Source organism: Streptomyces sp. KL2, assembly GCF_046529545.1.
Taxonomy (GTDB): Bacteria; Actinomycetota; Actinomycetes; order Streptomycetales; family Streptomycetaceae; genus Streptomyces; species Streptomyces radiopugnans.
The window spans coordinates 1,524,726-1,582,396 of record NZ_CP127170.1; the positions used below are offsets into that span (position 1 = coordinate 1,524,726).

General features: G+C 73.6%; 48 protein-coding genes, 1 pseudogene and 1 riboswitch (2 of these 50 cut by a window edge). Of the genes and pseudogenes, 10 read left to right on the top strand and 39 right to left on the bottom strand.

The features are described from left to right. Window positions 1–1,150 carry the 3' portion of a TIM-barrel domain-containing protein gene (locus QPK52_RS06800; protein WP_410536138.1) on the top strand. 899 nt of this gene lie to the left of the window's left edge, so the window shows 1,150 of its 2,049 coding nt (coding positions 900–2,049); its start codon lies beyond the left edge, outside the window; its stop codon occupies window positions 1,148–1,150. Between the two features lie 86 nt (window positions 1,151–1,236). Here QPK52_RS06800 and QPK52_RS06805 read toward each other — a convergent pair whose 3' ends face one another. From QPK52_RS06805 to QPK52_RS06825, 5 genes are all read right to left on the bottom strand, one after another. Further along, entirely contained in the window at window positions 1,237–2,109 is an 873-nt protein-coding gene (locus tag QPK52_RS06805) for a GH12 family glycosyl hydrolase domain-containing protein (protein WP_410536140.1), read from the bottom strand. A 57-nt stretch (window positions 2,110–2,166) separates the two neighbouring features. Further along, the gene (locus tag QPK52_RS06810) at window positions 2,167–4,215 is read right to left on the bottom strand and encodes a beta-galactosidase (RefSeq protein ID WP_410536141.1); all 2,049 of its coding nucleotides are present in this window, start codon (window positions 4,213–4,215) and stop codon (window positions 2,167–2,169) included. A 91-nt stretch (window positions 4,216–4,306) separates the two neighbouring features. Next, the gene (locus QPK52_RS06815; RefSeq protein ID WP_410540240.1) at window positions 4,307–5,188 is read right to left on the bottom strand and encodes a carbohydrate ABC transporter permease; all 882 of its coding nucleotides are present in this window, start codon (window positions 5,186–5,188) and stop codon (window positions 4,307–4,309) included. A gap of 44 nt (window positions 5,189–5,232) precedes the next feature. Next, on the bottom strand, window positions 5,233–6,369 hold the full coding sequence (locus tag QPK52_RS06820; RefSeq protein WP_410536143.1) for an ABC transporter permease: 1,137 nt from the start codon (window positions 6,367–6,369) through the stop codon (window positions 5,233–5,235). Window positions 6,370–6,470: 101 nt separating this feature from the next. Then, window positions 6,471–8,138: an extracellular solute-binding protein gene (locus tag QPK52_RS06825; protein ID WP_410536145.1), complete on the bottom strand. Its 1,668-nt coding sequence runs from the start codon at window positions 8,136–8,138 to the stop codon at window positions 6,471–6,473. A 368-nt stretch (window positions 8,139–8,506) separates the two neighbouring features. On the opposite strand from QPK52_RS06825, the gene QPK52_RS06830 reads away from it, so the two are divergent. Next, window positions 8,507–11,455: a glycoside hydrolase family 3 C-terminal domain-containing protein gene (locus QPK52_RS06830; RefSeq protein WP_410536146.1), complete on the top strand. Its 2,949-nt coding sequence runs from the start codon at window positions 8,507–8,509 to the stop codon at window positions 11,453–11,455. 104 nt (window positions 11,456–11,559) lie between these two features. On the opposite strand, the gene QPK52_RS06835 is transcribed toward QPK52_RS06830, so the two are convergent. After that, entirely contained in the window at window positions 11,560–13,014 is a 1,455-nt protein-coding gene (locus QPK52_RS06835) for an aldehyde dehydrogenase family protein (protein WP_410536148.1), read from the bottom strand. A gap of 256 nt (window positions 13,015–13,270) precedes the next feature. Between QPK52_RS06835 and QPK52_RS06840 the strand changes: the two genes are divergently transcribed. Then, window positions 13,271–14,602 carry a M14 family metallopeptidase gene (locus QPK52_RS06840; protein ID WP_410536150.1) on the top strand — a complete coding sequence of 444 codons (1,332 nt, stop codon included), beginning with the start codon at window positions 13,271–13,273 and terminating at the stop codon, window positions 14,600–14,602. A 46-nt stretch (window positions 14,603–14,648) separates the two neighbouring features. On the opposite strand, the gene QPK52_RS06845 is transcribed toward QPK52_RS06840, so the two are convergent. Together QPK52_RS06845 and QPK52_RS06850 are read right to left on the bottom strand one after the other, a co-directional pair. Continuing rightward, window positions 14,649–16,355 (bottom strand): PucR family transcriptional regulator, encoded by a 1,707-nt coding sequence (locus QPK52_RS06845; RefSeq protein WP_410536152.1) that lies wholly within the window; start codon window positions 16,353–16,355, stop codon window positions 14,649–14,651. A 221-nt stretch (window positions 16,356–16,576) separates the two neighbouring features. Further along, entirely contained in the window at window positions 16,577–18,655 is a 2,079-nt protein-coding gene (locus QPK52_RS06850) for an ATP-binding protein (protein WP_410536154.1), read from the bottom strand. A 344-nt stretch (window positions 18,656–18,999) separates the two neighbouring features. Between QPK52_RS06850 and gabT the strand changes: the two genes are divergently transcribed. Then, the gene (gene gabT / locus QPK52_RS06855) at window positions 19,000–20,352 is read left to right on the top strand and encodes a 4-aminobutyrate--2-oxoglutarate transaminase (RefSeq protein ID WP_410536156.1); all 1,353 of its coding nucleotides are present in this window, start codon (window positions 19,000–19,002) and stop codon (window positions 20,350–20,352) included. A gap of 371 nt (window positions 20,353–20,723) precedes the next feature. Continuing rightward, window positions 20,724–21,365, top strand: a complete 642-nt coding sequence (locus QPK52_RS06860) for a phosphatase PAP2 family protein (protein WP_410536158.1) — start codon at window positions 20,724–20,726, stop codon at window positions 21,363–21,365. Here QPK52_RS06860 and QPK52_RS06865 read toward each other — a convergent pair. Then, on the bottom strand, window positions 21,362–22,024 hold the full coding sequence (locus tag QPK52_RS06865; RefSeq protein WP_410536160.1) for a DUF4190 domain-containing protein: 663 nt from the start codon (window positions 22,022–22,024) through the stop codon (window positions 21,362–21,364). The genes QPK52_RS06860 and QPK52_RS06865 overlap by 4 nt on opposite strands. Before the next feature lie 97 nt (window positions 22,025–22,121). On the opposite strand from QPK52_RS06865, the gene QPK52_RS06870 reads away from it, so the two are divergent. Then, the gene (locus QPK52_RS06870; protein WP_410536162.1) at window positions 22,122–23,159 is read left to right on the top strand and encodes an adenosine deaminase; all 1,038 of its coding nucleotides are present in this window, start codon (window positions 22,122–22,124) and stop codon (window positions 23,157–23,159) included. Between the two features lie 81 nt (window positions 23,160–23,240). On the opposite strand, the gene QPK52_RS06875 is transcribed toward QPK52_RS06870, so the two are convergent. Then, on the bottom strand, window positions 23,241–24,689 hold the full coding sequence (locus QPK52_RS06875) for a gamma-aminobutyraldehyde dehydrogenase (RefSeq protein WP_410536164.1): 1,449 nt from the start codon (window positions 24,687–24,689) through the stop codon (window positions 23,241–23,243). A 294-nt stretch (window positions 24,690–24,983) separates the two neighbouring features. Here QPK52_RS06875 and QPK52_RS06880 point away from each other — a divergent pair, with 294 nt between their 5' ends. Both QPK52_RS06880 and QPK52_RS06885 read left to right on the top strand, forming a co-directional pair. Next, window positions 24,984–25,733: an ABC transporter ATP-binding protein gene (locus tag QPK52_RS06880; RefSeq protein ID WP_410536166.1), complete on the top strand. Its 750-nt coding sequence runs from the start codon at window positions 24,984–24,986 to the stop codon at window positions 25,731–25,733. Next, complete coding sequence (locus tag QPK52_RS06885; RefSeq protein WP_410536167.1) at window positions 25,715–26,947, top strand: hypothetical protein; 1,233 nt, start codon at window positions 25,715–25,717, stop codon at window positions 26,945–26,947. The genes QPK52_RS06880 and QPK52_RS06885 overlap by 19 nt, the downstream gene beginning before the upstream one ends. Before the next feature lie 90 nt (window positions 26,948–27,037). On the opposite strand, the gene QPK52_RS06890 is transcribed toward QPK52_RS06885, so the two are convergent. From QPK52_RS06890 to rpsB, 10 genes are all read right to left on the bottom strand, one after another. After that, entirely contained in the window at window positions 27,038–28,075 is a 1,038-nt protein-coding gene (locus QPK52_RS06890) for an ABC transporter ATP-binding protein (protein ID WP_410536169.1), read from the bottom strand. Window positions 28,076–28,077: 2 nt separating this feature from the next. Further along, window positions 28,078–29,751 carry an ABC transporter permease gene (locus tag QPK52_RS06895; RefSeq protein WP_410536171.1) on the bottom strand — a complete coding sequence of 558 codons (1,674 nt, stop codon included), beginning with the start codon at window positions 29,749–29,751 and terminating at the stop codon, window positions 28,078–28,080. Between the two features lies 1 nt (window position 29,752). After that, a complete protein-coding gene (locus tag QPK52_RS06900) occupies window positions 29,753–30,853 on the bottom strand; it encodes a thiamine ABC transporter substrate binding subunit (RefSeq protein ID WP_410536172.1) in 1,101 nt (366 codons plus the stop codon). Then, window positions 30,848–30,982: riboswitch (TPP riboswitch) on the bottom strand. It overlaps the preceding gene by 6 nt. 89 nt (window positions 30,983–31,071) lie before the next feature. Continuing rightward, entirely contained in the window at window positions 31,072–32,178 is a 1,107-nt protein-coding gene (gene rlmN, locus QPK52_RS06905) for a 23S rRNA (adenine(2503)-C(2))-methyltransferase RlmN (protein WP_410536173.1), read from the bottom strand. A gap of 220 nt (window positions 32,179–32,398) precedes the next feature. Then, window positions 32,399–32,974 (bottom strand): hypothetical protein, encoded by a 576-nt coding sequence (locus QPK52_RS06910; protein ID WP_410536175.1) that lies wholly within the window; start codon window positions 32,972–32,974, stop codon window positions 32,399–32,401. Between the two features lie 244 nt (window positions 32,975–33,218). Next, window positions 33,219–34,418: a phosphatidate cytidylyltransferase gene (locus QPK52_RS06915; RefSeq protein WP_410536177.1), complete on the bottom strand. Its 1,200-nt coding sequence runs from the start codon at window positions 34,416–34,418 to the stop codon at window positions 33,219–33,221. A 22-nt stretch (window positions 34,419–34,440) separates the two neighbouring features. After that, on the bottom strand, window positions 34,441–34,998 hold the full coding sequence (gene frr, locus QPK52_RS06920; RefSeq protein WP_093662313.1) for a ribosome recycling factor: 558 nt from the start codon (window positions 34,996–34,998) through the stop codon (window positions 34,441–34,443). Between the two features lie 172 nt (window positions 34,999–35,170). Continuing rightward, on the bottom strand, window positions 35,171–35,941 hold the full coding sequence (gene pyrH / locus QPK52_RS06925; RefSeq protein WP_410536179.1) for a UMP kinase: 771 nt from the start codon (window positions 35,939–35,941) through the stop codon (window positions 35,171–35,173). Window positions 35,942–36,123: 182 nt separating this feature from the next. Beyond that, window positions 36,124–36,960: a translation elongation factor Ts gene (gene tsf, locus QPK52_RS06930; protein WP_093662159.1), complete on the bottom strand. Its 837-nt coding sequence runs from the start codon at window positions 36,958–36,960 to the stop codon at window positions 36,124–36,126. Between the two features lie 115 nt (window positions 36,961–37,075). Continuing rightward, the gene (gene rpsB / locus QPK52_RS06935; RefSeq protein ID WP_410536181.1) at window positions 37,076–37,975 is read right to left on the bottom strand and encodes a 30S ribosomal protein S2; all 900 of its coding nucleotides are present in this window, start codon (window positions 37,973–37,975) and stop codon (window positions 37,076–37,078) included. A 352-nt stretch (window positions 37,976–38,327) separates the two neighbouring features. Here rpsB and QPK52_RS06940 point away from each other — a divergent pair, with 352 nt between their 5' ends. Beyond that, window positions 38,328–39,068 carry a murein hydrolase activator EnvC family protein gene (locus QPK52_RS06940; protein WP_410536183.1) on the top strand — a complete coding sequence of 247 codons (741 nt, stop codon included), beginning with the start codon at window positions 38,328–38,330 and terminating at the stop codon, window positions 39,066–39,068. A gap of 197 nt (window positions 39,069–39,265) precedes the next feature. Here the strand turns inward: QPK52_RS06940 and QPK52_RS06945 are convergent, their stop codons facing one another. The 17 genes from QPK52_RS06945 to proS form a co-directional block, all read right to left on the bottom strand. Further along, on the bottom strand, window positions 39,266–39,823 hold the full coding sequence (locus QPK52_RS06945) for a TetR/AcrR family transcriptional regulator (protein WP_410540241.1): 558 nt from the start codon (window positions 39,821–39,823) through the stop codon (window positions 39,266–39,268). Between the two features lie 54 nt (window positions 39,824–39,877). Next, window positions 39,878–40,720 (bottom strand): RNA polymerase sigma factor WhiG, encoded by an 843-nt coding sequence (gene whiG / locus QPK52_RS06950; RefSeq protein WP_410536184.1) that lies wholly within the window; start codon window positions 40,718–40,720, stop codon window positions 39,878–39,880. Between the two features lie 266 nt (window positions 40,721–40,986). After that, complete coding sequence (dprA, locus tag QPK52_RS06955) at window positions 40,987–42,117, bottom strand: DNA-processing protein DprA (protein WP_410536186.1); 1,131 nt, start codon at window positions 42,115–42,117, stop codon at window positions 40,987–40,989. Next, on the bottom strand, window positions 42,114–43,724 hold the full coding sequence (locus QPK52_RS06960) for a YifB family Mg chelatase-like AAA ATPase (protein WP_410536188.1): 1,611 nt from the start codon (window positions 43,722–43,724) through the stop codon (window positions 42,114–42,116). Before QPK52_RS06960 ends, dprA begins: the two co-directional genes overlap by 4 nt. A 1-nt stretch (window position 43,725) precedes the next feature. Further along, window positions 43,726–44,100 (bottom strand): YraN family protein, encoded by a 375-nt coding sequence (locus tag QPK52_RS06965; RefSeq protein WP_410536190.1) that lies wholly within the window; start codon window positions 44,098–44,100, stop codon window positions 43,726–43,728. A gap of 154 nt (window positions 44,101–44,254) precedes the next feature. Next, window positions 44,255–44,578, bottom strand: a complete 324-nt coding sequence (locus tag QPK52_RS06970; protein ID WP_093662147.1) for a DUF2469 domain-containing protein — start codon at window positions 44,576–44,578, stop codon at window positions 44,255–44,257. 13 nt (window positions 44,579–44,591) lie between these two features. Next, entirely contained in the window at window positions 44,592–45,341 is a 750-nt protein-coding gene (gene lepB, locus QPK52_RS06975) for a signal peptidase I (RefSeq protein ID WP_410536192.1), read from the bottom strand. 69 nt (window positions 45,342–45,410) lie between these two features. Beyond that, window positions 45,411–46,355: a signal peptidase I gene (gene lepB / locus QPK52_RS06980; protein ID WP_410540242.1), complete on the bottom strand. Its 945-nt coding sequence runs from the start codon at window positions 46,353–46,355 to the stop codon at window positions 45,411–45,413. Continuing rightward, on the bottom strand, window positions 46,282–47,349 hold the full coding sequence (gene lepB / locus QPK52_RS06985) for a signal peptidase I (protein ID WP_410536194.1): 1,068 nt from the start codon (window positions 47,347–47,349) through the stop codon (window positions 46,282–46,284). The genes lepB (QPK52_RS06980) and lepB (QPK52_RS06985) overlap by 74 nt, the downstream gene beginning before the upstream one ends. Continuing rightward, window positions 47,342–47,983, bottom strand: a complete 642-nt coding sequence (lepB, locus tag QPK52_RS06990; RefSeq protein WP_410536196.1) for a signal peptidase I — start codon at window positions 47,981–47,983, stop codon at window positions 47,342–47,344. Before lepB (QPK52_RS06990) ends, lepB (QPK52_RS06985) begins: the two co-directional genes overlap by 8 nt. Before the next feature lie 127 nt (window positions 47,984–48,110). Beyond that, window positions 48,111–48,458, bottom strand: coding sequence for a 50S ribosomal protein L19 (gene rplS, locus QPK52_RS06995; RefSeq protein WP_093662139.1), 348 nt, complete (start codon window positions 48,456–48,458; stop codon window positions 48,111–48,113). A gap of 129 nt (window positions 48,459–48,587) precedes the next feature. Next, window positions 48,588–49,409 (bottom strand): tRNA (guanosine(37)-N1)-methyltransferase TrmD, encoded by an 822-nt coding sequence (trmD, locus tag QPK52_RS07000; RefSeq protein WP_410536198.1) that lies wholly within the window; start codon window positions 49,407–49,409, stop codon window positions 48,588–48,590. Further along, window positions 49,409–50,005 (bottom strand): ribosome maturation factor RimM, encoded by a 597-nt coding sequence (gene rimM, locus QPK52_RS07005; RefSeq protein WP_410536200.1) that lies wholly within the window; start codon window positions 50,003–50,005, stop codon window positions 49,409–49,411. Before rimM ends, trmD begins: the two co-directional genes overlap by 1 nt. A gap of 139 nt (window positions 50,006–50,144) precedes the next feature. After that, window positions 50,145–50,384 (bottom strand): RNA-binding protein, encoded by a 240-nt coding sequence (locus QPK52_RS07010; protein ID WP_093662133.1) that lies wholly within the window; start codon window positions 50,382–50,384, stop codon window positions 50,145–50,147. Window positions 50,385–50,386: 2 nt separating this feature from the next. Beyond that, complete coding sequence (gene rpsP / locus QPK52_RS07015; RefSeq protein ID WP_093662131.1) at window positions 50,387–50,821, bottom strand: 30S ribosomal protein S16; 435 nt, start codon at window positions 50,819–50,821, stop codon at window positions 50,387–50,389. A 215-nt stretch (window positions 50,822–51,036) separates the two neighbouring features. Next, on the bottom strand, window positions 51,037–51,687 hold the full coding sequence (locus QPK52_RS07020; protein ID WP_410536202.1) for a hypothetical protein: 651 nt from the start codon (window positions 51,685–51,687) through the stop codon (window positions 51,037–51,039). A 122-nt stretch (window positions 51,688–51,809) separates the two neighbouring features. After that, entirely contained in the window at window positions 51,810–53,225 is a 1,416-nt protein-coding gene (gene proS, locus QPK52_RS07025; protein WP_410536204.1) for a proline--tRNA ligase, read from the bottom strand. Window positions 53,226–53,444: 219 nt separating this feature from the next. Here proS and QPK52_RS07030 point away from each other — a divergent pair. Next, window positions 53,445–54,249 (top strand): annotated as a pseudogene (locus QPK52_RS07030) (methyltransferase domain-containing protein). Between the two features lie 157 nt (window positions 54,250–54,406). Here the strand turns inward: QPK52_RS07030 and ffh are convergent. Both ffh and QPK52_RS07040 read right to left on the bottom strand, forming a co-directional pair. After that, on the bottom strand, window positions 54,407–55,957 hold the full coding sequence (gene ffh, locus QPK52_RS07035; protein ID WP_410536206.1) for a signal recognition particle protein: 1,551 nt from the start codon (window positions 55,955–55,957) through the stop codon (window positions 54,407–54,409). A gap of 76 nt (window positions 55,958–56,033) precedes the next feature. Continuing rightward, window positions 56,034–57,671 carry the 3' portion of a [protein-PII] uridylyltransferase gene (locus QPK52_RS07040; RefSeq protein ID WP_410536208.1) on the bottom strand. It continues 819 nt past the right edge of the window, so the window shows 1,638 of its 2,457 coding nt (coding positions 820–2,457); the start codon falls outside the window, past its right edge; its stop codon occupies window positions 56,034–56,036.

The window sequence follows — 57,671 nt, forward strand, 5'->3', positions numbered from 1 at the left end:
GGCCGAGTGGCCCGACCCGGCCGCCATGGTCAAGGAGCTGGACGAGCTGGGTGTGAAGCTGGTGGTCTCGGTGTGGCCGTCGGTCTCGCCGCTGAGCGAGAACCACCGGCCGATGGAGCAGCAGGGCCTGTTCATCGGCACCGAGTACGGGCCGATGGCGCACGCCGACTGGCCGGACAAGGGGGTGGCCGAGCCGGTCCAGGTCGCCTTCTACGACGCCACCAACCCCGACGCCCGCGACTTCGTGTGGTCCCGCATCCGGGAGAACTACCTGTCGTACGGCATCACGGCGTTCTGGCTGGACGCCGGGGAGCCGGAGCTCAAGCCGGGCTTCGCGGCCAATCTGCGCTACCACGCCGGCCCCGGGCTGGAGGTGTCCAACCTCTACCCGCGCGAGAACGCCCGTACCGTCCACGACGGCCTGGCCGCCGAGGGCGAGACCGGGATCATCTCGCTGAACCGGTCGGCCTGGGCGGGCTCCCAGCGCTACGGCGCCGCCCTGTGGTCCGGGGACATCGGCACCGACTTCGCCACCCTGCGCCGCCAGATCGCGGCCGGCCTCAACACCGCGCTGTCGGGCATCCCGTGGTGGAACACCGACATCGGCGGCTTCCACGGCGGCGATCCGGACGACCCGGCCTACCGCGAGGTGATGGTGCGCTGGTTCCAGTTCGGCGCGCTCTCCCCGCTGATGCGGCTGCACGGCTTCCGCGATCCCGGCATGCCGCTGGGCCCGGACATGACCGGCGGCCCCAACGAGGTGTGGTCCTACGGCCAGGAGGCCGGGGAGATCCTGGAGGCCTACCTGCGGCTGCGCGAACGGCTCAGGCCGTACGTGCTGGAGCAGATGCGCGCCGCGCACACCGAGGGGCTGCCGCCGATGCGCCCGCTGTTCCTGGAGTTCCCCGGCGACCCGGCCGCGTGGGAGGTGGACGACGCCTACCTGTTCGGGCCCGACCTGCTGGTGGCGCCCGTGCTGGAGGCCGGCGCCCGGGAGCGCACCGTGCACCTGCCGGCCGGGGCGGAGTGGACGGACGCCTGGACGGGCGAGAGGTACCCCGGCGGCGGGCCGGTCACCGTGCCCGCGCCGCTGGAGCGGATCCCGCTGTTCCTGCGGGACGGCGCGCGGCTTCCGGTGCGGGAGGACTGAGGCGGCGGGCGGCGGGTGCCGCGCGGACGGCGCCGGCGGACGCGATCCGCCGGCGCCGTCCGTCTCCCGGGGATGGGCGGGGGTCGTCAGCCGACGTCGACGGAGTAGGACGAGGTGTCCAGGCGCCCGGCGCCGGTGAACACCTCGGTGCCCGCCTGGACGCTGGAGAGGTACTTGGCGGGGCTCACCGAGCCGCGCTGCTGGAGGGCCCTGAGGAAGTCGTTGAGGTCCAGGGCGACGGAGGTGGTGTTGGAGGTCCGCACGAAGGAGTGGACCTTCCAGCCGATGTCGCCCTGGTAGAGGTCCCAGGTGGCGCCGCCGATGTTCACGGTGCCGGTCTTCTGGCCCAGGGGGCCCGCGCCGCCGGAGCGGTAGGTCCAGATCATGACCTCGTCGGTGGGCTGGTCCTCCCAGCCCTCGGCGACCCTGTCGTGCAGCCACAGGTCGTAGGCGACGTTCATGGTGCCGGGGTCGGGGCTGACGGCGTACCGCCACGAGGTGCGCACGGGCCGGTTGTCGGAGAGCCTCACCGGCAGCTCGGTGGCGTCCGACTGCCAGCCCCAGTGCCAGCCCAGGACGGCGCTGGTGAAGGACTTCACCTCGTGCGACACCCCGGACCACTGCCACTCGGTGCCCCAGCCGATGGTGTCGCCGCTGCGGTGGGTGTCCCAGGCGCACTGCCATCCCTGGCCGGAGTCCTGGCCCCAGAGGTTGTTGTTGACGTAGTACTTGCCCATCGGGATCGTCCCGAAGGCGTCGCAGGTGCCCGCGGATGCCTTCGCGGAGGCCTTGCCCGGCGCCCGGGGCGACGGGGCCGCCGAGGCGGTGGAGGCCGCGGTCAGGGACGCGGCGACGGCCAGCGCCGCCGCGACGGCGGTTCCGATCCTGGCTGTGCGGGTGGTGCGGGCGGTGAGGGCGGTGCGGCACCCGTGGCGGCGGGAGGGCATGAGATCGCTCATGGTGGGGGCCTTCCTGGCGTGTCGTGGGGGGGACGGGTGGGTCGTGCGGATGGTTGTTCAGGGGCCGCTCCCCGGCGCGGGCGGGTCCTCGCGCAGGACGGCGGCGCCGTGGCGGCCGAGCGTGATTCCGTGCTCGTGCCGCCGCCCGGTGAGCTCGTCGGTCGCCGGGGCGGGCAGGGGGACGGTGGCCGGCTCGCGCCGGTGGTTGAGGAGGAACAGCCAGGCGCCGCGGCGTACGGCCTCCACGCCCGCGGGCAGTCCGGGAAGCGGGGGCCGCACCCCCGCTCCGTCGGCCGCGCGGGACAGCAGGGCGCGCAGCGCGGCGGGGTCGGGGAGGGTGGACAGGTACCAGGCGGTGCCCTCGCCGTGGTTGTGGCGGGTGATCGCGGGACGGCCGTCGAGTTCGCCGCCCCGGTAGACGGCTACGGTCTCGGCGCCGTCCGTCTCGAAGTCCTCGCGCCACAGGGTGCCGGTGGCGCCCTCCCCGGCGACGTCCCCGGTGGAGGCGAGCGGCTGGGTCTCGCCCTCTCCCAGCGGCCACCACTCGTGCACGGTGCCGATGCCCAGCACCGCCCGCAGCCGGGCGTCCACGCCGCCCTCGCGCACCCGGTCGTCGGTGTCGGCGACGCCGGTGAAGAAGCCGCACACCAGGGTGCCGCCGCCGCGCACATGGGCGGCGAGGTTGTCCAGGGCCGCGTCGGTGAGCAGGTACAGGTGCGGCACCACCACCAGGGCGTAGCCGTCCAGATCGCTCTCGGGGTGGGCGAGGTCGCAGGTCAGGTGGGACTCCCACAGGGCGCGGTGCCAGGCGCGCAGCGGCCGCTCGTAGGTGAGGAGGTCGGAGGGACGGCCGGCGGAGAGGGTCGCCCACCAGGCGTTCCAGTCGTGCAGTACGGCCGCCCGCGCGGTCACGGGCTCGCCGGTGATCCGGCCCAGGCGCCCCAGGTCCGCGCCCAGTTCGCGCACCTGGCGGAAGGTGCGGCTGCGCGGTCCGGCGTGGGGCAGCATCCCGGAGTGGAACTTCTCGCTGCCCTGCCTGGACTGGCGCCACTGGAAGAAGCAGATCCCGTCCGCGCCGCGTGCCACGGCCTGCAGTGACCACAGCCGTGTCAGGCCCTCGGGCCTGGGGTGGTTGACGCCGCGCCAGTTGACCGGGCCCGCGGCCTGCTCCATGAGCAGCCAGGGCCCGCGCGCCTGGGAGCGGGTGAGGTCCTGCACCAGCGCTCCCCATGCCGCGCCGTCGTCTCCCTCCGGGTCGGCGGGGTCGGGGTAGATGTCGACGGAGACCACGTCCTCGCGCTCCGCCCACGCCCAGCCGTCCTGGCCTACGAACAGGGGCATGAAGTTGGTGGTGACGGGGATGTGCGGGGTGCGCTCCACCAGGGCGTCGCGTTCGGCGGTGAAGCACTCCAGCAGGGCGTCGCTGGTGAAGCGGCGGAAGTCCAACTCCTGGGTGGGGTTGACCATGTACTGGGCGCGTCGCGGCGGGATGATCTCCTCCCAGTCGCCGTAACGCTGGCTCCAGAAGGCCGTTCCCCAGGCGTCGTTGAGTGCGTCCAGGCTTCCGTAGCGGTCGCGCAGCCAGCGGCGGAAGTGGGCTGCGGTGGTGTCGCACCGGCAGGCGGTGCCGTACTCGTTGTTCACGTGCCACAGCCGCAGGGCGGGGTGGTCGCCGTAGCGGTCGGCGAGGTCGGTGGTGATGCCCAGGGCGTGGTCGCGGTAGACGGGCGAGGAGGCGCAGAAGTGGTTGCGCGAGCCGTACCAGATCACCGCGCCCGTCTCGTCGCGCGGCAGGGTCTCGGGGTGGCGGGCGCCCATCCAGGGAGGCGGCGAGGCGGTGGGGGTGGCCAGGCAGACGCCGATCCCGCCTGCGTGGAGGAGGTCCAGGACGCGGTCGAGCCAGCCGAAGTCGCGTTCGCCCGGGCGGGGTTCGAGGCGGGCCCAGGAGAAGACGCCGACGGTGGCGAGGTTGACGCCCGCCTCCCGCATCAGCGCGACGTCCTCGTGCCAGACGGACTCGGGCCACTGCTCGGGGTTGTAGTCGCCGCCGTAGAGGATCCGGCCGCGGGTGACGTCGGCGAGGGTGGGCCTGGGCGAAGGGGTCACAGAGGGGCCTTCCGTAGCGGGCGCCGCGGCCGCCCGTGCGCGGCGGCGGTCGGTCTGGAACGGCGGTGGTGCCGGGGGCGGGTCCGGCCGGTCAGCCCTTGACGGCGCCGATGAGCATGCCCTTCTTGAAGTGCTTCTGGACGAAGGGCGAGAGCACGGCGACCGGCACCAGGGCCAGCACCATGACGGCCATCTGCACCGAGAGGGTGTGGATCTGGCCGGTGTTGATGATCTGGGACATGCCCGTGGGGCGCTCGCCCTTGAGGACGATCTGGTTGAGCACCACCTGGAGCGGCATCTTGGTCTGGTCGTTGAGGTAGATGGAGGCGTTGAACCAGGCGCTCCAGTAGCCGACCGCGTAGAACAGCGAGATGACCGCCAGCACCGGTTTCGACAACGGCATCACGATCTGCCACAGGATGCGGAACTCCCCGGCGCCGTCGATGCGGGCGCTGTCGATCAGTTCCGGCGCGGTGTTCATGAAGAACGCCCGCAGCACCAGGATGTTGAACACGCTCACGGCACTGGGCAGGATCAGCGAGGCGTAGGTGTCGATCAGGCCGAGGGACTGCACCAGCAGGTAGGTGGGGATCAGCCCGGCGCCGAAGAACATCGTGGCCAGCAGCGTCATCAGCATCGGCCGGTGGCCGAAGGAGCCCGGACGGGAGAGACCGTAGGCGCACAGCACCGAGACGGCCATGCTGAACAGCGTGCCGACGACGGTGACGCAGACGCTGATGACGGTGGCCCGGGTGACCTGGCCGCCGGAGAGCAGTTCGCGGTAGGCCTCGAAGGTGATGCCGTCGGGCACCACCACCAGGCCGCCGGCCTGGCGGATGGTCTCGGCCGACGACAGACTGGTGACGACCACGATCCACAGCGGGAAGAGGATCGCCAGGCAGGCCACGGCCAGTACCGCGCCCTTGGCGGCGGTGCCGGCTCGGCTGGGGGGCTCCTCCCAGGCCGGGCGCATCCGGGCGCCGGCACCCTCCCGCTCGCGGTCCTCGGTCAGCACGCTCACTTCTTGTACACCCCCTGCTCGCCCAGCAGATGGGCGGTCTTGTTGGCGGCCAGCACCAGGCAGAGGCCGAAGACGCCCTTGACGATGCCGACGGCCGCCGCATAGCCGAAGTCGCCGTTCTCCAGGCCGACGTTCCACACGTAGGTGTCCAGGACCTCGGCCGCGCCGGTGCCCACCGCCGTGCGCTGCAGGAGTATCTGCTCGAATCCGACGGTGAGGGCGTCGCCGACGCGCAGCACCAGCAGCAGGGCGATCACCGGGCGCAGCGCGGGCAGGGTGACGTGCCACATCCGCCGCCACCGGCCCGCGCCGTCCGCGGCGGCGGCCTCGTACAGCTCGTGGTTGACGGCGGCCAGCGCGGCGAGGAAGACGATGATGCCCCAGCCCGCGTCCTTCCAGATGGCCTGGAAGGTGACCAGGAACTTGAAGAAGCCCGGGTCGGTCATCAGGTCGAAGCCGCCGTCCCAGCCGTTCTCCCGCATGCTCTGGGCGATGATCCCGGCGCCGCCGAGGATCTGCTGGAAGACGGTGATGACCAGTACCCAGGAGAAGAAGTGCGGCAGGTACAGCACGCCCTGCGCCCAGGCGCGCACCCGGGGGCTGATGATGCTGTTGATCAGCAGCGCCAGCAGGATCGGGACGGGGAAGAAGAACACCAGCTGGATGAGGAAGATCACCAGGGTGTTCTCGACGGCCGACCAGAAGTAGGGGTCCTCCCACATCCGCTGGAAGTTCTCGCCGCCGATCCAGGGGCTGAGGGTGAAGGACTCGGTGAAGGACTCGCCGACGTAGGGGTCGAACTCCTTGAAGGCCACGGCGTTGCCCAGCAGCGGTACGTAGGCGAAGACCAGGACCAGCAGCAGGGCGGGCAGCGTCATCAGGACCAGGGCCCGGTCGCGGCGCAGCCGGTGCCGCCAGGTGATGCCGCCGGGGGGCGGGGATGCCTTGGGCTTCCCGCGGCCCCCGCCTCCGCCGTCTCCGCCGTCCTCGCCGCTCCCGCGTCCGTGCGGCGGGCTCCCGTCCGCGGTGGGCGAGTCGGCCGGGGCGACCGGTGCCAGGTGGGGTGCCGGGGCCATCCCCGTAGGACCGGTGCCGCCGGCCGGTGCCTCGCCCGGGGCCGTGCTGTGGGACACGGGACTCTCCTCGTCAGCGTCGTTCCGGCCCCGGTCCGGCGGTGCGGTGCGCCGCGGTGGGCGCCGCACCGCCGGGCCGGGGGCCTGTGTGCGCGGGTGCGTCAGGCGGCGGACTCGCCGGCGTCCTCGATCAGCTTCCGGTACCAGTCGCGCAGGTCGTCGCCGCCGGCCCGGCGCCAGTCCTCGACGGCCTTCTGCACGTCGGAGACCTTCTTGCGGCCGCGCACCACGTCGTTCTCCAGGTCCTCGAACTGGTCGCTCAGGTTGGCCCAGCGGTTGGGTTCGCGGACCTGCATCCCGTACAGCAGCGGCTTCTTCATGAAGGCGCCCATCCGCTGCTGCCAGCCGCACCAGTCCCGCACGACCTGCGGGTGGTCGGGGAAGGCGGCGACGGCCTCGGCGCTGGCGGTGAAGAAGTAGGTGTCCTGGACCTCGGTGACGCCCTGCCCGGTCTTGGTGGGCACACCGTCCTTCAGCGTGTGGTGGGTGCCCTCCACTCCGTACCTGACCAGGCGGTTCTCCTTCGTCCCGTAGGGGGCGGCGGCGAAGTTGGCGATCGCCAGGCACTCCTGGACCGTCTCCTTGGACGCCTTGCGGTTGATGAAGGCCCAGATGCCGGCCGGGTTGGCGAAGTAGAGCTGCGGGTCCCCGCCGTCGTGGCCGAAGATGTCCATGCCCTGGACACGGAAGCCGGGGTTCTGCTCGCTCTGCTCGAAGGTCCAGCCGTACCACTTGGCGTTGCCGTCGTTCGTGATCATCGACTGGCCGGCGGTGAAGCGGGTGCCGGCGTCGCCCTGGCCGGTCCTGGCGTCGGGGTGGACGACGCCCGCGGCGTAGAGCTTGCGGGTCCACTCCAGCGCCTCGAGGTAGTTGTCCGTCTCGATGCGGTGGACGAGCTTCTCGCCCTGCCACTGCCAGCAGTACGGCTTCTCCGGCAGCACGCCGAAGATGTTGAACGCCGTCCACTTCATGTCCTCGCAGGCCCACACCTTGGACTTCGGCGCGGTGATCTCCTTGGCGAGGTCCGTGAACTCCTGCGGGCTGGTGGGCACCTCCCAGCCCTTGTCCTCGAAGACGTCCTGGCGGTAGTAGGGGATGATGATGTCGACCGCGCCGGCGGGGATGGGCAGGCCCTTCAGCTTCCCGCCGAAGATGGACATCTGCCAGGCGGCGGTGGGGATCGCGGCGAGGTTGGGGTACTTCTTCACCTCGTCGCCCGACAGGTACGGGCCGAGGTCGGCGAAGCGGCTGTCGATGGCGCTGGGGATCTTGCCCTGCATCTCCCAGCTGGGGATCACCACCATGTCGGGGATGCCGCTGGAGGCGAGGACGGCGCCGAGCTTCTCGCCGTAGGTGTTGCCGTCCTGGGTCTGCCAGTCGACCTTCACGCCGATGGCCTCGTCGACGGCCCGGTAGTAGGCGCAGTCCTTCTTCGGCGGGGTGCCCCACAGCGGGCTCATGATCGCGATCTCGCCGCCCCTGCCCATCTTCCCGGGGACGGAGGCGGGCAGCGCGTCGTACGGCTCGGCCTTGCCGGTGAAGCCGGGGCGCGAGCCGTTCTCGCCGGGGATGTCGGGCTCGACGACCTTGGAGGCGACGTACGTCGGGAGGATCTTCGCCGCGTCCTTCTTCGTCGTCGTGCCCTCGTTCCGGTTGCCGCCGCCCTCGGAGGAGCACGCCGACAGCAGCGGTACACCGCCCACCGCCGCGGCGGCGACGGCCGTCGAGGCGAGGAAGGTTCTCCGGCTGGGGCTGGTGGTCTGGGACATGGCGGCAACCCTTCGTGGCGGCGCATCGGCGGGACGGACGGGGCGAACGGCCGGCGTGCGGCCCCGCCGGTCGGGCAGGTCGGTCGAAGCGCTTCGATGTTGCGCCGAGATTAAGTGCGAGGGTCATACCGCGCAAGGGTCGGGGCGAAGAAACACCGAAGCACCGGAAGCGACCTGGATACAGGCAGTTCAGGGGTCCGAGCGGTTGTCTGCCGTTCAGCTCCTTGACACCCGGCCCGGTGCCCCGCCAGCATCGAAGCGCTTCGAATCGCGTACTGCCGTATCGCCGCACGCACCACCGCGCGCACCGCCGAGCGCATCCACCGCGCGGTGGCGGCCGCCCATCTCCCGGAGGGGACCTTCCGCACGTGAGCACCGACCAGCCGCCCTTCCGCGACCCGGCGCTGCCGGCCCGTGAGCGCGCCGCCGACCTGCTGGCGCGGCTCACGCCCGACGAGCGCGTCGCGATGCTGCACCAGTTCGCCCCCGCCGTGGAGCGTCTGGGCGTCGCCGCCTTCCGCACCGGCCAGGAGGCGCTGCACGGCGTGGCCTGGATGGGTCCGGCCACCGTCTTCCCCCAGGCCGTCGGGCTCGGGGCGACCTGGAACGACGAACTGGTGCGGCGGGTGGGCGAGGCCGTCGGACGGGAGGTGCGCGCGATGCGGGCCCGCGACCCGCGCGTCGGGCTGAACGTCTGGTCGCCCACGGTCAACCTGCTGCGCCATCCGCTGTGGGGGCGCAACGAGGAGGGCTACTCCGAGGACCCTCATCTGACCGCCGCGATCGCCACCGCCTACACCCGCGGCCTGCGCGGCGACCATCCCACCCGCTGGCGCACCGCCCCGGTGCTCAAGCACTGGCTGGCGCACAACAACGAGACCGACCGCGACACGTCCTCGGCCTCGGTGCGCCCGCGCGTGCTGCACGAGTACGAGCTGCCGGCCTTCCGCGGCCCGGTCCAGGCGGGTGCGGTGGCCGGGGTGATGCCCGCGTACAACCTGGTCAACGGCCGCCCCAACCACCTCTCGCCGCTGCTGGCCGAGCAGTTGCGCACCTGGTGCGACCACGACCTGGTGGTGTGCTCGGACGCCGGCGCGCCCAGCAACCTGGCCGGCTCCCAGGGCTACTTCGACACCCATGAGGAGGCCACCGCCGCCGCCCTGCGCGCCGGGGTGGACAGCTTCACCGACCACGGCGAGGACTCCTCGCAGATCACCGCCCGGGTGCGCGGCGCGCTGGAGCGCGGGCTGATCGGGCAGGAACACGTGGACGCGGCGGTGCTGCGGCTGCTGGCGATGCGGTGCGCGCTGGGCGAGTTCGACCCCGAACCGTTCGACGGGAAGGCCGCGTTCGACACCCCCGGGCACCGGGAGCTGGCGCGCGAGGCCGCCGAGCAGGCGATCGTCCTGCTGCGCAACGACGGTCTGCTGCCACTGGCGGACGGAGCGCGGGTGGCGGTCGTCGGGCTGCTGGCCGACGAGTGCAAGCTCGACTGGTACAGCGGCGCGCTGCTGCGCCGCTCCACCCCGCTGGACGGACTGCGGGAGCGGTTCGGCGCGGACCGGGTGGTGTACGCCGAGGGCGCCGACCGGGTGCGGCTGGGCTGCCCCGGCGGCTGGCTGGCCGTGCCCGAGGCCGGCCCCGGTGAGCGGGTGTCCGGCGACCCGGCGGCCGGGGGCGCTCTGGACCCGGCGCTGCTGCGCGGCCGCACCGATCTGCCCCCGCTGACGGTGAGCGCCGTCGCCGGTGAGGAGTTCGCGCTGGTGGACTGGGGCGGCGGGGTGCTGACGCTGCGCGCGGGCTGCGGCCGCTACCTGTCGGTCGCCGACGACGGCCTCGTGCGGGCCTCGGCCGAGCAGCCGGGCGGCTGGGTGGTCCAGGAGACCTTCGAGCTGGAGCCCCACGACGGCGGACACCTCCTCAGGCACCGGGGGACGGGCCGGTACGTGGAAGTCGCCGCCGACGGCGTCCGGGTTGCCGCCGACGGCGGGCCGGGCACGGTGTTCGCCGTGGAGACCGTCCGGCGCGGCGAGGACGAGGTGCGCGCCGCCGCTCTGGAGGCCGATGTGGTGGTCGTCGTCGCGGGCAACGACCCGCACATCGGCGGGCGCGAGACCGAGGACCGCGCGACCCTCGCCCTGCCGCCGCAGCAGGACCGGCTGTGGCGGGCGGCCCGCGCCGCCAACCCGCGTACCGCGCTGGTGCTCACCTCGGCCTATCCGTACGCGGTGGGTGACGCCGACGAGGCGCTGCCCGCCCTGCTGTGGACCGCCCACGGCGGGCAGGCGGCCGGGGAGGCGCTGGCCGCCGTGCTGGCCGGCGACGTCTCACCGGGCGGGCGGCTGCCGCAGACCTGGTACGCCGACGACGCCGATCTGCCCGGTCTGCTGGACTACGACGTCATCGGTGCGCGCACCACCTATCTGTACTTCGACGGCACACCGCTCTATCCGTTCGGCCACGGCCTGTCGTACGCCTCCTTCGGCTACGGCGAGCCGGAGGTCTCCTGCGACGGCGGGACGCTGACCGTCCGCTGCGCGGTGACCAACACCGGCGCGGTGGCGGGCGACGAGGTCGTACAGCTCTATGTGCGCGCCGCCGGAACCACCGAAGCCCCTGGGGCCGCCGGTGCCGGCGGCATCGGCGGGCGCCGGCTGCCCCGCCCGCACCGCGCGCTGGCGGCCCACCGCCGCATCCGGCTGGACCCGGGCGCGTCGCGGGAGGTGGAGTTCACCGTCCCGGTCTCCCGGGCCCTCGGCTTCTGGGACGTGGCCCACGGCCGGTGGCGGGTGGCACCGGGCGCCTACGCCGCCGACATCGGCGCCTCCAGCGCCGACGTCCGCCGCAGCGCGGTCTTCCGCGTCGACGGCGAGCCCGGCGCCCCGCGTCCGGTGGCGCGGATCCGGGCCGCCGACTACGACGAGCAGAGCGGGACCGAGCTGGTGGACCTGAGCCGGGAGCGCGGTGACGCGGTCGCCCCGGCCGGCTCCGAGGCGGCCGAACTGGTCTTCCGCGACTGCGACTTCGGAACCGGTGCCGGTTCCGTGACGGTGGAGGCCGCCCGCGCCGAGCCGGGCGAGGCGGAGATCGTGCTGCTCCTGGAGGGCGGCGACGAGGGCGGCGGGGGCGCCCGCGACGGCCGCGTCCTGGCCCGTCTCACCGTCCCCCACACCGGCGACCGCTACGCCTACACCACCGTGCGGGCCGTCCTGGACGATCCGCCCTCGGGCGTGTGCGATCTGCGCGTCGCCCTGCACGGCTCCCTCAGACTGGCCCGCCTGGGCTTCGGCGGGCCCTCTTCCGCCGAAGCCACCTGACGACAGGCGGGCCCGCGCCGCGGCCCGGCCCTCCTTCCGGGGCCGGGCCGCGGCGGCCGTCCGGGCGTCCGAGCGGCCGGGCAGCCGGGCAGCCGGAGCGGGGGCTACAGGTCCAGGCCGGTGAGGACCATCACCCGCTCGTAGGTGTAGTCCTCCATGGCGAACAGCACGCCCTCGCGCCCGACACCGGACTCCTTGGTGCCGCCGTAGGGCATCTGGTCGGCGCGGTAGGAGGGCACGTCGCCGATGACCACGCCGCCGACCTCCAGGGCACGGTGGGCGCGGAAGGCCGCCTGCAGGTCGTGGGTGAAGACCCCCGCCTGCAGGCCGTACTTCGAGTCGTTGACCGCGGCGAAGGCGGCCTCCTCGCCGTCGACCGAGGTCAGCGTCAGCACGGGCCCGAAGACCTCCTCGCAGGAGACCGTGGCGTCGGCGGGCACGTCCGCGAGGACGGTGGGGGCGTACGAGGCGCCGTCGCGCTTGCCGCCGGTCAGCAGCTTCGCACCGGCCGCGACCGCCTCGTCCACCCAGGACTCCACCCGCTTCGCGGCGTCCTCGCTGATCAGCGGGCCGACGTCGGTGGCGTCGTCGGCGGGGTCGCCGGTGACCTGCGCCTCGACGGCCTCGACCACCCTGGGCACCAGCCGGTCGTAGACCGAGGCGTCGGCGATGACGCGCTGGACGGAGATGCAGGACTGGCCGCCCTGGTAGTTGGAGAAGGTCGCGATGCGCTGCGCGGCCCGGTCCAGGTCGGCGTCGGAGGAGTAGTCGGCCAGCACGACGGCCGCGCCGTTCCCGCCCAGCTCCAGCGTGACGCGCTTGCGGGGCACCGCGTCCAGGATGGACCAGCCCACCGGGCCGGAGCCGGTGAAGGAGATGACCGGCAGGCGCTCGTCGGCCACCAGGGACGGCATGCGGTCGTTGGGCACGGGGAGCACCGACCAGGAGCCGGCCGGCAGGTCCGTCTCGGCCAGCAGTTCGCCGATGAGCAGCCCGGACAGCGGGGTGGCCGGGGCGGGCTTGAGGATGATCGGCGTGCCGACCGCGATGGCCGGGGCGACCTTGTGGGCGCACAGGTTGAGGGGGAAGTTGAACGGCGCGATGCCCAGCACCGGCCCGCGCGGGAAGCGGCGGGTCAGGGCGAGGCGGCCGGTCCCGCCCGCGTCGGTGTCCAGCCGCTGCGCGGTGCCGCCGTTGAAGCGGCGGGCCTCCTCGGCGGCCCAGCGGAAGACCGACACGCAGCGGCCGACCTCGCCGCGGGCCCACTTCACGGGCTTGCCGTTCTCGGCGGAGATCAGCCGCGCGATCTCCTCGGCGCGCTCGGTGAGCCGCCGGTGGACGTGGTCCAGGGCGGCGGCGCGCACATGCGCGGGGGTGGCCGCGAACTCCGCGGCCACCTCTGCCGCGGCGGCCACGGCCTGCTCGACCTGGGCCTCGGTGGGGACGCTGACGGTGCCGACGGTCCGGCCGTCCCAGGGCGAGGTGACCTCGAGGGTCTCGTCGCCGGTCGCCTCGCGGCCGGCGAGCCAGAACGCGTGTGGGGAAGTCGCTGTGGTCACTGCGTATCCCGGCCCTTCCGAAGTGGTGGAGCGGTGGAGGTGGTGATCGGGGCCGGGCTGCTGCGCGGCCGGCTCCTGGCACCACCGTAGGGGCCCGGGCCGTACGGGACTCTTGTCCGGCGCGTATCACTCGGGTTGTTCCGCGCACCGCTTTGGCAGGTACGGCCCGCTTGCCCGCCCGCCGCTTTGCCGCGACCATGACACGGCACGGAACGCACCACCCCCACCCGTCGAACTGGACACCCCAGGAGACGCGATGCGTAGACGTCCTCACGGGCGGCGGACCCTCACCGCCGCCCTCCTCCTCACCCTCGCACTGGCCGTTCCGCTCGGGACCCAGGCCACCGCCGCTCCCGGAGACGACGGCCGACGGGCCACCCCCGCCGGCGAGCGGCAGTACGAGATCGCCGGGATCACCGGCGTCGAACAGCGCACGGCCATCGCCCGTACGGGTGCGGCCGTCGACGCGGTGCGCGAGCACTCGGTGGTGGTCACCGCCGACGCCGCGCAGGCCGAGAAGCTCCGGAAGGCCGGCCACAGCCTCACCGCGCTGCCCGCTCCCCCGCAGCGGGGGGCCGGGAGCGACGGTGCTCGCACCCTCGACTACCCGCCGAGCGACTCCGGTTACCACAACTACGCCGAGACCATGGCGGCCATCGACGGGTACGTGCAGAAGTACCCGTCCATCATGGCCAAGAAGGTCATCGGCAAGACCTACCAGGGCCGCGACATCGTCGCCGTCAAGATCAGCGACAACGTCTCCGCCGACGAGAGCGAGCCGGAGGTGCTGTTCACCCACCACCTGCACGCCCGCGAGCACCTGACCGTCGAGATGGCGCTCTATGTGATCCGGGAGTTCGGGCAGCGGTACGGCAGCGACTCCCGCATCACCCGGATGGTGAACGCGCGTGAGCTGTGGGTCGTCGCGGACGTGAACCCCGACGGCGGCGAGTACGACATCGCCTCGGGCACCTACCGCAGCTGGCGCAAGAACCGCCAGCCCAACTCCGGCTCCTCCTACGTCGGAACCGACCTCAACCGCAACTGGTACTACAAGTGGGGCTGCTGCGGCGGCTCCTCCTCCAGCCCCTCCAGCTCCACCTACCGCGGTCCGTCCGCCGGGTCCGCGCCGGAGGTGAAGGTCCTCGCCGACTTCGTCCGCAGCCGTGTGGTGGGCGGGCAGCAGCAGATCAAGGCGCACATCGACTTCCACACCTACAGCGAGCTGGTGCTGTGGCCGTACGGCTACACCTACAGCGACACCGCTCCGGGGCTCACCCAGGACGACCGGAACGCCTTCGCCACCGTCGGCAGGGCGATGGCCGCGTCCAACGGCTACACCCCCCAGCAGTCCAGCGACCTGTACATCACCGACGGCACGATCAACGACTGGCTGTGGGCCGAGCACCGCATCTTCAGCTACACCTTCGAGATGTACCCCGGTCCGAACGGGCGGGAGGGCTTCTACCCGCCCGACGAGGTGATCGAGCGGGAGACCAGCCGCAACGAGGAGGCCGTCCTGCTGCTGCTGGAGAACGCCGACTGCATGTACCGCTCGATCGGCAAGGAGCAGCAGTACTGCTCCTGACCCACTGGCGCACTGACGCCCTGAGTGGCACCGGCCCTTCCGGGAGTCAGTCCTTCCGGGACCGCCCCTGGTCCCTCCGGACCGGGGGCACGGTCGCCGTCGCCTTGAGCGCCAGCCACAGCTCCATCCGCACGTCCGGATCGTCCAGCGACCGGCCGAGGATCTCCTCGACCCGCCGCATCCGGTAGCGGAGGGTGTGCCGGTGGACGCCGAGGTCGGCGGCGGCCGCGTCCCACTGCCCGTGCCGGGAGAGCCAGGCGTGCAGCGAGGCGACCAGGTCGCCGCGGCCGTGCGCGTCGTGCTCGTACAGCGCGCGCAGCATCCCGTCCGCGAAGGCTCGCACCGCCTCGTCGGCCAGCAGCGGGAGCACCGAGCCGGAGGCCACGTCCTCGTGCTCGACCAGCGCACGGCCGCGGCGGCGGGCGACGGACAGCGCCTGTTCGGCCTGCTTGAAGGCCACGGCCGCGGAGGCCAGCCCGGCGGGCGCCGACACGCCGACGACCACCGTGTGCTCCGTGCCGGCGCCCGCCGGGCCTCCCCCGCCCGCCGTCTCGGCCCGGCTCGCGAAGTCCGCACAGGCCGCCGCGGCGGCGCCGCCGTCCGCCACCAGCCCCACCAGCCGCCGGTCGTGCCGGACCAGCAGCACCGACTCCCCCGCCCGGGCGGCGGCCGACTCGGTCTTCTCGGCGAGCGCCTCCACACCGGCGGGCAGGGCGCCCTCCGGCTCCCCCGCCTCCCCCGCGGCGCCGCCGCTCCCGCCCTCACCGGACTCCCGGGCGTCCACCGCCCTGCGCCGTCCCGCCGCGCCCTCGGCCACGACCACCCGCAGCGGCTCGTCCAGCAGCGTGCCGTAGAGCGAACCGGCGACCGCCCGGGCGTGGTCGGCCTCCCCCGCCAGCAGCATCCGCAGCACCGCCGCGCCCAGCCTCTGCTCGGCCTCCAGCAGGGCGCGGGAGCGCTCGGTGGTCAGGGTCAGCAGGGCCACCGCGGAGTTGACGGCGTAGCGCTCGGCGGTGCCCGGCGGGGCGCCGGTGCCGACCGCGAGCACGGCCCTGACCCGGCGCCCGGAACCGATCGACTGCAGCTCCACCCGGTCGCCCGCCCGGCCGCCGGTCCCGCTCACCACGGCGCTCGCGGTGGCGGAGCGGTCGCACAGTCGCCGCACCTCGCCGGTCAGCTCGGCGGCGCGGCGGGAGGCCCAGGACGGGGCGGCGGCGACCAGCGCGCCGGAGACGTCGTAGAGCGCGGCCCAGCCGTCCACGTGGGCCGCCAGCTTCGCCAGCAGACCGGATGTGCCGCGCGCGGAGAGCACGGCGCGGGTCATCTCCCGCTGGGCCTCGAACCCGGCCTTGACCGCGCGGTACTGCTCGGCGGCGTTGGCCGCCGAGACCGCCTTGCCGATGGCCAGGAACGGGGTGCGCCGGGGCACCTCCAGCAGCGGGAAGCCGGCCTCGCGGGCTGCGCCCAGCAGCGCCGGCGGCACCGTGTCGTAGGCGACCCCGGCCGCGAAGCCCAGCCCGACCACACCGGCGGCGTCCAGCCGGGCGACGTAGCGGCGCATCGCCTCCGCGTCCTCGACATCGAGCTTCATCGCGGTGACCAGCAGCAGCTCCCCGCCCTCCAGATACGGCACGGGGTCGGCCAGCTCACTGACGTGCGCCCAGCGCACCGGGGCGTCCAGCCGCCCCTCGCCCGCGAGGACGGCGAGCTTGAGGGAGGAGTGCTGGACCAGCGAGGCGAGGGTGATCGGCATGGCTGACCTGAGGCCCTTTCCGGCGGTCGACCGCCGGCCGGCGGCCCGGCAGGCGGGGGAGGAGGGCGGCGGGTACTGTCCGTGCGGTAGCAAGGATAAGGCCGCGCCGCCACCGACCGTACGGCCGCACGCGCCGTCGTGCGCCCTCCCGCGCCCACCCGTCGCGCCGCCTCCCGCCCCGAAGCCCGCGCCCGCCGTTCCCGGCCGCACGCGCGCCCCGGCTACTCCCCGAGCCGGGTGAGGACCGGCGGGCTCGCCTCGCCCCGGAAGGTGGTCAGCGACACCACCGCGTGGCCCGGCGGCACCTTGTGCGCCAGGTCGGAGGCGGACCAGCGCTCTCGCTGGACCGTGCGCACGGTGACCGAGCGGGTGGTCGCCCGCACCCCGGTGAACAGGGTCCGGATCCCGCGCAGGGCACGCCGGAGCGTGCCGCCGGAGAAGTCGGGGTTGTGGGTGACGTCCTCGGTCTTCACCCAGTCGCGGCCCCATGCCTGCGCGAACACCTCGCCGTCCCAGGTGCTCACCCCCGACAGCACCACCCGGCAGCCGACCGCCCCCACCGCCGCCGCACGCAGCGGCTCGGGCACCTCGTCCAGACTGCGCAGCGCCAGCACCACCCCCGCGTTGGCCGTCCGCAGCCGCTGGACGGCGCGTACGGAGGCGGGGGTGAGGGTGTGCGCGGCGTCGTCGAGGACCAGGCAGGCGAACAGGGACCGTTCGTCGCGGTCGCGGGCGCAGGCGGTGAACTGGGCGAGCAGCAGCCGGGCCAGCAGCCGGGAGGCCTCGGCGTGGCCGCGTTCGGGCAGGTCGATCCGCACTCGCAGCGGATGCGCCAGATCGCGCACGGCGAAGGGGCGGGTGGTGCCACCGGTGTCGAAGAACCCGGCGAACGCGGGCCGGTCCAACAGCGCGATCCGGTCCGCGAGCAGCGGGCCCGGATCGCCGGGCCGCCCGGACTGGCGCTCGCGGGCGTCCAGTTCGCGCAGGGCCGCGCCGTCACCGGCCGCCTCGCACGCCTGGCGCAGCGCGGCGAGGGCAACGGGCACCCCGTCGAGCAGCTCGCGCAGCTCGGGCACGGACGGGAAGCGGCCGTGGGCACTGCGGTGGGGGCCGATGAGCTGGGCGAGGGCGGTGGCGGCGCGGCGGGTGTCGGCCTCGCCGCCGAAGCCGCCCGCACCGCCGGGGCCCACCGGGCCGCCGGGCGCGTCCCCGACCAGCGCCTCGGCCAGGACGGCGGCGGCCTCGTCCGGGTCGTCGGTGCCGCCGTAGAGGTCTAGGTCGTGGGGGCTGCCGGGGTCGCCGAGCCGGATCACCACGTCGTAGGCCTCGTCGGGGCCGAGTCCGGCTCCCGCCGCGCCCACGGCGACCACGGCGGCCCGCCCGGCGAGGGCCTGGAGGGCCAGGGACTCCACCACCGGCCGCACCACCCGGCTGGTCTTGCCCGCCGCCGACGGCCCCACCACCAGCATCGAGGTGCTCAGCAGCGCGGGCTCCAGGGCGAGGCGCACGCCGCGGTAGGCGTAGGGGTTGCGCTCCTCGTCGGGCGCGGCGCCCAGCCGCACCTGTCCGGTCAGCAGATCGTGCCGGGCCGCCCGGACGGGCAGGTCGCGGTCGCCGGAGGGGTGGGCGAAGGCGGCGGCTCCCCGGTCGAGCACGGCCTCGGCGAAGGCGGGCAACTGCTCGTACCGCGACCGCGCCGCCTGCCAGGCGCGGTCGATCCGGACGTAGTCGACGTCGTTCATCCGGCCGCCCTGGATCTCGGCCGCCAGCCGGTCGGCCGCGGCGTGCTCGCCCACGGCCCGCAGCTGGGGCCACAGCGCCGGGTCGGAGGGCCCGCCGGGGGGCTCGGCCGCCGGGGCGGCCGACCCGCCCGCCCCTCCCCCGGCCCTCTCCGTCCGACGCAACCGCGGGCGCACATGGCGCCGCCAGATCTCGCCGCCCCGGGCCATCCAGACGACAACCGAGAAGAAGACGATGGTGAACAGGTACTCGTAGATCTTCGCTGCCCGGACGAATGCCACGTGGTCTCCACCCGGCTCACGCCAGGAGTCGGGCGTGAACCATTCCAGCGGCTTCACCCAGAACTCGATGTAGCCGTTCCAGCACAGCGACCACACCAGCAGCCCGCAGAGCATCACCAGCGCCGCACCGCCCAGCAGCTGCCGGTCCTCCATCCGGTCGGGGTCCTCCGGCGGCCTGGGACGGTGGCCGTACCGCCAGATCCCGGGGCCGGCCTCGGGCCGCGGGGTGCGCAGCCACTCGCCCAGGGGCGGCCCGGCCGCGGGCGCCTGCCGCGGCATCGGGGGTACGGGCGGGGCCGGCGGCATCACCGGCAGGTCCCCCCGTCCACCGTGCGCCCCGCGCGGGTCCCGTGGATCCCCCGCCCCCCATGCCCCGTGCGCCCCGCCGTCCACCATGCCCCGCCCAGCTCCTCGTCCGGCACGCCCTCGCCCGTCCACCGTCCCAATCTAGTCTCCGGGAACCGCGGTTGGCCGCCGTACACGACCGGCCATGTCCACCGCGGCCAACACGACACGGACACTTCTCCGCGGCGGTGCATGTCGACGTGCCCTCCCCCGGCCTAGCCTGCGAGAAACCACACCCTTGAACACCCCTTCGCACCGATGAGCCCGAGGAGTCTGCCATGACCGAACTGTCCGGAGGCCCCGCCCTCCCCCAGGAGCGCCGCGTCGTCACCGCGATCCCCGGTCCGAAGTCGCAGGAGCTGATGGCCCGCAAGCAGGCGGCCGTGGCGGCGGGCGTGGGGACGGTCATGCCCGTGTTCGCCGCCCGCGCCGGGGGCGGCGTCCTGGAGGACGTCGACGGCAACTCCTTCATCGACCTGGGCTCCGGCATCGCCGTGACCTCGGTCGGCAACAGCGCCGAGGCCGTGGTGCGCCGCGCCGCCGCCCAGCTGGAGCGGTTCACGCACACCTGCGTGATGGTGACCCCCTACGAGGGCTACGTGGAGGTCTGCGAGGAGCTGGCGAGGCTCACGCCCGGCGACCACGCCAAGCGGTCGGCGCTGTTCAACTCGGGCGCCGAGGCTGTCGAGAACGCCGTGAAGATCGCCCGCTCGTACACCGGGCGCCAGGCCGTCGTCGTCTTCGACCACGGCTACCACGGCCGCACCAACCTCACCATGGCGCTGACCGCGAAGAACATGCCCTACAAGCAGGGCTTCGGCCCGTTCGCGCCCGAGGTCTACCGGGTGCCGGTCGCCTACCCCTTCCGCTGGCCCACCGGCCCGGAGAACTGCGCCGAGGAGGCCGCGGCCCAGGCGATCGACCAGATCTCCAAGCAGGTCGGGGCCCGGAACGTGGCCGCGATCGTCATCGAGCCGCTGCTGGGCGAGGGCGGGTTCATCGAGCCCGCCAAGGGCTTCCTGCCGCGTATCGCCGAGTTCGCCCGCGACAACGGCATCGTCTTCGTCGCGGACGAGATCCAGTCCGGCTTCTGCCGCACCGGCCGGTGGTTCGCCTGCGAGGACGAGGGGATCGTCCCGGACCTGATCACCACCGCCAAGGGCATCGCCGGCGGCCTGCCGCTGGCCGCCGTCACCGGCCGTGCCGAGATCATGGACGCCGTGCACTCCGGCGGTCTCGGCGGCACCTACGGCGGCAATCCGGTGGCCTGTGCCGCCGCGCTGGGTGCGATCGAGACGATGCGCGAACTGGACCTGAACGCGAAGGCCCGCCGCATCGAGGAGATCATGAAGCCCCGGCTGGAGAAGATGGCCCAGCAGCACGGCGTGATCGGCGAGGTCCGCGGCCGGGGCGCGATGATCGCGATCGAGCTGGTGAAGCCCGGCACCAAGGAGCCCCACCCCGAGGCCACCGCCGCCGTCGCCAAGCACTGCCACCAGGCGGGCGTGCTGGTGCTGACCACCGGCACCTACGGCAACGTGGTCCGCTTCCTGCCCCCGCTGGTGATCGGGGAGGATCTGCTGAACGAGGGCCTGGACGTCGTCGAGGAGGCCCTGGCGAGCCTGGGGTGACACCCGGGACGGTCCCGGAATGATCCCGGAACGAGGAGCTGCGTGAAGAACGTGTGCGGGGGCCATGGCCTTGCGGTGACACGCCTGTCCGCCGCCCGCCGTCTGCCGTACGGTCTTCCTCGGAAGAACGCAGTGTCCCGCCCGCGGGTTTCCGCGGACGGTGCCGAGCCGGTGATTCCCCTCATCCGGCCCGGCCGTGCCCTCGCGCACACTCCTCACCGATCGGACGGCCGCCCGCCCCATACCCCCCGGGGCGAGCGGTGACCGGTCGCCACGGCGGCCCCGGAACCCTCCCCCCTGTTCCGGGGCCGCCGTTCCGCGTTCCGCGGCGGCTCCCGGTCCCGGCTCGGCTCCTGACGGTCCTCCTGGCGGTGGTTCTTCCCCTGCTGCTCTTCGCCGCGGTCACCTGGCAGGTGACCGCGGGCGGCCCGCTGGCGGAGGGGGACGAGCGCCTGGCGCAAAAGATGCGCGAGGAAGCCCCGCCGACCGCGCTCGCCGAGCTCCTGGCCGACCTGGGCAACGTCGAGGTCGCGCTGCCCGTCCTGGCCGCGGCGCTGGCGTACGCGTGGGTGCGCGGACGCCGCCGGAGCCGGAGCCGCCGTCCGCCGCCGGCGGCTTCGGCGGCCGCCGCGGCGATGGCCGCCGTACCGCTGCTGGTGGTGCCGCTGAAGGCGCTGACCGGCCGTCCCGGCCCGCTCGGCGGCACCGGCTACTTCCCCTCCGGCCACGCGGCGACGGCCGTGGTCGCCTACGGCGCAGCCGCGCTGCTGGTGCTGCCCCACGTGGGCGACCGGCTGCGGTGGGCCCGGTGGGCGCTGCCGGCGGCGGCCGCGCTGCTGTGCACCGCCGTGGGCGCGGGGCTGGTGTGGCGGGGGTACCACTGGCCGCTGGACGTGCTGGGCAGCTGGTGCCTGGGCGCACCGCTGCTGGCCGCCGTCCTCGCCGTCTCCCGCGGGTCCGGCGGGTCCGGCGGGTCCGGGCGGCGCCGCCCGGACCCGCCGGACGGTTCCTAGAGCGCCCCGGCGGGCGGGCCGTACCCGCCGGCGCCGGGCATCCGGTCCACCACCTGGGTGTGGTTGGTGTCCTCGTGCCAGGAGTCCTCCTCCGCCGGGCCGAACCGGTCGATGTTGAGGAGGAACCAGGTGGCCAGCGCGATGATCACGGCCGAGATCGCGAAGGAGACCACCCCGAGGACGAGTCCGGCCGTCGCCTGGCCGCTGCCGTAAGCCTCGCCCCGCTTGATCCTGCGGCGCGCCGCGACGCCCAGGCCGATGGCGACGGGGCCGGTGACGACGGCCAGGACCGCGCCGTAGAAGGTCGTCACCAGCACCATGCTGACGATGCCGAGGACCATCGCCGCGGTGCAGATGCCGCTGGTCTGCGGTGGCGGAGGGAGCGGCGCCCAGCCGGGCACCGGCCCCACCGGGCCCGCCGGACCGTATCCGTGGCCGGGCTGGGGCGCGGCCCCCGGCCACGGGCCGTCGTGCGCGTACCCCTGCCCGTAGCCCTGGCCGTAACCCTGCCCGGGCGGCTGCGGCGGTGTCCGCGGCGGCTGCCCGGCCGGCGGCACGAACGCCGTCACGGTCGGCCGGTCGGACGGCGGCGCGCCGGCCTCCTGCCCGCCGGCCTTGCCGAGCGGTACGCCCTCCCCCGGGCCCGGGTTCTCCGGCATGTCCCCTCCTCGTCGCGTGTCCGGCCATCGTAGGCGTGTGTGCCACCCGCCCGGCTCCCGCCTACCATGGCCGCGCCCCCGTCCATCTGGAGGAATCTTGCCCAGCCCCGGCAGCGGCGGTCTGTCCGCGTTCATCGCCGGCCTTCCCAAGGCCGAACTCCACGTCCACCACGTCGGATCGGCCTCCCCCCGCATCGTGGCCGAGCTGGCCGCCCGGCACCCGAACTCCGCGGTGCCGGCCGACGAGGACGCTCTCGCGGAGTTCTTCACCTTCAGTGACTTCGCCCACTTCATCGAGGTCTATCTGTCCGTGGTGGACCTGGTCCGCGACGCCGAGGACGTCCGGCTGCTGACCTACGAGGTCGCCCGGGACATGTCCCGCCAGAACATCCGCTACGCCGAGCTGACCGTCACCCCCTACAGCTCGACGCGGCGCGGCATACCCGAGCGCGCCTTCATGGAGGCCATCGAGGACGCCCGCCGGGCCGCGGCCGCCGAGCTGGGCGTCACCCTTCGGTGGTGCTTCGACATCCCCGGCGAGGCGGGGCTGGAGGCCGCCGAGGAGACCGCCCGGCTGGCCTGCGAGCTGCGCCCCGAGGGCCTGGTCTCCTTCGGGCTGGGCGGTCCTGAGGTGGGGGTGCCGCGCCCGCAGTTCAAGCCGTACTTCGACCGCGCGATCGCCGAGGGACTGCACAGCGTCCCGCACGCGGGCGAGACCACCGGGCCGCGGACCGTCTGGGACGCCCTGGACTCCCTGCGCGCCGAGCGCATCGGACACGGCACCAGCTCCGTGCGCGACCCCGAGCTGCTGGCGTACCTGGCCGAGCACCGCATCCCGCTGGAGGTCTGCCCGACCTCCAACGTCGCCACCCGCGCCGTCGCCTCGCTGGACGAGCACCCGATCGCGGAGATGGTCAAGGCCGGGGTGCTGGTCACCGTCAACAGCGACGACCCGCCGATGTTCGGCACCGACCTGTGCACCGAGTACGAGATCGCCGCCCGGCTGCTGGGGCTGGACGCGGCCGGAGTGGCGGAGCTGGCGAAGAACGCGGTGGCGGCCTCCTTCGCGCCCGCGCAGGTCAAGTCCTCCCTGACGGCCGAGATCGACGCGTACCTGGCCGCCTGGCCGCGCTGACACCGGATCGCCGGCCGGCTCCGGCCCGCGCCCGGGAGGGGCGCGGGCCGGGGGCGGCCGGCGATCCGGGGCGCGGTCGCCTCAGAGGGCCGTCATCACGTGCTTGACGCGGGTGTAGTCCTCCAGGCCGTACGCGGAGAGGTCCTTGCCGTAGCCGGACTTCTTGAAGCCGCCGTGCGGCATCTCGGCGACCAGCGGGATGTGGGTGTTGATCCACACGCAGCCGAAGTCCAGCGCCCTGGACATCCGCATCGCGCGGGCGTGGTCCTTGGTCCACACCGAGGACGCCAGGGCGTACTCGACGTCGTTGGCGTACCGCACGGCCTCGGCCTCGTCGGTGAACCTCTGGACGGTGATGACCGGGCCGAAGACCTCGTTCTGGACGATCTCGTCGTCCTGCCGCAGGCCGGAGACCACCGTCGGGGCGAAGAAGTAGCCCCTGTCGCCGACGCGGTGGCCGCCGGTCTCGACCTTGGCGTGGTCGGGCAGGCGCTCGATGAAGCCGGTGACCTTCTCCAGGTGGGTGGGGTTGTTCAGCGGCCCGTAGAAGCAGTCCTCGTCACCGAGGTCGCCGGTCTTCACCTCGGCGGCGGCCTTGGTGAGGGCCGCGACGAACTCGTCGTGGACCGACTCGTGGACCAGTACGCGGGTGGCCGCGGTGCAGTCCTGTCCGGCGTTGAAGAAGCCGCCGTCGCGGATGCCCTCGACGGCGGCCGGGATGTCGGCGTCCTCGAAGACCACGCAGGGGGCCTTGCCGCCCAGCTCCAGGTGGACCCGCTTGACGTCCTTGGCCGCGCTGCCGGCGACCTCCATGCCCGCGCGGACCGAACCGGTGATGGAGGCCATCGCCGGGACGCGGTGCTCGACCATCAGCCGGCCGGTGTCGCGGTCGCCGCAGACGACGTTGAAGATCCCGGCGGGCAGGTCCAGCTCCTTCAGCACCCCGCCGATGATCTCGGCGAGCAGGACGGTGGAGGCCGGGGTGGTGTCCGACGGCTTGAGGACGACGGTGTTGCCCGCGGCCAGCGCCGGGGCGAACTTCCACACGGCCATCATCATCGGGTAGTTCCACGGCGCGACCTGGGCGCAGACGCCGACCGGCTCGCGCCGCACGAAGGAGGTCATGCCCTCCATGTACTCGCCGGCGGACTTGCCCTCCAGCAGGCGGGCGGCACCGGCGAAGAAGCGGATCTGGTCGAGCATCATCGGCAGTTCCTCCTGCCGGGTCAGCTCCAGCGGCTTGCCGGTGTTCTCGCACTCGGCCGCCAGCAGTTCGTCGGCGCGCCGCTCGATCGCGTCGGCGATCTTGAGGACGGCGGTCTGCCGGGTGCCGGGGGTGGCGTCGCGCCAGGCGGGGAAGGCGGCCTCGGCGGCGGCCATGGCCGCGTCGACGTCGGCGGCGGCGGACAGCGGCGCCGTCGCGTACACCTCGCCGGTCGCCGGGTTGACGACCTCGGTGGTGCGCCCGTCGGCGGCGTCCCGGAACTCCCCGTCGATGTAGTTGCGCAGCCGACGCAGTTCGGTGCCCATCTTCGCGCACTCCTGCTCTGTTGTCCGATGAGTGGAACACCCACCCTAACCATCGAAGAACGTGTTGGGCACACCTGCCAGCCCGGGATTTCTTCCGCCCCGGACACCCGAATGGCGGAAATACTGGGGAGAACCCCCGAAGGACCATTCGGAGGAAACTGGGCGGCTCCCGCGCCCGCCGCCACCGCGGCCGCGGCCGCGGTCCGTACCGTGCCAGTGACCGATCCCCCTGGCGCTCGTTGCGAGCCGCCGGGGAGGAGGCACGACCCAAGGCGAGGAGCGGAGGTGCCCGTCATGGTGGCCGCACCCGAGGACCTGCTCCGGGCGCGCGGGCTGCACCACGAGTACGAGGGCTCGCCCGCGCTGCTGGACGTGTGCGTCGGGGTCCGCGAGGGCGAGATCCTCTGCGTCACCGGCCCGCGCGGCTGCGGCAAGTCCACGTTGCTGGGCTGCCTGTCGGGACGGCTGGTGCCGGCGCGGGGCGAGGTGTGGTTCGACGGCGTCCCCCTGCACACCCTGCCCGTGCCGGCCCGCGAGCGGCTGCGCCGCGACCGCTTCGGCTGGATCGGCAGCGAACCGCACCTCCTGCCGGAGCTGACGGTGTGGGAGAACGCCGCGCTGCCGCTGCTGCTGTCGGGCGCCGGGCGGCGCCGGGCCCGCCGCACCGCGTGCGAGTGGCTGGAGCGGCTGGACGTCGGGTACTGCGCCCGCAGCCGGCCGGGCGCGCTGCTGCAGGCGCAGCGGCAGCGGGTGGCCATCGCCCGCGCGCTGGCCCACTCCCCGGCGGTGGTCTTCGCCGACGAGCCGACCGCGCCGCTGCACCAGGCCGATCGCGCCCAGGTGCTGCGCACCCTGACCACCGCGGCCCGCTCGCACGGGATCACGGTGGTGCTGGCCAGCCACGACGCCAGGGTGGCGGCAGTGGCGGACCGCGCGGTCACGCTCGTGGACGGCCGCCGGGTGGGCCCCGACGCCCCGCCGCCCACGGACGCGCCCGTGAGACCCGGTCCGGAGGGCAGGGCAGCGTGCTCGCTCTCCGCCTAGTACGCACCTCCCGTCCCTCGGCGCTGGCACGGCGGACGCTGGTCGCCTGCACCGCGGGAGCCGTGGGATTCCTGCTGCTGAGCGCTCTGGGCCATGCCGTCGCCCACCCGGAGCGGCCCGGCGCGGCGGCGGCCCGGCTGCTGTGGTGCGCGGTGCCGCTGGCCGCCTGTGTGCACCTCGCCGTCACCGCCGTCCGCAGCGACCCGGGCGTACGCCCCCGGGCCGGGCTGGACGCGGTCGGGGTGGGGCCCGCGCGGCTGCCGCTGCTGGCCGCGCTCGCCACGGGCCTGTACTGCGCGCTGGGGTGTGCGCTGGCCCTGCCGGTCTTCCTCCATCTGCGCGGCGGGCTCGGAGGTGTGCTCGGCGGTGCGTTCGGCGGGGCCCTGGACGGGGCGCCGCTGGCCGGAGCGGCGGGTGAGCTGCTGGGTGCCGGGTATCCGCTGCCGCGGGCCGCGGCGCTGACGCTGCTGGCGGTGCCGCCGCTGGCCGCGGCCGGGGCGAGCGCGGTGGCCGCCCGGGTGCGGGCGGTGCCCGGCGGCCACCGGCCGGGACCGCCCGCCGCCCTCCCCCACCGGCCGCCGCCGATGCCGGCCGGGCTGCCCTGGGGGGTGGCGGTCACCGCGACCGGTCTGGCCCTGGAGGCCTACGCCGTCGAGCGGTTCACCGCCTCCGCCGGCCCGCGCATGCCGCTGCCGGGCCCGCTGGACGCCCTGGGACCGGGGATCGTGGCCGGCTGGCTGCTGATCGCCGCGGGGCTGGTGCTGGCCGGTCCGGGCCTGGTCCACCTGTGCGGACTGCTGCTGGCGGTCGGGCGGCCGGGGGTGCTGCGGCTGCTGTCGGGCCGGGTGCTGCGGGAGGAGGCGCCGCGTGTGGGCCATCCGGTGGGGGTGCTGTGCGCGGTGACGGCGGGGGCGCTGGCCGCGGTCCGGCTGCGCGGGTCGGGTGCGGTCCTCGGCGGCGGGGCGCCGGCCGTGGGGCCGCTGGCCGCGCTGGGGACGGCGGTGGTCGTGGTGTGCGCGGTGGCGGGCGCGCTGAGCGCGGCGTCGGAGTTCCGTGCGGCCCGCGCTCCCGCCAACGACGGGCTGCGGCGGCTCGGCGTACCGCGGCGGCTGCTGCGCGCCGCCGCCGCGCTGCGGGTGGCGGCCCTGCTGGGTGTGCTGGTGCCGACGGCCTGGCTGGTGGCGGAACTGGCCTCGGCGCCCCTGGTGCGGTGAGGGCGGGACCGCGCCGCCCTGCCCGCCCGCCGCCCCCGTCCGTTCCCCCGGCCGCGTTCTCCCGCCCGCGCGCATCGGCCCTGCCCGCGCTCACCGCGCGGGCAGGACGACCACCTCTTCCGCGTCGAAGGCGACGGACACGGCGGTGCCCGGATCGGGCGCCGTGTGCAAGGGGCAGGAGGCCTCCAGCGCGGGCCCGCGCTCGGGTGCGAGCAGCAGGGAGATCTCCGAGGAGCCGCCGCCGCGCAGGGTGCGGGCGGTGACGGTGCAGGGCAGTCCCTCACCGGAGTCGGTCAGCCGTACTCCGGCGGGGCGCACCAGCAGGGTGCACGGCCCCTGCGGCGCGCCGGGCGGTACGGGCACCGCGCCCCAGGGGGTGTCCGCGCTCCGCCCCCGCACGGTCGCCGCGGCGAGGTTGGTGAAGCCCAGGAAGCGTGCGACGAACCCCGAGGCGGGGCGGAGCCACACGTCCACCGGGCTGCCGGTCTGGGCGATCCGCCCGGCCTCCATCACCACCACCCGGTCGGCGAGCGCGAACGCCTCCCCCTGGTCGTGGGTGACGGCCAGCACGGTGGTGCCCAGACGGCGGAAGAGCTGCCGCAGCTCCACCACGAGCCGCTCGCGCAGGGACCGGTCGAGCTGGCCGAGCGGCTCGTCCAGCATCAGCAGGCCGGGGCGGGGCGCGAGCGCGCGGGCGAGCGCGACGCGCTGCTGCTCGCCGCCGGAGAGGGCCGCGACCGGCCGCCTCTGCGCCCCGGGCAGGCCGACCAGTTCCAGCAGTTCGGCGACCCGCTCCTCGGTCCTCGCACGCGGTTCGCCGCGCATGCGCGGTCCGAAGGCGACGTTGCCGCCGACGTCGCGGGTGGGGAAGAGCTGGTGGTCCTGGAACATCAGGCCCACCCCGCGCCGGTGCGGGGCCACGCCCCGCTGGTCGCGGCCGGAGAGCAGCACCCGTCCGGCGTCCGGCTCCGTCAGCCCGGCGACGGTCCGCAGCAGGGTGGACTTGCCGCTGCCGGAGGGGCCGAGCACGCAGACGATCTCGTGTTCGGCGACGTCGAGGTCGACGGCGTCCAGGGCGGTGCGGCCGCCGAAACGCACGGTGACGGCGTCCAGTCGCAGCGAGGCCATCCCTACAGCTCCCCCGATCGGTCGGTGCGGACGCCCTCCAGCGCCAGCAGGGTCGCCGCGCACAGCAGCATCAGGATCGTGCTGAGCGCCATGGCCTGGCCGTAGCTGGCCTCCCCGGCCCGGCCGAGCAGGCGGGCGACGGCGACGGGCAGGGTGGGGGCGTCGGCGCGGGCGATGAAGACGGTGGCGCCGAACTCGCCCAGGGAGACGGCGAAGGCGAACCCCGCGGCGACCAGCAGCGCCCGCCGCACCAGCGGCAGGTCGACCTCGCGCCACACGCGCGGCGGTGACGCGCCCAGCATCGCGGCGGCCTCGCGCAGCCGGGTGTCCACGGACCGCAGGACCGGCAGCAGGGTGCGCACCACGAAGGGGATGCCGACCAGGGCCTGGGCCAGCGGGACCAGGATCCACGAGGAGCGCAGGTCCAGCGGAGGGGCGTCCAGGGCGATGAGGAATCCGAAGCCGACGGTGACCGCCGAGGTGCCCAGCGGCAGCATCAGCAGCGCGTCGAGGCCGCGCAGCAGCCGTCCGGCCCGGCCTCCCGGACCGCGCAGGGTGAGGGCGACGGCGGCCGGGAGGCCGACGGCCAGGGCGACGGCGGTGGCGGTGGCCGCGTAGGCCAGGGAGTTGCCGACCGCCTCCAGCGGGGCGACGGTGAAGGTGCCGCCGGCCGCGTCGGCCGAGCCCAGGGCGCGGTAGTGGTGCAGCCCGTAGCCGTCGGGGCCGCTCAGGGACCGCTCGGCGAGCACGGCGAGCGGGGCCAGGAGCAGTACCGCGATCTGGACCAGCACCCCCGCCAGCAGGGCCCGCTGTCCGGCCCCGCGCGGACGGCGGGCGGTGCGGGCGGCGTCGACCAGGCCCAGGGCCGTCCTGCGGCGGCGGAGGGCGCGGGAGTGGAAGGCCATCAGGGCGGCGACCGAGGCGAATTGCAGCAGGGTCAGGACGGCGGCGGTGGGCAGGTCCAGCAGTTGGGCGGTCTGCCGGTAGATCTCCACCTCCAGGGTGGCGTAACCGGGACCGCCGAGGATCTGGACGACGCCGAAGGAGGTGAAGGTGAACAGGAAGACCATCAGCGCGGCGGCGGCGACCGACGGGACGAGCGCCGGGAGGGTCACGGTGCGCCAGGCGGCCCACCGGCTCGCGCCGAGCACCCGCGCGGCCTCCTCCTGGCGGGGGTCGAGCTGCGCCCACAGGCCGCCGACGATCCGCACGACCACGGCGTAGTTGAAGAAGACGTGGGCCAGCAGGATGGCGGTGACGCCGCCGTCCAGCCGCACCCCCCACCACTGGTCCAGCAGCCCGCCGCGGCCGAGCAGGGCCAGGAAGGCGGAGCCGACGACGACGGTGGGCAGCACGAACGGCACGGTGACCGCCGCCCGCAGCACCCGCCTGCCGGGGAAGTCCAGGCGCGCCAGCACGTACGCGCCGGGCAGCGCCAGCAGCAGGGTGAGCGCGGTGGAGGCCGCCGCCTGCCACAGCGTGAACCAGACCACGCCGAGGACGTCGGGGTCGGTGAGGACGGCGGCGATCCGCTCCGGGCGCCATCGCCCGCCGTCGTACAGCCCGCGGGCGGTGATGGCGGCGACGGGGTAGGCGAAGAACAGCGCGAGGAAGACGGCCGGCACCGCAGCGAGCGCGAGGCGCGCCGCCGTCCCCGCGCGTATGCCCGTCCTCACCTCACGACGACCGCACGACGGCCGAGGTCCACGCCTTGACCCACGCCTCGCGGTTCTCGGCGATCTTCTCCGGGGCCATGGTGCGGGGCTCGTCGATCGTCTCGCCGTACCGGGTGAAGACCTCGGGCAGCTCCGCGTCCTCGCGCACGGGGTTGACGAACATCTGCAGCGGCAGGTCCTCCTGGAAGGAGCGGCCGGTCATGAAGTCCAGCAGCGCCTTGCCGCCCTCGGGGTTGTCCGCGCCCTCGAGCAGCCCGGCGAACTCGATCTGGCGGAAGCAGGTGCCGGTGGCCACCCCGGTGGGGGCCTGCTCGGGCGCGGGGTCGGCGCCGAGGACCTCGGCGGGCGGGCTGGAGGCGTAGGAGACGACCAGCGGCCGGTCGCCCTTGCCCTTGCCGCCGGAGGAGCCGGAGAAGCGGTCGTAGTACGCCTGCTCCCAGCCGTCGACGACCTCGACGTCGTTGGCCTTCAGCTTCTCCCAGTACTGCGGCCATCCCTCGCCGTACTCGGCGACGGTGGCCAGCAGGAAGCCCAGTCCGGGCGAGGAGGTGGCGGCGTTCTCGGTGACCAGCAGGCCCTTGTAGGCGGGCTCGGCGAGGTCGTCGAGGGTCTTCGGCGGGGCGATGCCGCGCTCGTCGAAGTAGGCGCGGTCGTAGTTGACGCAGACGTCGCCGGAGTCGACGGGGGTGACGCGGTGCTCCTCGGCGTCGAGCTGGTACCGCGCCGGTATCTTCGCCAGGCCCTCCGCCTCGTACGGCGTGAACAGGTCGTTGTCCAGGGCGCGGGAGAGCAGGGTGTTGTCCACGCCGAACAGGACGTCGCCCTGCGGGTTGTCCTTGGACAGGATCGCCTGGTTGAGGGAGGAGCCGGCGTCGCCGCCGCGCAGCACCTTCACCTTGTAGCCGGTCTTCTCGGTGAACTCCTCCAGCACGGCCTCGGAGGCCGCGAAGGAGTCGTGGGCGACCAGGGTGACCGTCTTGTCCTTACCGCCCTCGCCCCCGCCGTCCCCGGAGGACTGCGAGCCGCCGCACGCGGTGAGGGCGGAGAGGGTGAGCGTGCCGAGAACGGCCGCGCCCAGGACGCGGCGGAGCTTGGTGTGCACTTTCTTCTGACTCCCTACGCCGGTACTAACCGGATCAGGTCCGAGGGTCTGCGGCTCCCCGGGCGGCCTCTCGGCTGCTTCCGGCGACACCGCACTCTCAGCGCTGTACGCGCTCCCCTGTCGGTTCCGCTGTTTCGATGCCTGTGTTCGCTACTGGTGTTTCGCTGCTGTGTGCGACCGCTGAGGTCCCCGCCACCGTACCAGTGGCGGGCGCGCCCTCAGCGCTCGGTGGCGGCGAGCTGTCCGCAGGCTCCGTCGATCTCCTGCCCGCGTGTGTCCCGGACGGTCACCGGCACGCCGTGCGCCTCCAGTCCGGCGACGAAGGCGCGCTCGTCCTCGGGCCGGGAGGCGGTCCACTTGGAGCCGGGCGTGGGGTTGAGGGGGATGAGGTTGACGTGCGCCCTCTTCCCCGCCAGCAGTCGGCCCAGCAGGTCGGCGCGCCACGCCTGGTCGTTGATGTCCCGGATGAGGGCGTACTCGATGGAGACGCGGCGGCCGGACTTCTCGGCGTACTCCCAGGCCGCGTCGAGGACCTCGCGGACCTTCCAGCGGGTGTTGACCGGCACCAGGGTGTCGCGCAGCTCGTCGTCGGGCGCGTGCAGGGAGACCGCCAGTCGGCACTTGAGCCCCTCGTCGGCCAGGCGGTGGATCGCCGGGACCAGCCCGACGGTGGAGACGGTGATGCCGCGCTGGGACAGGCCCAGGCCGTCGGGCTCGGGATCGGTGAGGCGGCGGATGGCCGCGATGACCCGCTTGTAGTTGGCCAGCGGCTCGCCCATGCCCATGAAGACGATGTTCGACAGCCGCGCGGGACCGCCGGGCACCTCGCCGTCGCGCAGGGCGCGCATGCCCTCGACGATCTGGTGGACGATCTCGGCGGTGGACAGGTTGCGGTCCAGTCCGGCCTGCCCGGTGGCGCAGAAGGGGCAGTTCATGCCGCAGCCGGCCTGGGAGCTGACGCACATGGTGACCCGGTCCGGGTAGCGCATCAGCACCGACTCCACCAGTGTCCCGTCGTGCAGCCGCCACAGCGTCTTGCGGGTGGTGTCGTCGTCGCAGCTGACGTGCCGCACCACGGTCATCAGCTCGGGCAGCAGCTCGCCCGCCAGCCTCTCGCGCGCGGCGGCCGGGATGTCGGTCCAGGTGGCGGGGTCGGTGGCGTACCGGGCGAAGTAGTGCCGCGACAGCTGCTGGGCGCGGAACGGCTTCTCGCCGATCGCGGCGACGGCCTCGCGCCGCTCGGCCGGGGCGAGGTCGGCGAGGTGCCGCGGCGGCCTGGCGGCCCCGCGCGGCGCGACAAAGGTGAGTTCTCCGGGTGCAGGCATAACCCGTCCAGTGTCGCAGATCGACTGCGGCACTCCGGGCGCGAGCGGGTCGGCGGCCATCGCCCGGTGGCTTCCGCTGGCTTCCGCACGGCCCGGGACGGCCCGGCGGGGTCCTTCGGCCACGCCGCTTCCGCTGCCGGCACGGACGTCGCCGCGCTGTCCCGTCCCCGCCCGGACCGGCCGGCCCGCCGCCCGGAGGGGCCGTGCGAGGGGTTGTTCCTCAGAGCTTGCCCGCCACCAGGACCGTACGGTGGCCGCCCAGCGCGCGTGCGAGTCCTTCGAGGAAGCCGGCGCTGAACTCGGGCCAGTCCCAGAACTCGAAGCCCAGATGGCCGAACGCGTAGTGGTCGCTCTCCCAGTTCCACGCGGCCAGGTCGCCGGCTCGGCCGCAGTGCGGGCAGGCGACGGCGGCTCGCCCGGTGTCGCACCAGGTGCCGATGGCCTTCTCGAAGGGCTCCCAGGCGCCCTCGACCGCCTCCCACTCGTCGGTGTACAGGTCCACGTGGGCGGCGCAGTGGGGGCAGGCGGCGTACATGGCATCGCCCTGGCCGCCGTGGAAGGCGGTTGGGCCCGTCTCGATGTTGAGTCCGTCGCCGGGTTCCCAGTCCCGGTGCCTGACGGCCTTGCTCCAGAGCGGACCGGGCGGATGTCCCAGCGGGGCGCCGAGAACGCAGTCGGTGCGCTCGGCGCGGACTATCCCCTCGGCGACGAGCCAGGCGAGACCGCGGGCTGCGAGGGACGGAGCGTCCGCCGGCGTGGCGTCCAGGTCGACGACGGTCTGGAAGTGGCTTCCCATGGGGTGACGATAGAAGACGCCGCCGACAGCGGCCGAGGGTCCGGCCTGCGCCCGATGAGCCGGGGTGCCGGGGGTGCCGGGACGGCGGGCCGCCGGGGTGGAGCCGCACCGGCCCGGCACCGAGGGCGGTCTCGCAACGCTCCTGGCGTTCTCGCCGGGCGCCGCCCCGCACGGTGCCGTGGGACGTGTCCGGGGCCCGCCGCTCGCGAGCGGCGGGCCCCGGACACGGGCGGGATGCGGGTCGTCAGCCCGCGCCGGCGAAGACGGTCAGCAGCAGCCAGACCACGGGGGCGGTGGGCAGCAGGGAGTCCAGGCGGTCCATGATGCCGCCGTGGCCGGGCAGCAGGGTGCCCATGTCCTTGATGCCCAGGTCCCGCTTGATCATGGACTCGCCGAGGTCGCCCAGGGTGGCGCTGACGGCGACGGCCAGACCCAGCAGCAGACCCTGCCACCAGACGCCGCCGTCGATGAGGAAGTGCATGCACAGCGCGCCGGCGGCCATCGCGAAGGCCACCGCCCCCAGCAGGCCCTCGCGGGTCTTGCCGGGGCTGATGCGCGGTGCGAGCTTGTGCGTGCCGAAGCGCCAGCCGACCGCGTACGCCCCGGTGTCGCTGACGACGGTGAGCAGCAGGAAGGTGAGCACCCGCTGCGGGCCGTCGTCGGCGGCGAGCATCATGGCGACGAAGGTGGCCAGGAAGGGGACGTAGAAGGCGGCGAAGACACCGGCGGTGACGTCCCGCAGGTACTCCGCCGGGTCCTCCGTCATCCGCCACACCAGTACGGCCAGCGCGGTGAGTGCGGTGGCCACCCAGGCGCCCTCCGCACCGCGGACGTAGCCGGCGACGACCATCGCGGCGCCGCCGACGGCCAGCGGCACCAGCGGCGCCCTGATCTGCTTGCGTTCGGCGAGGCGGGAGGTCAGCTCCCACAGCCCGACCACGACGGCGGCGACGATCACGCCGACGAAGACGTGCTTGTAGACGAAGAGCGAGGCGATGATGACGGCGCCCAGCCCCAGGCCGACCCCTATCGCGGCACGCAGGTCGCGGCCCGCCCGCTTGCGGCCCGAGGATCGGCCCCGGGGCGAGGGGGCGGCAGGCTCCGCTCCGGGACCGGTCCGCGGTCCGGGACCGGTCCTCGGTTCGGGTCGGCCGCCGCCGGGGGCGGGGCCGCCGCCGAACGGCCGCCCGGCCGCCCGGCCGTCACGATCGTCCTGGTCACCGCCGGGGGCGTCGGGCACGATGGGCATACGCCGAGTCTGCGACGCGTCGGCGTCCTCGTGCGCGTAACCCGCCGGGGCCTGGGCCACCTCTGCGCGAAGCGGGGAGGAGAAACCCTGTTCGGGAGTGCTCCGGTATCCGAAGTGGCCGGGATGAGCGGGGTGGCCGGGGTGACCGGAGGGCCCGGCGCCCGACGGTGGTGCTCCCCAGGATGAGTCGTTCACGAAAATCGCAGCCTCGAAAACCTCAGACCTCGAGAAGCTCGGCTTCCTTGTGCTTGAGCAGTTCGTCCACCTGCGTGACGTACTTGGAGGTGGTGTCGTCGAGCTCCTTCTCGGCGCGGCGGCCCTCGTCCTCGCCGATGTCGCCGTCCTTGATCGCCTTGTCGATGGCCTCCTTGGCCTTGCGCCGGACGCTGCGGATGGAGATCTTGGCGTCCTCGGCCTTGCCCTTGGCGACCTTGATGTACTCCCGGCGGCGCTGCTCGGTCAGCTCCGGGAAGACGACGCGGATGATGTTGCCGTCGTTGGAGGGGTTGACGCCGAGGTCGGAGTCACGGATGGCCTGCTCGATGTTGCGCAGCGCGCTCTTGTCGAACGGGGTGACCACGGCCATGCGCGGCTCGGGCACCGAGAACGACGCGAGCTGGTTGATCGGGGTCATCGCGCCGTAGTAGTCGGCCACGATCTTGTTGAACATCGCCGGGTGCGCACGGCCGGTGCGGATCGCGGCGAAGTCCTCCTTGGCGACGACGACCGCCTTCTCCATCTTCTCCTCGGCCTCGAGGAGGGTCTCTTCGATCACCACGTGCTCCTGGTTCGATGAATTGAGCCGGAAAGCCCTGATTCCTGCACGGTGTCCGACCGGCAGGCTGTTGTCCATCCCCGTACCGTGCCCATCGTGCGGCACGGAGTTGCCGTACGGTGCCGTGTACCGCGGCTCCCGTACGGACGTCGTTTCGTGTCCGCCGTCGGCGTCAGGCCCGGGAGCCCTGGTCGCTCACCAGTGTGCCGATCTTCTCACCCCGGACCGCCCTGGCGATATTCCCCTCCGCCAGCAGCTCGAAGACCAGGATCGGGAGCTTGTTGTCGCGGCAGAGGGTGATGGCGGTGGCGTCGGCCACCCTCAGCTCGCGGGCGATGACCTCGCCGTACTCCAGGGCGTCGAACTTCACCGCGTCGGGGTTGGTGGCCGGGTCGGAGTCGTAGACGCCGTCCACGCCGTTCTTGCCCATCAGCAGCGCCTCGGCGTCGATCTCCAGGGCGCGCTGGGCGGCGGTGGTGTCGGTGGAGAAGTACGGCATGCCCATGCCCGCACCGAAGATGACCACGCGCCCCTTCTCCAGGTGCCGCACGGCGCGCAGCGGGATGTACGGCTCGGCGACCTGCCCCATGGTGATGGCGGTCTGCACACGGGAGTCGATGCCCTCCTTCTCCAGGAAGTCCTGGAGAGCGAGGCAGTTCATGACCGTGCCGAGCATGCCCATGTAGTCGGACCGGGCCCGGTCCATGCCGCGCTGCTGGAGCTCGGCACCGCGGAAGAAGTTGCCGCCGCCGATGACGACGGCGATCTCGGCGCCGTCGCGGACCACGGCTGCGATCTCGCGGGCGACCTTGTGCACGACGTCGGGGTCGACTCCGAGCCCTCCACCGCCGGCGAACGCCTCACCGGAGAGCTTCAGCAGGAAGCGGCGGCGGTCGCGGTCCTTGTCGGAGGCTTTGCCTCCGGGGTCGTTGCCCTGTTTCATGCGGATCTCCTCGTGCACACGCGTGAGGAGGCCATTGCCGGTGGTTCCTCTCGGTCCCCGAAAGCGGCAATGGCCTCCTCGTCACAACTGCGGTCGTCCGGTCCGTACGCGCCTGCGCTCAGTGCGCGACGCACCGGGACGGGCCCCCGTACCCCGACCCTAACCGGGAGCGGGCGTACGGGTCAGGCGCCGACGCGGAAGCGGGCGAAGCGCTTCAGCGTGACACCGGCCTCGCCCAGGACCTTCTGGACGGACTTCTTGTTGTCCTTGGCGAAGGGCTGGTCCAGGAGGCAGTTCTCCTTGAAGAAGCCGTTCACGCGGCCCTCGACGATCTTCGGCAGGGCCTGCTCGGGCTTGCCCTCCTCGCGCGCGGTGGCCTCGGCGACGCGGCGCTCGTTGGCGACGGTCTCCTCCGGGACGTCCTCGCGGGAGAGGAACTTCGGGGCGAACGCGGCGATGTGCTGCGCGACGTCCTTGGCGACCTCGGCGTTCTCCTGCTCCAGCTCGACCAGGACACCGACCTGCGGAGGCAGGTCCGGGCTGGTGCGGTGCATGTAGGCGGCCACGTAGCCGCCGGAGAACTGCGCGAACCGGTCGAGGACGATCTTCTCGCCGAGGGTGGCGTTGGCCTCGTCCACGTACGTCCGCACGGTCTTGCCGGACTCGATCTCGGAGGCGAGCAGCGCCTCGATGTCGGCCGGGGAGGTGGCGGCGACGTGGGCGGCGATGGCGTCGGCCACGGCGAGGAACTTCTCGCCCTTGGCCACGAAGTCGGTCTCGCACTTGAGCTCGACCAGCACACCGGACTTCTTGTCGTCGGCGATCAGGGAGACGACGGCGCCGTTCTCGGCAGTGCGGGACTCGCGCTTGGCAACGCCCTTCTGGCCCTTGACGCGCAGGATCTCGACGGCCTTGTCGACGTTGCCCTCGGCCTCGTCCAGCGCCTTCTTGCAGTCCATCATGCCGGCGCCGGTGAGCTCGCGGAGCTTCTTGACGTCAGCGGCGGTGTAGTTCGCCATGGTCGGTGAATCTCTTCTCGAAAAGTCGATGAGGATGGATCGATCTACGGGACGGGCATGCGGCCGGGGGCGGCGCTCATGGCACTGCCCCCGGCCGTACCACCTGCGGCGTCGGTCAGGCCTGCTCGGCCGGCTTCTCGTCCTCGGCGGGGGCGGCCTGCTCCTCGGCGGGGGCGGCCTGCTCCTCGGCGGCGGCCGGGGCCTGGGCCTCGCCCTCCTCCTTGGACTCGGCGGCCTTCTGGGCGTCGCCCTCGAGCAGCTCGCGCTCCCACTCGGCGAGCGGCTCGCCGGCGGCCTTCTCGCCCTTGCCCTCGCCGGCGGCGCCGGAGCGGGCGATGAGGCCCTCGGCGACGGCGTCGGCGATCACACGGGTGAGCAGGGTGACGGAGCGGATCGCGTCGTCGTTGCCCGGGATCTTGTAGTCGACCTCGTCCGGGTCGCAGTTGGTGTCGAGGATCGCGACGACCGGGATGTTGAGCTTGCGCGCCTCACCGACGGCGATGTGCTCCTTCTTGGTGTCCACGATCCAGACGGCGCTGGGCACCTTCTGCATGTCGCGGATACCGCCGAGGGTCTTCTCCAGCTTGGCCTTCTCGCGGGAGAGGACCAGGAGCTCCTTCTTGGTGAGGCCCGAGGCGGCCACGTCCTCGAAGTCGATCTGCTCGAGCTCCTTCAGGCGCTGCAGGCGCTTGTGGACGGTCGAGAAGTTGGTCAGCATGCCGCCGAGCCAGCGCTGGTTGACGTAGGGCATGCCCACGCGCGTGGCCTGCTCGGCGATGGCCTCCTGGGCCTGCTTCTTGGTGCCGACGAACATGATGGAGCCGCCGTGGGCGACGGTCTCCTTGACGAACTCGTAGGCGCGGTCGATGTACGACAGCGACTGGAGCAGGTCGATGATGTAGATGCCGTTGCGCTCGGTGAAGATGAAGCGCTTCATCTTCGGGTTCCAGCGGCGGGTCTGGTGCCCGAAGTGGACGCCGCTCTCCAGCAGCTCCCGCATCGTGACGACGGCCATGGCCGTATCTCCTTGGATCACTCGGTTGTACACGGCGACCGGACGGCCGCCGCTCCTGACGCCCCGACGCGCTTGCCTGCGAAGTTCACGGATTGAAGACCGTCTTCGAGGACCGAGGTGCGCGGCCGCCTGTGGAGGGTGGCGGGGCGTGCGAAGTCGATCCGGTGACCCGGATCGCACCAGAAGTGTACGGGACCGGGGAAGCGGCGGGCGACACGCATGGGTTGCGGACACCGCCGCGGCGGGCGGTGCCATCCCCGGACCGGGTGACGCGGTTGTCCACAACCGGCCGGTACTCCACAGTCCTCGCCCGAGATCAACTCCGTCCCGTTCTCCGCGTCACGCTGTGCTCATGGGACGCCGACTCCGCGCCGCGCTGCCGCTCCGTCTGTCACTCCGCCTGCTGTTCTGCATGTCGATTCTCCTGCCGCTTCTGGTGGCAGGGGCCGCTGCGGCCCGTGCCGCTTCCGAGGACGGCCGCCCGCCCGACCTCCCGTCCGGCTCCGGCCGGGTCAGACCGGTGCCGGGGGCGGTAGGGCGCGGCTGGGACCCCCCGCCCGAACGGTGGTCGGCCGGCCACCGCGGCGTGGACCTGGCGGCTCGTCCCGGGGAGCCGGTGCGCGCGGTGGCCGCGGGCCGGGTCTCGTTCGCGGGGGAGGTCGCCGGGCGCGGGGTGGTCTCGGTCGAGCTCGCGGGCACGGGGTTCCCTCCGCTGCGTACGACGTACGAGCCGGTCGGCGCGCGGGTGCGCGAGGGCGACCGGGTCGCGGCGGGGGATGTGGTGGGCGTGCTGGAGCGGGACGGCTTCCACTGCCCGGCGGGGTGTCTGCACTGGGGGCTGCGCCGCGGTGACGCCTACCTGGATCCGCTCTCCCTGCTCGACCGCGGTCCCTCCCGGCTCCTTCCCGTGCTGGGGGTTCCGCTTCCTGCGGACCCGGGAAGACGGCGGGGCGACGCGATGCGGACGGCAGCCGCTCGGGGCTCACCGGTCACCGGCGTGTCCGGAGTGGGTGCGGCGCTGGTCCTGGCGGTGGCCGCGTCCTGGGCCCGGCGCCGGCACGTCCGGCTCCGCCCGGAGGAACCGCCCCCTTGAACCGCGGCGTTCGACGGCCGTCCGCGCCCCGGACGCCCGCCGGCGCTCTCTCGCCGCCGCCGGTACGCCTTCCGCGTCCCGCTGGATCCGGCGGGCCCGCCGAAGGCGTGTGCCGCCCGCCCGGGGCGCGCCGGCGGGGACGGCGGGCGCGCATGCGCCCGGAGGGAAAGCAGGTGGGGTGGGGTGGGGGAGGGGATTCAGCCCGCGACACCATGGAGCGCCATCGACACGGCGGCCCGCGTGATCCGGTCCGGGTCCTCGGCCGCGCCCAGCTCCATACGGCGGACCGCGGCGTCCACGACGCCCTGCAGCAGGGTGGCCGTCAGCCGCGGCTCGTCGTGACCGAGAGCCGCGAGGACCTCCACCACCATGGTGATCAGTCCGCCGTGGGCCGCACGGATCTTCTCCCGGGCGCCGGGGTCCAGCTCGCCTGCCGAGATGGCCACGACGGCACGGTGGCGCCGGTCGCCGGCCAGCGCCAGCTGCCGCCGTACATAGGCCTCCACCTTCGCCTGGGGGGTGTCGGCCCGCTCCATGGCGTCCTCCACCTCCGCCGCCCAGACGGGGAAGTCGACGGCGCACAGCTCCTCGACGACGGCGGCGCGGGAGCGGAAGTACTCGTAGACGGACGAGCGCGCCAGTCCCGTGCGGGCCGCCAGCGCGGGGAAGGTCAGTGCCTCCGTGCCGCCCTCGGACAGCAGGGACCGTGCTGCCTCCAGCAGGGCGTCGCGCTGCATCGTCCGGTGCTCGGCCACGGAGGCCGCTCGAATCCTGGGCACGTGTCCCACTGTAGGGAGGGCGGTGGCGGTTCAGCGACCGACATCGGCGAGCTTGGCTCGAAGCTGCAGTACGGACTTGGTGTGGATCTGGCTGACCCTGCTCTCGGTGACTCCGAGCACCTGCCCGATCTCGGCGAGGGTGAGCCCTTCGTAGTAGTAGAGGGTCACCACGGTCTTCTCGCGCTCGGGCAGGGTGTTGACCGCTCGGGCCAGCAGCCGCCGCAGCTCGCGGTCCTCGGCGATCTCGACGGGGTTGTCGGCGGCCGTGTCCTCGAGGGTGTCCATGAGGCTCAGCCGGTCGCCTCCCTCCGCGCCGCTGTGGAGCACCTCCTCCAGGGCGACCACGTTGGCCAGCGGCAGCCGGCTGAAGATGCCGTGGAGCTCCTCCAGCGGGATCCCCATCTCGTCCGCGACCTCGGCCTCGGAGGGTGTGCGCCGCAGCGTCGCCTCCAGCGCGGCGTGGGCGCGCTCGAACGCGCGGGCCTTCTGCCGTACGGAGCGGGGGATCCAGTCGAGCGCCCGCAGCTCGTCGATCATGGCTCCGCGGATGCGGGTGATGGCGTAGGTCTCGAACTTGATCGAGCGGCTCGGATCGAACTTCTCGATGGCGTCGATCAGCCCGAACACCCCGGAGGAGACGAAGTCGGCCTGCTCCACGTTGGCGGGCAGGCCGACGCTGACGCGCCCGGCCACGTATTTGACCAGGGGTGAGTAGTGGAGGATCAACTGCTCCCTCAGCCGCTCGTCGCCCGTGCACTTGTACGACCGCCACAGTTCGTCGAGCGATCCGGGCGGGGCAGGGCGTGCGGCGCCGTCGGCCGCAGTCGGTTCTGCCGTGGCCGTGCGGTCGGGCCCGGGGATGTGATGGGGCATGCGTCGTCTTGAGCCGTTCTGCCGTGATCTGTGCGCTGACGCCGGTGGGCGTACGGAGGGGTCGGGAACCTTGGGAGCGTAGCGTGACCGCGGCATCGCTCAGCGCGAGGAGCGGTCGACCGGGCATACGCAGATACGTTCCGCTGCCCGCACCCCGGGGTTACCCGGGTGGCCGGAACGGCGCGGCCGGGCCATACGGAATGAAGCGTTCAGCGATCATGCCTCTCACCCTTTCACTCGATCGACCCAGGTCAAGGACCGCCTCGTCACCTGTTGGTGTGTTGGTTGGTCACTCTGGCCAACTGCCAGTGGTCACCGTTGCGTTCGAGGAACCCGAGTGACTGCAGTTCCTGGAGGCGGACGAGCGCGCGGTCCTCCGCGAGAGCGGCGGCGCGCGCCACCGCCCCGACGCCGAGCGCACCCCGGGCGGGCAGTGCCTCCAGGACGCACGCCGCCTCCGGGGACAGCAGGTCGCGCGGCACCATGGGCCCGCGCCGCTCGGGGGCCAGTTCGCCGATGGCGCCGACCAGCTCGACGATCTCGGCGGCGTCGGTGACGACGATGCCCTCACCGCGCAGGAGCTGGTGGACGCCCGCCGACAGTCCGCTGGTCACCGGACCGGGAACGCCCATGGTGAGCCTGCCCAGCCCGAGGGCCCGCCGCGCGGTGACCAGCGAGCCGCTGCGCAGTTCCGCCTCCACCACCACGGTGCCGCGGGTGAGGGCCGCGATCACGCGGTTGCGCAGGATGAAACGGCTGCGGGTGGGGTGGTCGCCGGGCGGCAGCTCGGTGACCAGCAGTCCCCGCTCCCCGATGCGCCGGATCAGCTCGCCGTTGCCCGGCGGGTAGGCCATGTCGACTCCGCAGGCCAGGACCCCGACGGTCGCTCCCCCGGCCGCCAGGGCTCCGTTGTGCGCGGCGCCGTCCACTCCGTACGCCGCGCCGGAGACCACCGTCCAGCCGCGGGCGGCCAGGCTGGAGCCGAGCGTGGCGGCGACATGGGCGCCGTAGTCCGTGCACGCCCGTGAGCCGACGACGGCGACCGAGCGCAGGGCCCACATCCGCAGCGAGGCTCTGCCGCGCACCCACAGGCCCACGGGGCGTCCGTCGCCCAGGTCGTCCAGCTGGCTCGGCCACTCGGCGTCGCCGGGGCAGACGAAACGCCCGCCCAGTCCGCCGATCGCGGCGAGGTCGGCTTCGGGGTCGAGCCCTCGCGCGCGCTGCCGCAGCCCGGCCCAGCGGGTCCGGGACGCGCCGGGCAGCGGGGAGTCGGACCCGAACGCCTCGAGCGTCTCCACCGCCCCGTACCGGTCGAGCCACCGGTTCATCGCCTCGTCCCCGGGCTCCCCGATCCTGGTGAGCGCCGCCCGTGCCACGCGCTCCTCGCGGCCGGTCACGCCCGGCCTCCGGCGAGTGCCGCGCCGCGCCGCACACCGGTGCGCAGCTCCAGCGCGCCGTCCACGTCCTCGGCCGTGGGCCGGTCGTGCCCGGCGAGGTCCGCCAGGGTCCAGGCGACCCGCAGGACGCGGTCCAGGCCTCGTGCGGTGAGCAGGCCGCGTTCCATGTCCTCCTCGGCCCGGCCGAGCGCTCCCGGGCTCCCCGGCCACCGGGTGCGCAGTTCGTGGCCGGGGACCTCGCTGTTGGTGTGCCAGGGCGTGCCGGCGTAGCGGGCGGCGGCGCGCTCGCGTGCGGCGCGCACCCGAGCGGCCACGGTCTCGGTGGGCTCGGAGCGGGCGCCGGGGGCCGTCAGCTCGGAGCGGGTGACGGGCTCGACCGTGACCCGGAGGTCGACGCGGTCCAGCAGGGGCCCGGAGAGCCGCGCGCGATAGCGCCTGACCGACGAGGGCCTGCACTCGCAGCCGCCGCTCCGGGAACCGTGCCGGCCGCAGGGGCACGGGTTGGCGGCGAGGACGAGCAGGAAGCGCGCGGGCATGCGCATCATGCCCTGGGCCCGGGCCACGACGACCTGCCCCGACTCCAGCGGCTGGCGCAGCGCGTCGAGCACCCGTGCGCTGCATTCGGCCGCTTCGTCCATGAAGAGGACGCCGTGATGGGCGAGGGACACCGCTCCGGGCCGGGGCAGACCGCTGCCGCCGCCCACCAGGGACGCGGTGGTGGCCGAGTGGTGCGGGGCGCAGTAGGGAGGCCGCTCGACCAGCGGCTGGCCGGGCGGCAGCGCCCCGGCGACGGAGTGGACGGCGGTGACCTCCAGCGCCTCCTTCGGGGTGAGCGGTGGCAGCAGCCCGGGGAGCCGTTCGGCGAGCATGGTCTTGCCCGCTCCCGGCGGGCCCTTGAAGAAGACGTGGTGGCGCCCCGCGGCGGCCACCTCCAGCGCTCTGCGGGCGGCTCTCTGGCCGGCGACCTCTGCGAGGTCCACCCGGCGTTCGCCGCCCAGCCCCGCGATCCCTCCGCCCGCGCCGGGCACGGCGAGGCCGGCGAGCATGGTGGCGCCGGCGCCGTGCTCGTCCGGGCCCTCCTCGTCGGGGACGGGCGCGTCGGTGAGGACGGCGACGAGCTGGCGCAGGGAGCGGACGCCGAGGACGGAGACGCCGGGGACCAGTGCGGCCTCGGAGGCGGTCTGCTCGGCGACCACGACCTGGCGGTATCCGGCGTCCGCGGCGGCCAGGACCGCGGGCAGGACGCCGCGGACGGGCCGGACGCGCCCGTCGAGGCCCAGTTCGCCGATCATCACCAGTCCGGTGAGTTCGCGGGGGTCGATCCGTTCGGCGGCTCCGAGCACCGCGCAGGCGACCGCGAGGTCGAATCCGCTGCCGCTCTTGGGTACCGAGGCGGGGCTGAGTCCGACGGTGAGTTTCTTCTGGGGCCAGTCGACACCGGAGTTGACGACCGCGGCCCTGACCCGGTCGCGGCTCTCCACCAGGCTCTTGTCGGGCAGGCCGACGAGGGTGAAGGTGGCCAGCCCCGGTTCGAGATCGGCCTGGACCTCGACGACCACGCCCTCGACGCCCACGAGGGCGACCGAGCAGGTACGGGCGAAGCCCATGTCAGGCCACCCCCCTCACGTGCTGCACCCGGGGGGCGCCGCGCTCGGGCAGGACGACGCCGATGAGGTCGATGCGTACGCCTCCGGTCGGCGGACGGCCGTACCGGGCGAGCCAGCGTTCGCCGAGCCAGCGGGAGGCGAGTCTGCGCAGCCGCTCGGCCTTGCGCGGGGTCACGGCCGACATCGGGTGCTCGTAAGGTCCGGCCCGGCGTGTCTTGACCTCGCAGACGACGAGTGCGTCGGCGTCCCGGGCGACGATGTCGATCTCGCCGTCGCGGCAGCGCCAGTTCCGTTCGAGTACGGCCATGCCCATCTCGCGCAGCCGCCGGGCGGCCAGGTCCTCGCCGTAGCGCCCGAGTGCGTTCCTGCCGTTCATCGGTACCACCTCCGGGGCCGACTGTGGCGGCTGGGGAGGCGGTTGGGTGATCATGGTCCGGTTCGGTGGACTACCGGCCGGTTGTGGACATCTCGCTCACTCGTACGAGGTATCAGCAGGTGCGGCATTGACGGACCGGCGGCCGGCTCCGGGCTCACCTCTTGAAGTCGGAGTCCTCGGGCAGGTCCAGATCGCTCTTGTTCAGCTCCTCGATGTTCACGTCCTTGAAGGTGAGCACCCTCACCTGTTTGACGAAACGGGCCGGCCGGTACATGTCCCACACCCAGGCGTCGGCCATCGAGACCTCGAAGAAGACCTCGCCCTGGACCGAGTGCACCTGCATCTCGTAGTCGTTGGTGAGGTAGAAACGGCGTTCGGTCTCGATCACGTACCTGAACAAACCGACGACGTCCCGGTACTCCCGGTAGAGCTTCAGCTCCATCTCGGTCTCGTACTTCTCGAGGTCCTCGGCGCTCATGGCGTGTTCCCCTTCAGCCGTGCGTTCCCCCATTGTGCGTCAGCCTGGCACGCTTGCCGCGGACCGAGCCGATCGCCCCGTACCCGGCGCCGCCGAAGATCAGCAGGGCACCGGCCCCGATCGCCGCCAGGGCGGGGCCCAGCGGCCCCGGCCGGGAGATCCCGCCTGGCAGGTCCGCGAAACCGGCGGGGCGCTCGACCATGCCCGCGTGACCCGGCGGCCAGACGGTGGCGTCGACCCGGCCCGTCACCGCCTCCCTGGGCACGGAGCCGTTGTTGGCGTCCTCCAGGTGCGTGCGCGAGTCCAGTGATCCCTCCCGGTGGTCGCCGAGGAGGAAGAGCTGCCCCTCGGGCACGGAGGCCTCGAAGGTGGCGAAGGAGGCCCTCTCGCGCTCCAGCCGGTACGGCTCGTCGACGGGATCGCCGTTGACGGTCAGCTTCCCCTGCCCGTCGCAGCACTTCACGGTGTCGCCGCCGACGCCGACGACGCGCTTGATCACCGGCATGTTGCCCCACAGCGGGTCGAGGAAGACGACGACGTCGCCGCGCCGGACCTCGTCGCCGTCGATGCGCTCGGCCAGCACCCGGTCCCCGGCCTCGACGGTGGGCGCCATGGAGTCGGTGGGCACGACATAGGGCTGGTACAGGACGGCGGCCCAGGCGAAACCGCCCAGGAAGAGGACGCAGCCGATCGCCACGGCCGCCGACGACAGCACCTGGCCCAGACGGCCGGGGCCTCCCCCGGTACGTTCGGCTCTGCTCACTCACGCTCCCGGAAGGTCTGGGTCCAGCGACGGTCTGCGCCGCACCCTACCTCCGGGTACGCTCCCGGGTCAGTGTGCGGCCCGCCCGTCCGTCCCGCTCGCGGCTCCGGACGCCGTCCCGGACGGTCCCGCCGCCCCGGGCGCTCCGGTCGCCCCTTCCGCGGCCCTGGCCCTCAGGCGCCGCCGCCACATCACCAGCGGCACCGCGCCCACCAGGCCCAGCGCCGCGGGAGCCGCGGCCAGGCCCTGCTCGGCGAAGGTGTCGGGCACCGGGAGGGTGCCCCAGCGGTCGATCGGCCACGCCTTGACGACGGCCCGCCCCACGACATCGTCCACGGGCACCGTCCCCTGTCCGGGGAGCTGCTGGTGGAAACGGGAGTCCAGGGAGTTGGAACGGTGGTCGCCCATCACCCAGATCCGGTCCTCGGGGACCTTGACCGGGCCGAAACCCTCGCTGCCGCAGGGGGAGTCGCCGGGGTAGATGTAGGACCCCTCCTCCAGGGCCTTGCCGTTGACCGTGACGGGACCGTTCTTCTCGCACGCCACGGTGTCGCCGCCGACCGCGATGACCCGCTTGATCAGATCCTGCTCCTCGGCCGAGGGCATCAGACCGATGAAGCTCATGAAGTCCTGGAACACGTTGGTGTCCTGCCGGACCGACTCGTCGAGCCAGCCGCCCGGGTCGTGGAAGACGACGACCTCGCCGCGCTCGGGCTCGGCCCCGAACCAGGGCGTCAGCTTGTCCACCAGCACCCGGTCGCCCCGCTGGAGGGTGTTCTGCATCGAGTCGGAGGGGATGGAGAACGCCTGCAGCAGGAACGTCTTGATCCCCAGAGCCAGCAGCAGCGCGATGCCGATGAGGATGGGCAGTTCCTTCAGGAAGGAGCGCTGCTTCTTTTCCGTCACTCTCTCTCCGCTGTCCGGGCCCGCGGCCGTCTCCTCACCGCGCTCCACGGGCTCGTCGTCGGCCCGCCGCTCGGGCCCGTCCGCGTCGGACCGCGCCCCGACCGCCACGTCCCCCACATCCACTCCTCACACCGATACCGCTCTTACCGCGCTGCAGCCCGCGCCTCAGCCTGTGCAGACCCACGCCTGCCACTCCCATAACGAGCGGGAGTTCCGCAGGGCTCGGGATGCGCACCATGTCATCGTCACCGCCATTGTCGGCGCCCGCGGTCGCGGTGGCGGTTTCGCCGCGCGGATCCGGTACCGACGCGTAGGTCTCGGGCTCCTCCAGCCGCCGCCAGTGGGCGTAGGGCCAGGCGATCACCACGGCCTTGCCCACCACCAGGCTCTCGGGAATGGTCCCCTTCCCCGGGTCCTGGAGGTGGTAGCGGGAGTCGGCGGAGTTGGAGCGGTGGTCGCCCATCACGAAGATGCGGTTCTCGGGCACCTTCACCTCGAAGCGCATCTGCGAGGGCGCGTTGCCCGGGTGGAGGTACGGCTCGTTCAGCGGTGTGCCGTTGACCGTCACCCGGCCGTCCTCGTCACAGCACACGACGGTGTCCCCGCCGATGCCGATGACCCGCTTGATCAGGTCCTGCTCCTCGGCGGAGGGCAGCAGTCCGATGAAGGTCAGGAACTGCCTGCCCTGCTTGATGCCCACGGGGTCGTCCCGCTCCGGCTCCTCCCCCGGCGGCAGCCAGCCCCCGGGGTCCTTGAAGACCACCACGTCACCGCGTTCGGGGCGCGCGCCGAACCAGGGTGTCAGCTTGTCCACCAGCACCCGGTCGTCGATCTTGATCGTCTGCTCCATCGAACCGGAGGGGATGACGAACGCCTGTACCAGGAACGTCTTGAGCACCAGTGCGATCAGCAGTGCGACGCCCACCAGGATGGGTATCTCCTTGGTCACCGACAGCCGTCGGCGCCTCCTGATCCGCTTGGCGGCGCGCCGCCGGTCGGCCCGGCCCTCGCCGGGACCGCGCAGCGTGGTCCTGGGCTCCGGCGTGCCGCCACCGTGCGCGGCTCCCCGCCCGCCGCCGCGCGGCCGTCCGCGCCTACCCATCACGGCCCCGCAGGGAGGTCCAGCGGCCGGCCGGCCAGACGATCCAGTCGGCCCGCCCGATGACCCTCTCCACCGGTACGGTGCCGCCGCCGGGGGCTCCGAGGTGGTCCCGGGAATCGCTCGACCGGGAGCGGTGGTCGCCCATCACCCACAGCCGCCCCTCGGGGACCGCGATGTCGAACGGGACGGCCGAGGGCCGGTCGCCGGGATACAGGTAGGCCTCGTCCACCGGTTCGCCGTTCACCTCGATCCTCCCCCGCTCGTCGCAGCACCTGACCCTGTCTCCGCCGACTCCGACGACCCGCTTGACGTAGTCGGTCCCCCGCGACGGCTCCCGGTCGAACGAACCGGTGCCGTCGAACACCACAACGTCTCCGCGCGCCGGAAGGTTGCCGAATCGGTACGCCAGCTTGTTCGCCAGGACGCGGTCGCCCGCTTTGAGGGTGTTCCCCATGGAGCCGCTCGGAATGCGGAAGGGTTCCGCCGCGAACGTGTGGACCAGCAGGAGCAGCACGGCGACCGCGGCGGCCGCGGCCCCCGGACGCACGAAACGCGACCGGCGTCCCCCTCCCCTTACGGGGGAGGGGGAGCGGTCGCGCTCCGTGGATCGCGTGTGCTGTTCGTCGGTGTTCATCGAGCCGAGAGCCTAACCCGGCGGCGCGGCGGACACCGGTGCGGACAGCGGCGCGGGGGCCGTATCCCGCGGGCGGTGCGGGGGACGCCGGGGCGCCCGGTGCTCCGCCGCGCGGGCCGGCCGCGGATCAGCGCTCGCGCTTCTCCTTGATCTTGGCGGCCTTGCCGCGCAGCTCGCGCAGGTAGTACAGCTTGGCGCGGCGGACGTCACCGCGGGTGACGACCTCGATCTTCTCGACGACCGGGGTGTGCACCGGGAAGGTGCGCTCCACGCCGACGCTGAAGCTGACCTTGCGGACGGTGAAGGTCTCGCGGACGCCGGAGCCCTGGCGGCGGATGACGACACCCTTGAACTGCTGCACACGGGAGCGGTTGCCCTCGATGACGCGCACGTGGACGTTGACGGTGTCGCCGGGGCGGAAGCTGGGGATGTCGCTGCGCAGCGAGGCGGAGTCGACGCTGTCGAGAAGGTGCATGACCGTCTGCTTTCCTCGCCGATGCCACAGGTCATCGGCGGAATCGTTCGTTGGGTTCGGTGAGCCGCCGTACCGGTCGGGCGTTGGTCCCCCTGTGGCAGGGTCGCGCGCCGGACGCGAGGCAGCGGCCTATTCTTCCACGCCCCCGGCCACGGGCCCAAATCGGCCGTCGGGCCGCTCGGCCCAGCCCAGCTCGGCGAGCAGCCTGCGGTCGTCGGCGTCCAGCGCCGCGGGGTCGCATCTCTCGATCAGGTCCGGGCGGTAGCGCACGGTGCGGCGGAACGCCTGGTCCCGGCGCCAGCGGGCGATCCTGCCGTGGTGGCCGCTGAGCAGCACCTCGGGGATGTCCCGGCCGCGCCACACCGGCGGCTTGGTGTAGACGGGGCCCTCCAGCAGGTCGGCCATGGCCCCGGGCGCGAAGGAGTCGTCGCGGTGGGACTCGGCGTTGCCCAGGACCCCGGGCAGCAGCCGGGCGACGGCCTCCACCATGACCAGGACGGGCGCCTCGCCGCCGGCCAGCACGTAGTCGCCGATGGACAGCTCGCGCACCCGCAGGCGCTCGCCGTACTCCTCGATGACGCGGCGGTCGATGCCCTCGTAGCGGGCGGGGGTGAAGACCAGCCACGGCTCGGCGGCCAGTTCGACGGCGGTCTCCTGGGTGAACGGACTGCCGCTGGGGGTGGGGACGACCAGGACCGGTCCCCCCTCCTGCCCGTCCGCGCCCGAGGCGATGACCGAGTCCAGCGCCTCGCCCCACGGCTCGGGCTTCATGACCATGCCGGGGCCGCCGCCGTAGGGGGTGTCGTCGACGGTGTTGTGCCGGTCGTGGGTCCACTGCCGCAGGTCGTGGACGCGTACGTCGAGCAGGCCGCGGGCGCGTGCCTTGCCCACCAGGGAGACGTCGAGCGGCTCCAGGTACTCGGGGAAGATCGTGACGACGTCGATCCGCATCAGGCGCCGTCCCCGCTGTCCTTGCCGTCCTTGCCGTCCCCGCCGTCCTCCGCGCCGCTCCCGGTGCGGGATCCGGCGATCTCGGCACGGTCGTCGATGAGTCCCGGCGGCGGGTCGATGACGGCCCGCTGCCCTTCCAGGTCGATCTCGGGGACGATCTCACCGACGAAGGGGACGAGCACCTCGCCGCCATCGGCCCTGCGCACCACGAGCAGATCCTGGTGGGGCAGGTGGGCGATCTCCTCGATCCGGCCGACGGGCGTTCCGTCACGGGTGACGACGTCGAGGTCGATCAGCTGGTGGTCGTAGTACTCGTCGGGGTCCTCGGGGGTCTCCTCCGGGTCGACCTCGGCGATCAGCAGGGTGTTGCGCAGCGCCTCGGCGGCGGTGCGGTCCCCCACGCCCGCGAAGCGCAGCAGCAGCCGGCCGCTGTGGACGCGCCCGGACTCGATGGTCAGGGGCCCTGCGGAGGCGGGGTCGGTGGCCAGGACCGCGCCGGGGGCGAGGCGCACCTCGGGTTCATCGGTGCGCACCTCCACCGTGACCTCGCCCTTGATCCCGTGGGCACGGCCGATGCGCGCGACTACCAGCTGCACTGCTCGTCACTCCAGGTTCTCGCCGGTTCCCTTGTGCCGCCCCGCGCTCGGTCCGCGCACGGCGGCGGTCACGGCACGGGCCGGGGGCGGCGGTGCCGCCCCGGCCCGTGCCGGTGCTCTGCGTTGTCTGCTGCGGCCCTCAGCGGACCTGGTCCACGTCGACGAGGTCGACGCGGACTCCCCGCCCGCCGAGAGCTCCCACGACGGTGCGCAGCGCGCGTGCGGTGCGGCCGTTGCGGCCGATCACCTTGCCGAGGTCGTCGGGGTGGACCCGGACCTCCAGCACGCGCCCGCGACGCAGGTTGCGGGAGGCGACCTGCACCTCGTCGGGGTGGTCGACGATGCCCTTCACCAGATGGTCGAGGGCCTCTTCCAGCATGGTCACGCCTCGGTCGACTCGGCGGCGGCCTCGGCCTCGTCCGCCTTCTTGTCGGCCTTCTTCGCCTTCTGGGTGATGGCCTCACCCTTGGGCTCGTCCGCCGACTCCTTGGCGGCGGCCTCGAAGAGGGCGCGCTTGTCGGCCTTGGGCTCGGCGACCTTCATCGGCTCCGGGGCCGGCAGACCCTTGAACTTCTGCCAGTCGCCGGTGACCTTCAGGATGGCCAGGACCGGCTCGGTCGGCTGCGCGCCGACACCCAGCCAGTACTGGACGCGCTCCGAGTCGACCTCGATGCGAGAGGGGTTCTGCACCGGGTGATACAGACCGATCTCCTCGATGGCCCGGCCGTCGCGACGGGTACGGGAGTCGGCGACGATGATGCGGTAGTGAGGCGAACGGATCTTGCCCAGTCGCTTCAGCTTGATCTTGACTGCCACGGCTGTGGTGTCTCCTGGTCTTTGGCGTGGTTGGACACGGCGGGATGCCACGTGGGGTTGTGGTACCCGAGTGTCCGAGTGGACGCGTCAGCCGGAGGAGAGAGGGGTCCTGTGCGGCTGTCGAGTACAGCCGCCCATTGTGCCACACCTCTTGCGCCGCACCCCCGCGGGGGCAGCCGGCCCCCCGGCCCCGTCCGGCGCGGGTCCGCGGTGCCTCAGCCCACCCCGACCGCCTCCTTCTCCTTGTCCGGGATGCGGAACGGCTTCCCGCAGGCCCCGCACATGATCGGCGCCTGGGCCAGTACGGACGGGACGACCCGGACGTTGCGCCCGCAGTCGCACACGGCCTTGACCCGCACCCCGCCGCCCGACGAACCGTGCCGCGCGGCGGGGCCGCGGAAGGCGCGGGAGGTGTCGGTGGCGGTGGCGGCGCTGTGGGCACGCAGGGCGCGCTGCAGCCGCTCGATGGTGGGCCGGTAGCGCCTTCTGGTCTCGGGCTTCATCACGACCAGCGAGAAGCCGCTGCTCGGATGCGGCTCCTCCGAGTGATCCAGGCCCAGTTCCTCGGCGATCGCCAGGAAGCGGCGGTTGTGGTAGCGGCCGGCGCGCGAGGTGTCCCGGACTCCGCGGGCGGCGGCGATCCCGTGGACGGCCTCGTGCAGCAGCCGTTCGAAGGAGAGCTCGGCGCCGCAGGCGGACGACGACTCCCCGATCAGCGATTCGGGCGCGGCCAGGTCGGGCAGCTCCGGGTGGTGCCGTTGGATGTCGGCCCACGCGAGCGCCAGCTCGGCGGCGAGTACAGGTGGTGTCGTGCTCACGTCGTGCACAACGAGCCAGAGTGTCCCGGTGTTCCGATTACGGGGCATCCCAAATAATTTGCACCTACCAGTCAGTTCAGGTTGATGCGCGCCGACGGGACGGGTATGCCGATCCGGGAGGACCCGCCCCGGGCGGGGACCGGCCGGGGCGGGGGGCGTCACGGGGCGCCTCAGTAGGCGCGGGCGACCACGGCCACCGTACCGGGGGCGTCGTCGGACTCGGGTACCGACCCGTCCTCGCCGACCAGGCAGCGCACCGTGACGGACTGCTCCGCGAGCCTCGCCTCGCCCTCCGGGCCCAGGTCGGCCCAGGGGATGCGGGCCCAGCCGCCGCCGGCGGCGGCCTCGGCGGCCTCCTCCACCGTCCGCACGTCCGAGGTGCGGGCCTCGCGGCGCTCGCGGGACCGGCGCAGCAGCAGCGCCTGGTCCTCCTCCAGGATCCTCGGGCACAGCTCGGCCAGGGCGTCGACCGCCACCGGTTCCTTGCCCCCCGCGATGCGGCGGACCAGCATCGCGGTGCCGCTCTCCAGGTCGCGCGGGCCGATCTCGACGCGCAGCGGCACGCCCTTGAGCTCCCAGTCCACCGCCCGGCGGCCGAAGGGGGTGTCGGTGCGGTCGTCCACCTTCACCCGGACACCGGCCGCGGCGAGCCGGTCGCCGACCTCGCGGGCCTTGGCCAGCACCGCGTCGTCGCCCTTGATGGCCAGGACGACGGCCTGGACGGGGGCCAGGCGCGGCGGGATCCGCAGCCCGCCGTCGTCGCCGTGCATCATGATCAGGCCGCCGACCATGCGGGTGGAGGTGCCCCAGGAGGTCTGCCAGACCAGCTCCCGCCCGCCGTCCTTCGACAGGTAGCGGGTGTCGAACGCCTTGGCGAAGTTCTGGCCCAGCTCATGGCTGGTGCCCATCTGCAGGGCCTTGCCGTCGCCCATCATGCCCTCCAGGGTGAGGGTGTTGATGGCGCCCGCGAAGCGCTCCCTGGGGGTCTTGCGGCCCAGCACGACGTCCATGGCCAGGACGTTCTCCATGAAGTCGGCGTAGACCTCGCGGTGGACGCGGGCGGCGTAGTCGCGTGCTTCCTCGTAGGTGGCGTGGGCGGTGTGCCCCTCCTGCCACAGGAACTCACTCGTTCGCAGGAAGACCCTCGGACGCATTTCCCAGCGCACCACGTTGGCCCACTGGTTGATCAGCAGGGGCAGGTCCCGGTAGCTCTGCACCCACTTCGAGAAGTACTCGTTGATGATCGTCTCGGAGGTGGGCCGGACGACCACCGGCTCCTCCAGCTCCTTGCCGCCGCCGTGCGTGACGACCGCCAGCTCGGGGGCGAAGCCCTCGACGTGCTCGGCCTCCCTGGTCAGGTAGGACTGCGGGATGAACAGGGGGAAGTAGGCGTTGTCGGCGCCCGCGGCCTTGATGCGGGCGTCCATCTCCCGCTGCATCCGCTCCCAGAGCCCGTACCCGTACGGTCGGATGACCATGGTGCCGCGCACCGGCCCGTTGTCGGCCAGCTCGGCCTTGTTGATCACGTCCTGGTACCAGCGCGGGAAGTCCTCCGCCTGGGGGGTGAGCACGGGAGCCTTTGCCATGCCGCGCATGTTACGGCGGTCTGCTGCGGATGCGTGAACCGGACTGCCGGGGGAACGTAGGAGTGCGCGCGGGCAAGCGCGGGTGGAAACACCCCGGCGCCCCTCTGGACTCGGGGACAGATGCGCAGTTCCCTGGCTTTCGGGGACTTCAGGACCTCTCGGGGGACGAGACGGCGGCCGGTTATCCGGCGATCCTTCCATCGGAATGGGGATGTTGCGATGGCACCCACGCTCGCACAGCGGCACCTCCCGCGGCCCGCCCGGGACTGGGCGGAGATTCAGGAACGGATGCTGGTTCCGCTCTACGAGGCGGTATACGAGCGGTTCGAGGTCGGACGGCACTCCCATGTGCTGGGTCTGGGCTGCGGCTCGGGCCTGGCGCTGGTGATGGCGGCGGCCCGGGGCGCGACCGTCACGGGGACGGACACCGACGAGGCACGCCTGGAGCTGGCCCGGCAGCGGCTGCTGCCGGAGCCGCAGTGGGGCGCGCGGCACTGGACCGCGCGGGTGCTGCCGGGCGGGCCGGACGGCGGACCGGACGGCGCGGCCCTGCGCGAGGGGCCGCCCCCGACGCTGGTGACCGCCTTCGACGCCCTGCCCGACGCCGCCGTGCTCGCCCGGGTGGCCCAGGCGGCCGGCCGGGGCGTGCCGGTGGTGCTGGCGGGCTGGGGGCCGAGCGGTGCGCCGCGGCCCCGCGCTGCGGGTGGCCCAGCGCCTGGCCGAGCCGGAGCGCGCGGCGGGCCGGTGCTGGCGGCCGGGCGGCCGGGACGATCTGGAGGACCTGGCGCGGCGGGCCGGGCTGCGCCCCGACGGCTCGGGCCGGGTGGCGTGCCCCTTCGGCTACGCCGATCTGGACAGCGCGGTGCGCGGGCTGGTCTCGACCGGTCTGTACGACGCGGCCGTCCGGGCGACGGACGAGGAGCAGGTCGCCAAGGAACTGGCCGAGGCGCTGCGCCCGCACGTACGGCCGGACGGCACCGTGTGGATGCAGAACCTGTTCCGCTACGTGGTCGCCATGACCTGAGGGTGCCGCCGACCGCGGGCGGGCCGGGCGGGCGGCGAACGCGCGGAGGGGCGGCGCCGGGCCCTTCACGGTCCCGGCGCCGCCCCTCCGCGCGCGTGCTGCCCGCCCGGCCCGCCCGGCCCGCCCGGCCGTACGGGCGGCCCGCGTCACCGGCCGGTCACTTGGGCGGGAGCATGTCCTTGAACTCCTGGGGCAGCTCGAAGTCCTCCGGCCCCTGGCCGCCGGGCAGCCCGAAGGCGCCGCCCTGGCCCGCGGCGCGGCGCTCGGCCACGGCCTGCTCCTCGGCCTTGCGCTTCATCGGGTTGCCCGAGCGCTGCTTGCCCCTGGCCTTCTTCTGCTGCTTGCCCTTCTTCCGGGCAGCGCCGCCCATCCCCGGCATGCCCGGCATCCCCGGCATGCCGCCGCCCTGGGCCATGCGGGACATCATCTTGCGGGCCTCGAAGAAGCGCTCCACGAGGTTCTTCACCGCACTGACGTCCACGCCGGAGCCGCGGGCGATACGGGCCCGCCGCGAGCCGTTGATGATCGTGGGGTCGGTGCGCTCGGCCGGGGTCATCGACTTGATGATCGCGGCGGTGCGGTCCACGTCGCGCTCGTCGATGTCGTTGATCTGCTCCCGGATCTGCCCCATGCCGGGCATCATCCCCAGCAGCTTGGAGATGGAGCCCATCTTGCGGACCTGCTCCATCTGGGCCAGGAAGTCGTCGAGGGTGAACTCCTTGGGGCCCTTGGCCAGCTTGGCGGCCATCTGCTCGGCCTCTTGCCGGCTGAAGGTCTGCTCGGCCTTCTCGATGAGGCTGAGGACGTCGCCCATGCCCAGGATGCGGGACGCCATGCGGTCCGGGTGGAACGCGTCGAAGTCGTCCAGCTTCTCGCCGTTGGAGGCGAACATGATCTGGCGGCCGGTGACGTGCGCGATCGACAGGGCCGCGCCGCCGCGGGCGTCGCCGTCGAGCTTGGAGAGCACCACGCCGTCGAAGCCGACGCCGTCGCGGAACGCCTCGGCGGTGTTGACCGCGTCCTGGCCGATCATGGCGTCGACGACGAAGAGGGTCTCGTCGGGGCGGACGGCGTCGCGGATGTCGGCGGCCTGCCGCATCATCTCGGCGTCGATGCCCAGACGGCCGGCGGTGTCGACGACGACGACGTCGTACTGCTTGGCGCGGGCGTACTCGATGGAGTCCTCGGCGACCTTCACCGGGTCGCCGACGCCGTTGCCCGGCTCGGGCGCGTAGATGCCCACGCCCGCGCGTTCGGCGACGACGGTGAGCTGGTTGACGGCGTTGGGGCGCTGCAGGTCGCAGGCGACCAGCAGCGGGGTGTGGCCCTGCGCCTTGAGCCAGCGGCCCAGCTTGCCCGCGAGCGTGGTCTTGCCCGCGCCCTGCAGACCGGCGAGCATGATCACCGTCGGCGGGTTCTTGGCGAACCGCAGACGGCGGGTCTCGCCTCCGAGGATGCCGATCAGCTCCTCGTTGACGATCTTGATGACCTGCTGGGCCGGGTTCAGGGCCTTGGAGACCTCGGCGCCGAGGGCGCGCTCCTTGACCTGCTTGATGAAGGCCCGCACCACGGGCAGTGCGACATCCGCCTCCAGCAGGGCGATACGGATCTCGCGCGCCGTGGCGTCGATGTCCGCCTCGCTCAGACGGCCCTTGCCCCTGAGGTTCTTGAACGTCGCTGTGAGGCGATCGGAGAGAGTGTCGAACACGTCGGTCGCGGATCCTTCGCGTTGGTGGCGGTGTCGGCGGTCGACCTCCAAGAGTATCCGCCCGTCCGCGGTCCGGTCAGCCGCCCAGGGCCCGCTCCAGTTCCGCCGCGAGGCAGGCGGCCTCGCGCGGCGGCAGCGGGGCGCCGTCGGGTCCGGTGACGTAGAAGGCGTCCACCGCGTTGGCGCCCAGGGTGCCGACGCGGGCGCTGCGCACGGTGACGCCGGCGTCCTCCAGGGCCCGTCCGATGCGGTACAGCAGCCCCGGGGCGTCCTGGGCGCGCACCTCGATGACCGTCGCCAGCCGTGACCCGGCCGGGGCGACGGTCACCTTCGGCGGCGGGGCACCGGCTCCGCGCCGGCGGGCGCGGCCCAGGTGGGCCCGCTCGCGCTCGGCGAGCCGGGCGGGGATGTCCAGCGAGCCCTCCAGGGCGCGCGCCAGGTCGGCGCGGAGCCGGGCGGCCTGCGGCAGCGGTCCGTACTCGGCGGCCACCCGCCAGCTCAGCAGCAGCACCCGTCCCTCGCCGAGCGGGTCGACGGTGCGCAGGTCGGCGGCGCGTACGGTCAGCCGGTGCAGGGCCAGTACGCCGGCCGCGGCGGGCAGTACGCCGGGCTGATCGGGCAGGGCGACGAGCAGTTCGGCGCCCACCGGCTCCGGGCCCGTGCCCCCCTCGGCAGGGCCCGCCCGGCCGGTCCGGTCGGCCAGGTCCGCCCCGGCCGGGGTCTCGGCCCGGGCGCGCAGGGAGAGCACCGGCCCGCCGGTGCGCCGCGCCTCCGCGGCCAGCCGTTCGGTCCCGGCGGCGGGCCGGGAGGCGGGACGCTCCCGCTCCCCCACCGCCTCCGCGGTCCCTGCCGCCTCCCCCGCCAGCACCGCGCCGGTCCGTCTCACCAGATCGGCCACGAGTCCCGCGCGCCAGGCCGACCAGGCCGCGGGCCCGGTGGCCAGGGCGTCGGCCTCGGTGAGCGCGTGCAGCAGCTCCAGGGTCCCGGCGCCTCCGACGGCATCGGCCACGGTGCGTACGGTGGCCGGGTCGTCCAGGTCGCGCCGGGTGGCGGTCTCGGCCAGCAGCAGATGGTGGCGTACGACGGTGGCCAGGGTCGCGGTGTCGGCGGCGTCGAAGCCCATCCGGGCGGCCATGCCGCGCACGGCGGCCTCGCCCGCGACGCTGTGGTCGCCGGGCCGCCCCTTGCCGATGTCGTGCAGCAGCGCGGCGACCAGCAGCAGGTCGGGACGGCGCACGCGGCGGACGTAAGCGCCGGCCCGTACCGCGGTCTCGATCAGGTGGCGGTCGACGGTCCAGCGGTGCACGGGGTTGCGCTGCGGGCGGCAGCGCACCCATTCCCACTCGGGCAGCCAGGCGGTGACCAGGCCTTCCGCCTCCAGCGCCTCCCACACCCCGACGGCGGCCTCGCCCGCCCCCAGGAGGGTGGCGAACTCCTCGCGGGCCTCGGCCGGCCAGGGCACCGGAAGCGGCGGGGCCACGGCGGCCAGCCTCCGCAGGGCGGGGCGCGACGGCGGCAGCCCGGCCTGGGCGGCCGCCGCCGCGGCGCGCAGCGGCAGTACGGGGTCGCGCTCGGGGCGCGCGGTCCGGGCGAGCACCACCTCGCCGTCCTGCACGACGACGCCCTCGGCCAGCGGGGTGCGCGTCCGCCGCCCGCGCCCCGGGCGGAGCCGGCGGGCGCCCAGCACCCGGTCGACCTCGCGCCAGGTGACGTC

Coding starts and splice junctions, on each gene's coding strand:
- QPK52_RS06805 (WP_410536140.1), bottom strand. CDS start 2,109: ATGAGCGATCTCATGCCCTCCCGCCGCCACGGGTGCCGCACCGCCCTC.
- QPK52_RS06815 (WP_410540240.1), bottom strand. CDS start 5,188: ATGCGCCCGGCCTGGGAGGAGCCCCCCAGCCGAGCCGGCACCGCCGCC.
- QPK52_RS06825 (WP_410536145.1), bottom strand. CDS start 8,138: ATGTCCCAGACCACCAGCCCCAGCCGGAGAACCTTCCTCGCCTCGACG.
- QPK52_RS06840 (WP_410536150.1), top strand. CDS start 13,271: ATGCGTAGACGTCCTCACGGGCGGCGGACCCTCACCGCCGCCCTCCTC.
- QPK52_RS06845 (WP_410536152.1), bottom strand. CDS start 16,355: ATGCCGATCACCCTCGCCTCGCTGGTCCAGCACTCCTCCCTCAAGCTC.
- QPK52_RS06850 (WP_410536154.1), bottom strand. CDS start 18,655: ATGCCGCGGCAGGCGCCCGCGGCCGGGCCGCCCCTGGGCGAGTGGCTG.
- gabT (WP_410536156.1), top strand. CDS start 19,000: ATGACCGAACTGTCCGGAGGCCCCGCCCTCCCCCAGGAGCGCCGCGTC.
- QPK52_RS06865 (WP_410536160.1), bottom strand. CDS start 22,024: ATGCCGGAGAACCCGGGCCCGGGGGAGGGCGTACCGCTCGGCAAGGCC.
- QPK52_RS06875 (WP_410536164.1), bottom strand. CDS start 24,689: ATGGGCACCGAACTGCGTCGGCTGCGCAACTACATCGACGGGGAGTTC.
- QPK52_RS06880 (WP_410536166.1), top strand. CDS start 24,984: ATGGTGGCCGCACCCGAGGACCTGCTCCGGGCGCGCGGGCTGCACCAC.
- QPK52_RS06890 (WP_410536169.1), bottom strand. CDS start 28,075: ATGGCCTCGCTGCGACTGGACGCCGTCACCGTGCGTTTCGGCGGCCGC.
- rlmN (WP_410536173.1), bottom strand. CDS start 32,178: ATGCCTGCACCCGGAGAACTCACCTTTGTCGCGCCGCGCGGGGCCGCC.
- QPK52_RS06910 (WP_410536175.1), bottom strand. CDS start 32,974: ATGGGAAGCCACTTCCAGACCGTCGTCGACCTGGACGCCACGCCGGCG.
- pyrH (WP_410536179.1), bottom strand. CDS start 35,941: ATGAAACAGGGCAACGACCCCGGAGGCAAAGCCTCCGACAAGGACCGC.
- tsf (WP_093662159.1), bottom strand. CDS start 36,960: ATGGCGAACTACACCGCCGCTGACGTCAAGAAGCTCCGCGAGCTCACC.
- rpsB (WP_410536181.1), bottom strand. CDS start 37,975: ATGGCCGTCGTCACGATGCGGGAGCTGCTGGAGAGCGGCGTCCACTTC.
- QPK52_RS06940 (WP_410536183.1), top strand. CDS start 38,328: ATGGGACGCCGACTCCGCGCCGCGCTGCCGCTCCGTCTGTCACTCCGC.
- whiG (WP_410536184.1), bottom strand. CDS start 40,720: ATGCCCCATCACATCCCCGGGCCCGACCGCACGGCCACGGCAGAACCG.
- QPK52_RS06960 (WP_410536188.1), bottom strand. CDS start 43,724: ATGGGCTTCGCCCGTACCTGCTCGGTCGCCCTCGTGGGCGTCGAGGGC.
- QPK52_RS06965 (WP_410536190.1), bottom strand. CDS start 44,100: ATGAACGGCAGGAACGCACTCGGGCGCTACGGCGAGGACCTGGCCGCC.
- QPK52_RS06970 (WP_093662147.1), bottom strand. CDS start 44,578: ATGAGCGCCGAGGACCTCGAGAAGTACGAGACCGAGATGGAGCTGAAG.
- lepB (WP_410536194.1), bottom strand. CDS start 47,349: ATGGGTAGGCGCGGACGGCCGCGCGGCGGCGGGCGGGGAGCCGCGCAC.
- lepB (WP_410536196.1), bottom strand. CDS start 47,983: ATGAACACCGACGAACAGCACACGCGATCCACGGAGCGCGACCGCTCC.
- rplS (WP_093662139.1), bottom strand. CDS start 48,458: ATGCACCTTCTCGACAGCGTCGACTCCGCCTCGCTGCGCAGCGACATC.
- trmD (WP_410536198.1), bottom strand. CDS start 49,409: ATGCGGATCGACGTCGTCACGATCTTCCCCGAGTACCTGGAGCCGCTC.
- QPK52_RS07010 (WP_093662133.1), bottom strand. CDS start 50,384: ATGCTGGAAGAGGCCCTCGACCATCTGGTGAAGGGCATCGTCGACCAC.
- QPK52_RS07020 (WP_410536202.1), bottom strand. CDS start 51,687: ATGCCCCGTAATCGGAACACCGGGACACTCTGGCTCGTTGTGCACGAC.
- proS (WP_410536204.1), bottom strand. CDS start 53,225: ATGGCAAAGGCTCCCGTGCTCACCCCCCAGGCGGAGGACTTCCCGCGC.